General features: G+C 69.1%; 54 protein-coding genes (2 of these 54 only partly in view). 23 read left to right on the top strand and 31 right to left on the bottom strand.

Going from position 1 to position 56,499, the window contains the following annotated elements:
* A protein-coding gene (locus LTT66_RS21765; protein ID WP_233060337.1) for an alpha/beta fold hydrolase crosses the window boundary here: on the bottom strand, positions 1-289 show its 5' portion. Its footprint begins 521 nt before the window's first position; only the first 289 of its 810 coding nucleotides appear in the window; the start codon lies at positions 287-289; the stop codon falls past the left edge of the window.
* Positions 290-655: 366 nt separating this feature from the next.
* On the opposite strand from LTT66_RS21765, the gene LTT66_RS21770 reads away from it, so the two are divergent.
* A complete protein-coding gene (locus tag LTT66_RS21770; protein WP_233060339.1) occupies positions 656-1,471 on the top strand; it encodes a DUF1206 domain-containing protein in 816 nt (271 codons plus the stop codon).
* 10 nt (positions 1,472-1,481) lie between these two features.
* Here LTT66_RS21770 and LTT66_RS21775 read toward each other — a convergent pair whose 3' ends face one another.
* Positions 1,482-2,372, bottom strand: a complete 891-nt coding sequence (locus LTT66_RS21775; protein WP_233060340.1) for a class I SAM-dependent methyltransferase — start codon at positions 2,370-2,372, stop codon at positions 1,482-1,484.
* 63 nt (positions 2,373-2,435) lie between these two features.
* The gene (locus LTT66_RS21780) at positions 2,436-3,800 is read right to left on the bottom strand and encodes a flavin monoamine oxidase family protein (RefSeq protein WP_233060342.1); all 1,365 of its coding nucleotides are present in this window, start codon (positions 3,798-3,800) and stop codon (positions 2,436-2,438) included.
* Positions 3,801-4,033: 233 nt separating this feature from the next.
* Between LTT66_RS21780 and LTT66_RS21785 the strand changes: the two genes are divergently transcribed.
* From LTT66_RS21785 to LTT66_RS21810, 6 genes are all read left to right on the top strand, one after another.
* Entirely contained in the window at positions 4,034-5,281 is a 1,248-nt protein-coding gene (locus LTT66_RS21785; RefSeq protein ID WP_233060344.1) for a cytochrome P450, read from the top strand.
* A 92-nt stretch (positions 5,282-5,373) separates the two neighbouring features.
* Complete coding sequence (locus LTT66_RS21790; RefSeq protein WP_195064722.1) at positions 5,374-6,318, top strand: metal ABC transporter substrate-binding protein; 945 nt, start codon at positions 5,374-5,376, stop codon at positions 6,316-6,318.
* On the top strand, positions 6,315-7,049 hold the full coding sequence (locus LTT66_RS21795) for a metal ABC transporter ATP-binding protein (RefSeq protein ID WP_233060346.1): 735 nt from the start codon (positions 6,315-6,317) through the stop codon (positions 7,047-7,049). Before LTT66_RS21790 ends, LTT66_RS21795 begins: the two co-directional genes overlap by 4 nt.
* A gap of 26 nt (positions 7,050-7,075) precedes the next feature.
* Positions 7,076-7,960, top strand: coding sequence for a metal ABC transporter permease (locus LTT66_RS21800; protein WP_233060347.1), 885 nt, complete (start codon positions 7,076-7,078; stop codon positions 7,958-7,960).
* A gap of 260 nt (positions 7,961-8,220) precedes the next feature.
* Positions 8,221-8,781, top strand: coding sequence for an RNA polymerase sigma factor (locus LTT66_RS21805; protein ID WP_233060348.1), 561 nt, complete (start codon positions 8,221-8,223; stop codon positions 8,779-8,781).
* Complete coding sequence (locus LTT66_RS21810) at positions 8,778-9,089, top strand: hypothetical protein (RefSeq protein WP_233060349.1); 312 nt, start codon at positions 8,778-8,780, stop codon at positions 9,087-9,089. The genes LTT66_RS21805 and LTT66_RS21810 overlap by 4 nt, the downstream gene beginning before the upstream one ends.
* Before the next feature lie 71 nt (positions 9,090-9,160).
* On the opposite strand, the gene LTT66_RS21815 is transcribed toward LTT66_RS21810, so the two are convergent.
* Positions 9,161-9,811, bottom strand: a complete 651-nt coding sequence (locus tag LTT66_RS21815) for a TetR/AcrR family transcriptional regulator (protein WP_233060350.1) — start codon at positions 9,809-9,811, stop codon at positions 9,161-9,163.
* Between the two features lie 272 nt (positions 9,812-10,083).
* Here LTT66_RS21815 and LTT66_RS21820 point away from each other — a divergent pair, with 272 nt between their 5' ends.
* Complete coding sequence (locus tag LTT66_RS21820; RefSeq protein ID WP_233060351.1) at positions 10,084-11,151, top strand: ADP-ribosylglycohydrolase family protein; 1,068 nt, start codon at positions 10,084-10,086, stop codon at positions 11,149-11,151.
* A 4-nt stretch (positions 11,152-11,155) separates the two neighbouring features.
* Here LTT66_RS21820 and LTT66_RS21825 read toward each other — a convergent pair whose 3' ends face one another.
* Complete coding sequence (locus tag LTT66_RS21825) at positions 11,156-12,127, bottom strand: LysR family transcriptional regulator (RefSeq protein ID WP_233060352.1); 972 nt, start codon at positions 12,125-12,127, stop codon at positions 11,156-11,158.
* Between the two features lie 154 nt (positions 12,128-12,281).
* On the opposite strand from LTT66_RS21825, the gene LTT66_RS21830 reads away from it, so the two are divergent.
* Complete coding sequence (locus LTT66_RS21830) at positions 12,282-13,745, top strand: MFS transporter (RefSeq protein ID WP_233060353.1); 1,464 nt, start codon at positions 12,282-12,284, stop codon at positions 13,743-13,745.
* Positions 13,746-13,774: 29 nt separating this feature from the next.
* On the opposite strand, the gene LTT66_RS21835 is transcribed toward LTT66_RS21830, so the two are convergent.
* Entirely contained in the window at positions 13,775-14,395 is a 621-nt protein-coding gene (locus LTT66_RS21835) for a TetR/AcrR family transcriptional regulator (RefSeq protein ID WP_233060355.1), read from the bottom strand.
* A gap of 78 nt (positions 14,396-14,473) precedes the next feature.
* Between LTT66_RS21835 and LTT66_RS21840 the strand changes: the two genes are divergently transcribed.
* Positions 14,474-15,898 carry an MFS transporter gene (locus LTT66_RS21840; RefSeq protein ID WP_233060356.1) on the top strand — a complete coding sequence of 475 codons (1,425 nt, stop codon included), beginning with the start codon at positions 14,474-14,476 and terminating at the stop codon, positions 15,896-15,898.
* 41 nt (positions 15,899-15,939) lie between these two features.
* On the opposite strand, the gene LTT66_RS21845 is transcribed toward LTT66_RS21840, so the two are convergent.
* From LTT66_RS21845 to LTT66_RS21870, 6 genes are all read right to left on the bottom strand, one after another.
* A complete protein-coding gene (locus LTT66_RS21845) occupies positions 15,940-16,893 on the bottom strand; it encodes an alpha/beta hydrolase (RefSeq protein WP_233060358.1) in 954 nt (317 codons plus the stop codon).
* 98 nt (positions 16,894-16,991) lie between these two features.
* Positions 16,992-17,384 carry a DUF6463 family protein gene (locus tag LTT66_RS21850; protein ID WP_233060359.1) on the bottom strand — a complete coding sequence of 131 codons (393 nt, stop codon included), beginning with the start codon at positions 17,382-17,384 and terminating at the stop codon, positions 16,992-16,994.
* Positions 17,384-17,929: a TetR/AcrR family transcriptional regulator gene (locus LTT66_RS21855; RefSeq protein WP_233060361.1), complete on the bottom strand. Its 546-nt coding sequence runs from the start codon at positions 17,927-17,929 to the stop codon at positions 17,384-17,386. The genes LTT66_RS21850 and LTT66_RS21855 overlap by 1 nt, the downstream gene beginning before the upstream one ends.
* A gap of 57 nt (positions 17,930-17,986) precedes the next feature.
* Complete coding sequence (locus LTT66_RS21860) at positions 17,987-18,529, bottom strand: DoxX family protein (protein ID WP_233060362.1); 543 nt, start codon at positions 18,527-18,529, stop codon at positions 17,987-17,989.
* Positions 18,526-18,972 carry an ABA4-like family protein gene (locus tag LTT66_RS21865; RefSeq protein WP_233060363.1) on the bottom strand — a complete coding sequence of 149 codons (447 nt, stop codon included), beginning with the start codon at positions 18,970-18,972 and terminating at the stop codon, positions 18,526-18,528. The genes LTT66_RS21860 and LTT66_RS21865 overlap by 4 nt, the downstream gene beginning before the upstream one ends.
* Positions 18,969-19,931, bottom strand: a complete 963-nt coding sequence (locus LTT66_RS21870) for a hypothetical protein (RefSeq protein ID WP_233060365.1) — start codon at positions 19,929-19,931, stop codon at positions 18,969-18,971. Before LTT66_RS21870 ends, LTT66_RS21865 begins: the two co-directional genes overlap by 4 nt.
* Positions 19,932-20,039: 108 nt before the next feature.
* On the opposite strand from LTT66_RS21870, the gene LTT66_RS21875 reads away from it, so the two are divergent.
* A complete protein-coding gene (locus tag LTT66_RS21875) occupies positions 20,040-20,699 on the top strand; it encodes a MerR family transcriptional regulator (protein ID WP_233060367.1) in 660 nt (219 codons plus the stop codon).
* Between the two features lie 60 nt (positions 20,700-20,759).
* The gene (locus LTT66_RS21880; protein WP_233060368.1) at positions 20,760-21,326 is read left to right on the top strand and encodes a type 1 glutamine amidotransferase domain-containing protein; all 567 of its coding nucleotides are present in this window, start codon (positions 20,760-20,762) and stop codon (positions 21,324-21,326) included.
* A gap of 23 nt (positions 21,327-21,349) precedes the next feature.
* Here LTT66_RS21880 and LTT66_RS21885 read toward each other — a convergent pair whose 3' ends face one another.
* Positions 21,350-22,021 carry a TetR/AcrR family transcriptional regulator gene (locus LTT66_RS21885; RefSeq protein ID WP_233060369.1) on the bottom strand — a complete coding sequence of 224 codons (672 nt, stop codon included), beginning with the start codon at positions 22,019-22,021 and terminating at the stop codon, positions 21,350-21,352.
* 112 nt (positions 22,022-22,133) lie between these two features.
* Here LTT66_RS21885 and LTT66_RS21890 point away from each other — a divergent pair, with 112 nt between their 5' ends.
* The 3 genes from LTT66_RS21890 to LTT66_RS21900 all read left to right on the top strand — a co-directional run bounded on the left by LTT66_RS21890 (position 22,134) and on the right by LTT66_RS21900 (position 24,911).
* Positions 22,134-23,279 (top strand): acyl-CoA dehydrogenase family protein, encoded by a 1,146-nt coding sequence (locus LTT66_RS21890; RefSeq protein WP_233060371.1) that lies wholly within the window; start codon positions 22,134-22,136, stop codon positions 23,277-23,279.
* A 145-nt stretch (positions 23,280-23,424) separates the two neighbouring features.
* Positions 23,425-23,889: a PaaI family thioesterase gene (locus tag LTT66_RS21895; RefSeq protein WP_233060372.1), complete on the top strand. Its 465-nt coding sequence runs from the start codon at positions 23,425-23,427 to the stop codon at positions 23,887-23,889.
* A gap of 692 nt (positions 23,890-24,581) precedes the next feature.
* Positions 24,582-24,911: a transglycosylase family protein gene (locus tag LTT66_RS21900; RefSeq protein WP_181718867.1), complete on the top strand. Its 330-nt coding sequence runs from the start codon at positions 24,582-24,584 to the stop codon at positions 24,909-24,911.
* 207 nt (positions 24,912-25,118) lie between these two features.
* Here the strand turns inward: LTT66_RS21900 and LTT66_RS21905 are convergent, their stop codons facing one another.
* The 8 genes from LTT66_RS21905 to LTT66_RS21940 all read right to left on the bottom strand — a co-directional run bounded on the left by LTT66_RS21905 (position 25,119) and on the right by LTT66_RS21940 (position 32,224).
* Positions 25,119-25,859, bottom strand: a complete 741-nt coding sequence (locus LTT66_RS21905; RefSeq protein WP_195064705.1) for an SDR family NAD(P)-dependent oxidoreductase — start codon at positions 25,857-25,859, stop codon at positions 25,119-25,121.
* On the bottom strand, positions 25,856-27,025 hold the full coding sequence (locus tag LTT66_RS21910; RefSeq protein WP_233060373.1) for a thiolase family protein: 1,170 nt from the start codon (positions 27,023-27,025) through the stop codon (positions 25,856-25,858). The genes LTT66_RS21905 and LTT66_RS21910 overlap by 4 nt, the downstream gene beginning before the upstream one ends.
* 85 nt (positions 27,026-27,110) lie before the next feature.
* On the bottom strand, positions 27,111-28,160 hold the full coding sequence (locus LTT66_RS21915; protein ID WP_233060374.1) for an ABC transporter ATP-binding protein: 1,050 nt from the start codon (positions 28,158-28,160) through the stop codon (positions 27,111-27,113).
* On the bottom strand, positions 28,157-28,915 hold the full coding sequence (gene modB / locus LTT66_RS21920; protein WP_408638658.1) for a molybdate ABC transporter permease subunit: 759 nt from the start codon (positions 28,913-28,915) through the stop codon (positions 28,157-28,159). The genes LTT66_RS21915 and modB overlap by 4 nt, the downstream gene beginning before the upstream one ends.
* Before the next feature lie 50 nt (positions 28,916-28,965).
* On the bottom strand, positions 28,966-29,742 hold the full coding sequence (modA, locus tag LTT66_RS21925; protein WP_233060378.1) for a molybdate ABC transporter substrate-binding protein: 777 nt from the start codon (positions 29,740-29,742) through the stop codon (positions 28,966-28,968).
* Between the two features lie 6 nt (positions 29,743-29,748).
* A complete protein-coding gene (locus LTT66_RS21930) occupies positions 29,749-30,147 on the bottom strand; it encodes a TOBE domain-containing protein (protein WP_233060379.1) in 399 nt (132 codons plus the stop codon).
* A 90-nt stretch (positions 30,148-30,237) separates the two neighbouring features.
* Positions 30,238-30,936, bottom strand: a complete 699-nt coding sequence (locus LTT66_RS21935) for a class I SAM-dependent methyltransferase (protein WP_233060381.1) — start codon at positions 30,934-30,936, stop codon at positions 30,238-30,240.
* Between the two features lie 25 nt (positions 30,937-30,961).
* Positions 30,962-32,224, bottom strand: coding sequence for a PucR family transcriptional regulator (locus tag LTT66_RS21940; RefSeq protein WP_233060382.1), 1,263 nt, complete (start codon positions 32,222-32,224; stop codon positions 30,962-30,964).
* Positions 32,225-32,498: 274 nt separating this feature from the next.
* Between LTT66_RS21940 and LTT66_RS21945 the strand changes: the two genes are divergently transcribed.
* The 7 genes from LTT66_RS21945 (at position 32,499) to LTT66_RS21975 (ending at position 41,246) form a co-directional block, all read left to right on the top strand.
* On the top strand, positions 32,499-33,638 hold the full coding sequence (locus tag LTT66_RS21945) for an esterase/lipase family protein (protein ID WP_233060383.1): 1,140 nt from the start codon (positions 32,499-32,501) through the stop codon (positions 33,636-33,638).
* 164 nt (positions 33,639-33,802) lie between these two features.
* Positions 33,803-35,179, top strand: coding sequence for a lipase family protein (locus LTT66_RS21950; RefSeq protein ID WP_233060385.1), 1,377 nt, complete (start codon positions 33,803-33,805; stop codon positions 35,177-35,179).
* 129 nt (positions 35,180-35,308) lie between these two features.
* On the top strand, positions 35,309-36,673 hold the full coding sequence (locus LTT66_RS21955) for a glutamine synthetase family protein (RefSeq protein ID WP_233060386.1): 1,365 nt from the start codon (positions 35,309-35,311) through the stop codon (positions 36,671-36,673).
* On the top strand, positions 36,654-37,400 hold the full coding sequence (locus LTT66_RS21960; RefSeq protein ID WP_233060387.1) for a gamma-glutamyl-gamma-aminobutyrate hydrolase family protein: 747 nt from the start codon (positions 36,654-36,656) through the stop codon (positions 37,398-37,400). Before LTT66_RS21955 ends, LTT66_RS21960 begins: the two co-directional genes overlap by 20 nt.
* Positions 37,397-38,758, top strand: coding sequence for an aldehyde dehydrogenase family protein (locus tag LTT66_RS21965; RefSeq protein WP_233060388.1), 1,362 nt, complete (start codon positions 37,397-37,399; stop codon positions 38,756-38,758). Before LTT66_RS21960 ends, LTT66_RS21965 begins: the two co-directional genes overlap by 4 nt.
* On the top strand, positions 38,755-39,549 hold the full coding sequence (locus tag LTT66_RS21970; protein WP_425296364.1) for a 3-oxoacyl-ACP reductase: 795 nt from the start codon (positions 38,755-38,757) through the stop codon (positions 39,547-39,549). The genes LTT66_RS21965 and LTT66_RS21970 overlap by 4 nt, the downstream gene beginning before the upstream one ends.
* Before the next feature lie 419 nt (positions 39,550-39,968).
* Positions 39,969-41,246 (top strand): MFS transporter, encoded by a 1,278-nt coding sequence (locus LTT66_RS21975; RefSeq protein WP_233069349.1) that lies wholly within the window; start codon positions 39,969-39,971, stop codon positions 41,244-41,246.
* A gap of 10 nt (positions 41,247-41,256) precedes the next feature.
* On the opposite strand, the gene LTT66_RS21980 is transcribed toward LTT66_RS21975, so the two are convergent.
* From LTT66_RS21980 to LTT66_RS21995, 4 genes are all read right to left on the bottom strand, one after another.
* The gene (locus LTT66_RS21980) at positions 41,257-41,961 is read right to left on the bottom strand and encodes a hypothetical protein (RefSeq protein ID WP_233060390.1); all 705 of its coding nucleotides are present in this window, start codon (positions 41,959-41,961) and stop codon (positions 41,257-41,259) included.
* Positions 41,962-42,161: 200 nt separating this feature from the next.
* A complete protein-coding gene (locus LTT66_RS21985) occupies positions 42,162-44,684 on the bottom strand; it encodes a tetratricopeptide repeat protein (RefSeq protein WP_233060392.1) in 2,523 nt (840 codons plus the stop codon).
* A 130-nt stretch (positions 44,685-44,814) separates the two neighbouring features.
* Entirely contained in the window at positions 44,815-45,189 is a 375-nt protein-coding gene (locus tag LTT66_RS21990) for a hypothetical protein (RefSeq protein ID WP_233060393.1), read from the bottom strand.
* 85 nt (positions 45,190-45,274) lie between these two features.
* Positions 45,275-45,844 (bottom strand): TetR/AcrR family transcriptional regulator, encoded by a 570-nt coding sequence (locus LTT66_RS21995; RefSeq protein ID WP_233060394.1) that lies wholly within the window; start codon positions 45,842-45,844, stop codon positions 45,275-45,277.
* Positions 45,845-45,944: 100 nt separating this feature from the next.
* Here LTT66_RS21995 and LTT66_RS22000 point away from each other — a divergent pair, with 100 nt between their 5' ends.
* The gene (locus LTT66_RS22000) at positions 45,945-46,382 is read left to right on the top strand and encodes a DoxX family protein (RefSeq protein ID WP_233060396.1); all 438 of its coding nucleotides are present in this window, start codon (positions 45,945-45,947) and stop codon (positions 46,380-46,382) included.
* A 61-nt stretch (positions 46,383-46,443) separates the two neighbouring features.
* Here LTT66_RS22000 and LTT66_RS22005 read toward each other — a convergent pair whose 3' ends face one another.
* The 6 genes in view from LTT66_RS22005 to LTT66_RS22030 are tightly spaced (at most 11 nt apart) and all read right to left on the bottom strand, a layout consistent with a single transcriptional unit that may run on beyond the window.
* Positions 46,444-47,247, bottom strand: coding sequence for an SDR family oxidoreductase (locus LTT66_RS22005; RefSeq protein ID WP_233060397.1), 804 nt, complete (start codon positions 47,245-47,247; stop codon positions 46,444-46,446).
* Between the two features lie 11 nt (positions 47,248-47,258).
* Complete coding sequence (locus LTT66_RS22010; RefSeq protein WP_233060399.1) at positions 47,259-48,287, bottom strand: DUF1702 family protein; 1,029 nt, start codon at positions 48,285-48,287, stop codon at positions 47,259-47,261.
* On the bottom strand, positions 48,284-49,501 hold the full coding sequence (locus LTT66_RS22015) for an RnfABCDGE type electron transport complex subunit D (protein WP_233060400.1): 1,218 nt from the start codon (positions 49,499-49,501) through the stop codon (positions 48,284-48,286). Before LTT66_RS22015 ends, LTT66_RS22010 begins: the two co-directional genes overlap by 4 nt.
* Entirely contained in the window at positions 49,498-51,507 is a 2,010-nt protein-coding gene (locus tag LTT66_RS22020) for a CRTAC1 family protein (protein ID WP_233060401.1), read from the bottom strand. The genes LTT66_RS22015 and LTT66_RS22020 overlap by 4 nt, the downstream gene beginning before the upstream one ends.
* Entirely contained in the window at positions 51,504-52,934 is a 1,431-nt protein-coding gene (locus tag LTT66_RS22025) for an aminotransferase class I/II-fold pyridoxal phosphate-dependent enzyme (protein WP_233060402.1), read from the bottom strand. Before LTT66_RS22025 ends, LTT66_RS22020 begins: the two co-directional genes overlap by 4 nt.
* Positions 52,931-56,499, bottom strand: the 3' portion of a protein-coding gene (locus LTT66_RS22030) for a type I polyketide synthase (protein WP_233060403.1). 2,755 nt of this gene lie beyond the right edge of the window; only the last 3,569 of its 6,324 coding nucleotides appear in the window; its start codon lies beyond the right edge, outside the window — the gene reads right to left on this strand; its stop codon occupies positions 52,931-52,933. Before LTT66_RS22030 ends, LTT66_RS22025 begins: the two co-directional genes overlap by 4 nt.

Here is a 56,499-nt window from a genome sequence, read left to right on the forward strand (position 1 = left end):
TCACCGAGTGCCCGACGAAGACCACCGGGCCCAGCGCCAGGTCGCGGAGAACCGCCAGCACGTCCTCGACGTAACCGTCCATGCTGGAGTACCGCTGCGGGGTCCACGCCGACAGATCCGAGCGGCCCGCTCCCACATGATCGAACAGCACGACGGTGAAATCCCGCTCCAGGGTCGGCACCACCAGCCGCCACATCTGCTGGTCGCATCCGAATCCGTGGGCGAGTACCACCACCGGCGCACCGGTCTTGCCGCTCACGCTCACATGGTTCCGGCTCAATAACTCCACATAGACACCCTCGCAGAAAACGGGCGCGAATGCCCGCCGCCAGCTACACCGCACCCGCCGGTTCGCCCGCCGCCGCCGGACTCAAAATCCTCGCCACCTGGGCAGCCACCCGCGACCACCCCGGCCCCCATCCGCGAGTGAACCTCCGAGATGGCCGCCTCCGGGCGCGGAGCGGCTGAAGGCATTGCCTCCGGGGCCTGCGCCGTCGCTCGTCCGTGACGCCAGGCTGACGCAGCGCCGGTCGTCGGCGGTTGCGGTCAGCGATCAGCCCCATACCGAAATCGAGCGTGGGTTTCGCGCAGCCGTGGGTATCCGGTCGATGTTCTGCGAGCGGCCCGCGCCGCGTTATCTGTATGGAGAAGCAGCATGGCTCACACGAATTTTTCCGACACCGCAGGGCGGATCGCCCAGAACGGCGTCTTCGAGCGATTCGCCCGCGCGGGCTTCGTCATGTCCGGCCTCGTGCATCTGCTGATCGGCTACATCGCCATCCGCCTCGCACTCGGTGGCGGGGGCGGCAACGCCGATCAATCCGGCGCCATGGCGGAACTGGCCGCCAAACCGGGCGGTGCCGTCACGCTCTGGGTGGCTGTGATCGCCTTCCTGCTGATGGCGCTGTGGCGGCTGGTGGAAGCGATCCTGGGCAGCTCGTCCAAGCCCTACTCCGACAGCAAGAAGTCCGAAGCGTTCGCCCGCGTCAAAGCGTTTTCGCTGTGCGCGGTCTACCTCGCGCTGGCTTTCTCCGCATTCCGTTTCGCACAGGGCAGCGGACAGTCGAGCAGTAGCCAGAGTGTCGGGCTCACCGCACGCCTGATGCAGAACACGGCGGGAACGATCGCGCTCGTCGTGGGCGGACTGATCATCATCGCTGTCGGCGGCTACCACGTGCACAAAGGAGCGAGCCAGAACTTCCTCGACGATCTGCACGGAACCCCGAGTGCCTTCGTGCGGCGGCTGGGCACCGTGGGATACGTCGCGAAAGGACTGGCTGTCGCCGCGGTCGGGCTACTGGTGATCCTCGCCGCGACCCGATCCGATCCGAACAAGTCCGCCGGACTCGACGGCGCCTTGAAGACGCTCGGCGCGCAACCCTTCGGCGTGGCTCTGCTGCTCGTCGCCGGGCTGGGCATCATCACCTACGGGCTCTACAGCTTCGTCATGGCCCGCAGCGCGAAGATGTAGGGCCCACCGGTCAGCGCGCCGCGGTCAGCAGTCTGGGTTGCCGCCAGAGTTCGTCGAGTTCCTCCGGGAGTTCCGGCACGGACCGGCCGTAGGATGCGGCCAGCTCGCTCGAACTGAAGCCGCGCACCGACCAGCCGCGCTCGGTCAGCCACTGCGCTGGATCGGCCCGCTCGTCGTCGTAGAACAGCTCCGCCGGGTCGACATCGCCGAACGGGCTGAAGCTGCCGAAATACTTCGACTCGATGCTCGTCAATCGTTTGATGTCGACGCCGGTCACGAAGCTCTCCACGGCGAGTCTGCTGCCGGGTGCGGACAGTTCATCGATGTGCTCGAACAATTTGTCCTGCGCCGCACCGGGCAGATAGGGCAGTAGCCCCTCGGCCGACCATGCGGTGGATTCGCCAGGGTCGAACCCCGCGCCGCGGAGGGCTGCGGGCCAGTCCGCACGCAGGTCGACGGCCACCGTGCGCCGATCGGCTTTCGGTCGCGCACCGTTCTCGGTGAGCACCTTCTCCTTGAATTCCAGCACCTTGGGCTGATCGATCTCGAACACCGTGGTACCCGCGGGCCAGTCGAGGCGATACGCCCGCGCATCCAGGCCCGCGGCCACGATCACGGCTTGCCGAACACCGTTCGCCGCGGCCGCCGTGAAGAACTCGTCGAAGAATCTCGTCCGGACACCCATGAATCCGGGGACCAGCGGTATGTCGGCGAGCTGGGAAGGGTCGGCCAACAGCCCGATGAAATGGGAATGACCCGAGGCCGCGACGAAAAGCGGCGCGTAATCGTCTCGGATCAAAGGATCGGGAGAAGTCGCTTCCAGCGCCCGGAACGTCGCGACCCCGAGCGCGGTCAGTCCCACGCTGCTGACGATGTCCCACACATCTCCATCAGTTCGCATCACCGCTGCACCTACCGATCTGATCGACAGACTTCGAACCCGGCCATCGAGCCGGCGGACTGCTCAGCCCACCGCGGCGGTTTCATGTTCCAGCACTTCGCTGGCCGCGCGTTCGCCCGAGCGGATGGCCCCGTCGATCCAGCCGCACATGACCGCGGAGCTCTCGGTGCCCGCCCAATGGATGCGGCCGCACGGCTCACGCAGCGCATGACCGAATTGGGTGAGCACTCCGGTGGGCGCGTGGCTGAGCATTCCCCCTCCGGAATAGCGCTCGGCGCTCCAGTCCTGCTCGATGTAGTCGACGGGGGAGCCTGCCTTCCGGCCGAATCGCTCGACGAGTGCGCCGAGAACCGCGCCTCGGCGTTCCGCGTCGTCGAGCCGGCCCACTTGCCGAGCGATGGGTCCCTCGATGATCACGCACAGCACGCCTGGTCGCCCGGTATCCGTGCACGCGTCGATGGTGATCGTCGCCGGTGAGCCAGGGGCGGCCGACTGGCCCGACAGCCCGTCGCCGCGCCAGAACGGTTCGTCGTAGACGACGGAGGTCTTGATGATCGAGCCGCTCGGCATCCGCTGGTGCAGGAACGAGCGATCGACGGGCAACATCGGCTTGTAGGAGATCTTGTCGGCGATCGCCAGCGGAACCGCGACGATCGCGCGCCGGGCGCGCACCGTCATATCCTCCGCGCGAACCCGCACCCCGTCGGCGTCCTGATGGATGCACCGGACCGGCTGCGAGAGGTGGACAGAATCGCCGAGTTCGGCGGCCATCGGCCGGTAGATCGCGCCCATTCCTCCGACCGGCCGGGCATCCTGGGCTGCGTCCTTGACGCCCAGAACGAAGCTCGGCCCGCCACCCGACGCCATCTGGTACAGCACGAAAAGCAACGACACCTCCGAAGCCGCGGAGGTGTAGCAGCCGGCTATGGCCGTCTCGAGCAGATCGTGCGCGGGCTTGGAGAGGATGTTGCTTTCCAGCCAGTGCGCCAGACTGACCTGATCCCACTTGTCGGCTTTCTTCGCTGCCCACGGCGCTTCCAGCGGAACCGACTTGCACATATGTCCCAGCTCCAGGAACACCGCACCGAGGTTCATCGCCGCCCAAGGACTCATGGTCCAGGGGATCGTGCCCGTGTAGCGATGCTGCTTGCCGTCGACCACCATCATGGCTTCGCCGTCGGTGTACTGCTTGTAACTCGGTACCCCGAATTCGGTCATCAGTGCCTGGATCCGGTCCTGACCCGGCCCGATCCAGGCGCCGCCCCGATCGATCCACGACCCGTCCTCCCGCACTTCGGTGAACGTGCGCCCACCGAGCCGGTCCCTGGCTTCCAGCAGCGCGACGGATCGACCCATTTGTCTCAGCCGCAGCGCGGCCGTCAATCCCGCGAATCCTCCGCCGATTACGCAAAAGTCGACGTCTGTCATAGCGTGCCGTCCTTGTGTTGCAGTACCGCGCACGGCCGCCGTGCGACCTGCGCTCGATCGGCGCACCCTGGACCCACGGGGTGCGGACAACTTCGATCAGGTCTACGCGTCGAATCTTCAGCAATTCTATAGCGAATACTGTTTCCCGGGCATCTCCTGCCGTTTCCGGTACGTGCGGTCGGCAAGCTGCCTAGGCTCACGAAGCTTGTTGCCGACTGCCTGGAGCTCCTCCGATGACGATGTCCCCGTCCTCCGCGCACAGCCGTGCACCGCATGGTTCGCCGATCGACACCGCCGGTCCGCGGATTCCGCTGTTCTCAACGGAATTCGCGGCTGATCCGCACAGCGCCTATCGGCGGATGCGGGCCCGGTACGGATCGCTGGCGCCGGTGGAACTGGCGCCGGGCGTACCGGCCACCCTGGTGATCGGGTACCACACCGCCGTGCGGATCGTGAACGATCCCGACCACTTTCCGGCCGACCCGCGCACATGGCAGCAGAGCATCGCCGCCGACTGCCCGGTGCTGCCGATGATGCAGTGGCGGCCGAACGCGTTGCGGAATGCCGGAGCCGAGCATGCCCGCTATCGACAAGCCAACGTCGCGGGTCTGGAGAAGGTCGATCTCTACGGCCTGCGCGACACCGTCGCGCAGCTGGCGGTACCGCTGATCAACTCGTTCTGCGCGGACGGGTCCGCGGATGTGGTGCGCCAGTACGCTTTTCCGCTCGCGTTCGCGGTGCTGAACGCCTTGCTGGGTTGTCCGGCGGAGATCGCGCAGCGCGCCGCGACCGGCATGGCCGCGATCTTCGAAGGTGTCGAGGCCGAACGCGGGAACAAGATGCTCATCGATTCGCTGGGTGAGCTGACGCTGCTGAAACGGGCCGAACCCGGCGACGACATCGCGAGTCGGATGCTCGCGCACCCGGCCGGGCTGAGCGACACCGAGATGGTGCATCAGCTCGGCACGCTGTACGGCGCGGGCATCGAGCCGCAGCAGAATCTGATCGTCAACACTCTGCTGCTGATTCTCACCGACGAGCGGTTCGGCGGCAGTGTGCTGGGCGGCAGCCTGTCGACCCGGGACGCGCTGGACGAGGTGCTGTTCAACGATCCGCCGATGGCGAACTTCTGCTTCAGCTTCCCGAAGCAGCCGATCCTGATCGACGACGTGTGGTTGCCCGCCCACCAGCCGGTGGTGATCAGCATCGCGGCGTGCAACACCGATCCCGCGATCAGCACCGACCAGTACGCGGGTAATCGTGCCCATCTCGCCTTCGGCGGCGGGCCGCACGTGTGCCCCGCGAATTCGCTGGCCTACCTGATCGCCCAGGATGCCATCGACCAGCTGCTCGATGCCTTGCCGGAGCTGCGTCTCGCGGTACCGGCCGACGAGCTGACCTGGCGCCCGGGTCCGTTTCACCGGGCGCTGACCGCCCTGCCGGTCGTCTTTCCGGAGTCACCGCCGCTGCTGCTGCCGTAATGACGTCCGTTCTGTGGCTGGAAGTCGCAAGTGGCGGCTATTTCCCTGACTCGAACTTGAAAGTTCGGGTAGGCGAACATTAACCTCGGTATATGAAGGTTCGGCTCCACCGTTCGCTCGCGCTGTCGCCACGCCGATGGGCGGCGGCAATCGTCGTGGGCGCATTGGCCTGCACGCTCACCGCCTGCGCCGGCAGCGGGGCAGGACCCAACGAGCGGCCGGTGGTGCTCACCACGTTCACCGTGCTCGCGGACATCGCGAGGAATGTGGCCGGTGAGCATCTGGCCGTGGAGTCGATCACCAAGGCCGGTGCGGAGATCCACGGCTACGAGCCCACGCCCGGTGACATCAAGAAAGCGTCCAAGGCCGATCTGATCGTGGACAATGGCTTGAATCTGGAGGCGTGGTTCGCCCAGTTCGTCTCCGACGTGCGGGTGCCGCACGTCGTGGTCAGCGAGGGCGTCGCGCCGATGCCGATCGGCGAGGACGCCTACCAGGGCAAACCGAACCCGCACGCGTGGATGTCGCCGCAGAACGCGCAGATCTACGTCGACAACATGGTCCGCGCGTTCAGCGATCTCGCACCCGGCCACGCGGCCGACTTCCGTGCCAACGGGGAGCGATACAAGACCGAACTGCGCCAGGTGCAGGACGAACTGACCCGCACCTTGAACGCGCTGCCGCCGAACGAACGCGCCTTGGTGACCTGCGAGGGCGCCTTCTCCTACCTGGCCCGCGACGCCGGTCTCACCGAGAAGTACATCTGGGCGGTCAATGCCGAGCAGCAGGCCACGCCCCAGCAGATCGCCTCGGCCATCGACTTCGTCCGCCAGCAGCGGGTGCCCGCGGTGTTCTGCGAGTCCACGGTGTCGGACGCGCCGATGCGCCGGGTGGTCGAGGCCACCGGCGCGGCGTTCGGGGGCGTGCTGTACGTCGATTCGCTGTCGGAAGCCGACGGACCGGTACCGACCTACCTGGCCCTGCTCCGGCACGACGCGCAGACCATCGGCACCGCGCTGACGGGTCGCAGGCCGTGAACGCGCCCGCGATCGAGGTGCGCGGGGTCACCGTCCGCTACGGCGAGGCGCTCGCGCTCGAGGATGTCGATCTGACCGTGCACTCCGGACGGGTCTGCGGTCTCATCGGGATGAACGGTTCCGGCAAGTCGACGCTGTTCAAGACGATCATGGGTCTCGCCGCGCCCGACCGGGGCACGGTCCGGATCAACGGCGGCGCCCCCGTGGCGGCGCGCAAGGCGGGCATCCTCGGCTATGTCCCGCAGAGCGAGGACGTCGATTGGAGCTTCCCGCTCTCGGTGCGCGACGTGGTGATGACCGGCCGATACGGCCGGCTCGGCTTCACCCGTCGCGCCCGCAAGGCCGATCGCGACGCCGTCGCGCACGCCTTGGAACGCGTGGACCTGACCGACCTGGCCGACCGGCAGATCGGCCAGCTGTCCGGCGGCCAGAAGAAACGCGCTTTCCTCGCGCGCGGGCTGGCCCAGGGCGCCACCGTCCTGCTGCTCGACGAGCCGTTCGCGGGTGTCGACAAACGGTCGGAGGCAACGATCACGGCGCTGCTGCGTGAACTCGCCGCCGACGGCGCCACGATCCTGGTGTCGACGCACGATTTGCAGGCCTTGCCCGGCCTGGCCGACGAGGCGGTGTTGCTGATGCGCACGGTGCTGGCGCACGGCGAACCCGACGCCGTTCTGCGGCCGGAGAACCTGGCCAGGGCGTTCGGCCTGGATGTGATGAACCGGGTGTGAGCCCCGGCCGAGTGTGAGGCAGGCGTATGAGCTTGACCGAAATCTTCGTCGACCCCCTGCGTTACGAGTTCATGGTGCGCGCGCTGGCCACCACCGTGACCGCGGCGCTGGTGTGCGCGGTGCTGTCCTGCTGGCTGGTGCTGATCGGGTGGTCGCTGATGGGGGACGCCGTCTCACACGCCGTGCTGCCCGGTGTGGTGCTGGCCTACATCGTCGGGCTGCCGTTCGCGGTGGGCGCGATCGTGTTCGGGTTCCTGGCGGTGGCGCTGATCGGCCTGGTCCGCGACACCAGCCGGATCAAGGAGGACGCCGCCATCGGCATCGTCTTCACGACATTGTTCGCATTCGGCCTGGTGCTCGTCTCCGTGACGCCCAGCCAGACCGACCTCAACCACATCGTGTTCGGCAACCTGCTCGGTGTCAGCCGTTCCGAACTGGTCCAGGTCGTGATCCTGGCCGCGTTCACCCTCATCGCGCTCGTTCTCAAACGTCGCGACTTCACCCTCTACGCCTTCGACCCCACCCACGCGCACGCGATCGGGCTCAGTCCCCGGCTGCTCGGCACGGCGCTGCTGGGCCTGCTGGCGCTCACCGCCGTGGTCGCTCTGCAAGCGGTCGGCGTCGTCCTCGTGGTGGCCATGCTGATCATCCCGGGTGCGACGGCCTACCTGCTCACCGACCGGTTCGGCCGGATGCTGATCATCGCCCCCGCGGTCTCGGTGACCTGCGGGGTGACGGGCCTGTACCTGAGCTACCACCTCGACACGGCTCCCGGTGGCATGGTCGTCGTCGTCCAAGGGCTGGTCTTCACGGCGGTGTACCTGTTCGCGCCCGGTCAAGGTGTGATCGGTCGGCGGATCGCGGCGGGGCGTCGGTCGAAGCGGGCGGGCGCGGTCGGCGTTCAAGGGTGAGGCGAGTCCGGCCGCAGCGCTGCGCGGACTCGCGTCGGCGGCGGACCCGACAGCCCGCTACTCGCCGAACTCAGCACGGCGCGGGCTGTGCCGCTATCCGGTGTGAATCCTTCGGCGATATCCGGCCCTCTCATAGTTACGCCGACAACCGGGTCGGCGCAGCTTCGAGGAGGTCGTCGTGATCGTTGCCGCCATCGCCATCACCGCCGTGCTGGTCGGCTGGTGTAGCTTGACCCTGTTTCGCCGCTGGAGCCGCTCCCGTGACTGACCGGACCTGGCCCGACGAGCAGTTGGTCACCGCCGCTCGCGAAGGCGACGCCGCGGCGATCGCCGCGCTGGTATCGGGCTCCTACCCGCATGTCCGCCGGTTCGCCCACACACTGTGCGCCTCCGCCGAAGACGCGGAGGACGCCGCGCAGGAAGCGCTGATCGTGCTCTATCGCAAGATCGGGACGTTACGGGCCTCCGGCGCGCTGGCCTCGTGGATGTTCCGCATCGTCCGCAACGAGTGCCTGCGGCAGTGGCGGACGATGACCCGGCGACCCGAACCGATCCCGGAGTCCGCCGTCGCGTCGGCCGAGGACGAGGCCGTGCAGCGGCTCGAAGCGGGCCGGGTGGCGGCGGTGATCGCCGCGTTGCCCGCCGACCAGCGACGGGTGCTGATCATGCGCGATGTGCAGGGCTACAGCGGCCGGGTGGTCGCGGGCACGCTCGGCCTCAGCGTCGCGGCGATGAAGTCTCGGCTGCACCGCGCCCGGGCGACCGTCCAGCTCCAGCTGCGGAACACGCCGCACCCAACTCCGGAAAGGAGCGCACAGTGACCGACGATCGGAGCTTCGCCAGCACCTCGGTGCCCCGGCACCTGGTCCGCGGCGTCGTGGGATTCGGCGCGCTGATCGGCGCGATCGCGTTCCTGCCGGTGTTCGGGGCGTTCAGCTTGCTGCTCGCCCCGATCGGTCTGCTCGCACTGCGCGGGTGCCCGACCTGCTGGGCGATCGGACTGATGCAGACCGTCTCGCGGGGCCGGTTGCAGCGTTCGTGTGACGACGGGCAATGTCGACTGACCAATGCCGGGGACGTTCGGTCCGGACACGGCGACGGACGATCGGGGGTCCGGTTCGGCCGGTAGCCCGGCGGGACCAGCCGCCGGCCGCGCATCGGCGGCCGGCCCGGCCGGCTATTTCAGGGGCGACTATCGAGTCACACGCCGCCGACCAGTAGCCGGTACCGGCTCTCCAGCCCGTCGAGCAGCGATTCCAGGCCGACTTCGAAGGCATCCCGATCGATCCGTTGCTGCCGCTCGGCCAGCAGGTGCGCCTCGTTCAGGTGTGGATACGCGTCGGCGTACACCGCGACATCGGAGGGGAAGCCCGCGGCGAACGATCCCAGCGACGCTCCGGTGAGAAAATATCGCATGGTCGTGCCGACCGTGGTGGCCGCGCGGCGCGGCCAGCCCGCCGCGACGAGGCCGCCGAAGACCGCGTCGGCCATCCGCAGTGCGTTGGGTCGATGACGGGGGCCGCCGGCCAGGGCGGGAACGATGTGCGGGTGCGCGGCCATCGCGGTCCGATAGGAGCGTGCCCAATCACCCAGGGAGCGGCGCCAGTCCGGATTCTCGGCCGAGAGTCCGGCGAACATCGAGATGTCCACCTCGCCGAGCACGGCGTCGACCACGGCATCGATGAGGTCATCCTTGGTGCGCACGTGGTTGTACAGCGACGGTCCCTGCACGCCCAGTTCGGTGGCCAGTCGACGCGTGGAGACGGCGGCGAGGCCCTCCGCGTCGACGAGGGCGAGCGCGGTCTCGATGATGCGGTCGCGGGTCAGTAGCGGCCGCCGCGGTCGGGCCATGGCGTCTCCTTTTCGGTCCCCCGCATTCTCGCAGGCGCCCGAGGAGAAACTTGCGCCGCTAGTCCGTCGGCCTCCGGTCCTCGAACCGCCATCTCGTGCTGGGGCCGACCGCCGCTCCGCGGTGCCGGTCACCGACCGGGCAGCTCGGCCGTCGAGCCGGTGCTCTGATGGTCGGCTGGTCGCCGCACCGGGCCGTGCTCCATTCGCGATGTCGTGGTGCGCCTGTCGAGCATGTGCCGGATGGTCGATGATGTTGTCTCGTGGTGGATTACATGACGGTCTTCGACCGAGTCCGCGGGTCACTACTGGGTGGGGCGGTCGGCGACGCACTCGGGTGGCCTATCGAATTCCTGCGGCTGGACCAGATTCGCGGGCGATATGGCGCCGACGGGGTGACGGGCTTCCTGCCTTCGCGTGACAAGGACGCGCCGCAGCAGATCACCGATGACACCCAGATGACGCTGTTCACCGCCGAAGCGCTGCTACGTTCGGCGCCGGGTGCCGACCCGGTGCGGGCAGTGCACCGAGCGTATCTGCGCTGGCTGCACACTCAGCTTCAGGAAAAGCCTGCGGCCGAGGTCGACGGCTGGCTGGCGAGCCTGCCATTTCTGTATGCGGTGCGTGCACCGGGAAACGCATGCATGTCCGGACTGAAACGGCAGGCGCGGGAATACCTCCCGCCGCGCCCACTCGGGGCAGCCGGTCGGGTGAATCCCGAGTCGAAGGGATGCGGCACGGTCATGCGGTCCGCACCGTTCGGACTGATCGGCGCGGGGCCCGAGCGCGCGTTCGCCATGTCCGCGCGGGCAGCGCAATTGACCCACGGACATCCCACCGGATACCTCGCCGCCGGCGCGTTCGCGGCGCTGGTCGATCGGGTGATCGGCGGAACCGAACTCTCGATCGCCGTGCGGGAGACGATCGCTCAACTCACCGATTATCCCGCGAGCGCGGAAACCGTGGCGGCACTGACCCGCGCCGTCGAGCTGTCCGAGCAGGCGGTCTCCGCCGAACAGGTCGAGTCGGTCGGCGAAGGGTGGATCGCCGAGGAATGCCTGGCGATCGCGGTGTACTGCGCCCTGCACGCGGCCCGGACCGGCGACGTGCGCGCGGCGCTGCTGCTGTCGGTGAACCATTCCGGCGACTCCGATTCCACGGGTGCGGTGGCAGGCAATCTGATCGGCGCCGTCCACGGGGTCTCCGGATTGCCGCCGGAGTGGGCGGCCGCGGTCGAGGGGCGCGACGTGCTGGTTCAGGTCGCCGACGATCTGGTCATGAATTTCGGGCTCGGCGACCGTTCCGGGCTCGCCGCCCGCTATCCCGTCGATGAGGGTTTGTGAGAGGTCACTCCGGCGATCGAGGTGCGGGCGTGTCATCGGCGTCGCTGCCGACCGCGGACTCCTCGCTAGGGTCGTCCGAATCGGTCGATCGCCGGCACACGTCGAGCAAACAGCCGCGCAGCCAGCGGTGAGCCGGGTCCGCCTGGAGCCGGACGTGCCACAGCAACGACACCGTCACCTCGGGGGCGCGGAAGGGCAAGGCGAACGAGTGCATGCCGTGCCGCAGGCTCGTGGTGTGCCGCTGCGGGACCGTCGCGACCAGGTCCGAGGCCCGTGCCAGCGCGATGGCGGCGCCGAAGCCGTCCACGACCGTCACGACGTCCCGTCGGTGGCCGGTGGGGTGCAAAGCCTCGTCGACCAGGCCCTCGTCCAGACCGCGCCGTGAGATGTTCACGTGCCGTGCGGAGGCATAGCGGGCCGTCGTGACCACACCGGTGGTCAGTGGATGCTCGCCGCGCACCACCCCGATGAACCGGTCGGTGAACAGTGGTGTGCTCGCGATGTCCGGAGGCAGCTCGCGTTCGATGACTCCGGTCTCCAGGTCGACACTGCCATCGCGCAGCGGCCCCGTGTCCTTCTTCGTCTTCTGCACGAACCGCAGTCGCACGCCGGGAGCGGCGCGGCCCACCTCGGCCACCAATTCGGGGCCGAACCGCTCCACGAACCCGTCGCTGCTGCGCACGGTGAACGCCCGCGTCAACTCGGCCAGGTCCAGCTGCACGGCCGGTCGAAGCACCACCTCGGCCTCGTGGACCAGGCCGCGCACGCGGTCGCGCAGTTCCACCGCGCGCGGTGTGGGCACCAGCCCGCGCCCGGCCCGCACGAGCAGCGGGTCACCGGTGGCCCGGCGCAGCCGCGCGAGTTGGCGGCTCATCGCCGACGGACTGAGGGCGAGCCGTTCGCTCGCCCGGGTCACGCTGCCCTCCTCGAGCAGCACATCCAGGGTGACCAGCAAGTTCAGATCGGGTCGAGCCATGCCCACACCATCGCACAGAACCTGCATGACATGGCGTTCGGTGCACAAATAACTTTCCATTTGTGCGCCTTCCGCCAGGTGAGAACCGGACCTACCGTCCACTACGACACCCCTGACGGAAGAGGTCATAGTCTTGAAACCAGCGGAATCACTCGTGCGGACATCACCCGCGTCCCGTCCATCTTCGTCCTGGAGCTTGCTCGCGCCCGCACTGTCGATGCTGCTGCCCTCGCTGAGCATCAGCATCGCCAACGTCGCGCTGCCGACCATGGCGCAGACGTTCCACGCTGCCTTCCACGACGTCCAGTGGGTCGTGATCGCCTATCTGCTCACCACGACGACACTGATCGTCGGCGCGGGCAGGCTCGGTGACATCGCCGGTCGACGCCGCCTACTGCTCGTCGGCATCGGCCTGTTCACGGTCGCGACCCTGCTCTGTGGTCTCGCCCCGAATCTCGCCTTCCTGGTCGCCGCCCGCGGCCTGCAGGGAGCGGGCGCCGCGTGCATGATGGCGCTGACCATGGCCTTCGTCGGCGACATAGTCCCGAAGGAGCGCACCGGCAGCGCCATGGGCCTGCTCGGGACGATGTCGGCGGTCGGCACCGCGCTGGGGCCCTCCCTCGGCGGAATCCTCATCACGGCCTTCGGCTGGCGTGCGATCTTCCTCGTCGTGGTGCCGCTCGGGCTGCTCACGCTCTGGCTCACGGCCCGTGTGCTGCCCCCTTCCGCGCCCGAACCGACCGCCGCGCCACCACGTTTCGATGTGCTCGGCACGTTGTTGCTGGCCGTCACCCTCGGCGCCTACGCGCTGGCCATGACGATCGAGGGGACGTCGTTCGGCCCACTCGGCATCGGGTTGCTCGGTGTTTCCGCGGCCTGCCTCGTACTGTTCGTCGTCGCGGAGCGCCGCGTCTCGTCCCCCCTGCTCACCCTCGCGATGTTCCGCGATCCTGTCCTGGGTGCGGGCCTGACCACGAGTGCGTTGGTCTCGACCGTCATGATGACCACTCTCGTCGTAGGCCCATTCCACCTCTCCCGTGCCCTGCACCTCGATCCGGCGCTCGTCGGACTGGTGATGTCGGCCGGTCCGGTCGTGTCCGCGCTCACCGGTGTGCCCGCGGGGCGCGCCGCCGATCGCTTCGGCGTCGGGACCGTGATCGTCGTCGGTCTCGGCGGCGTCATCGGCGGCACCACCGCGCTCGCGGTGCTGCCCACGTCCGCAGGGGTCATCGGATACGTTCTGCCGCTGGTGATCACGACTTGCGGCTACGCGCTGTTCCAAGCGGCCAACAACACGGCGGTCATGAAGGATGTCGCCCCGGGGCGACGAGGCCTGGTTTCCGGCATGCTGAACCTGTCGCGCAACTCAGGCTTCATCACCGGCGCGTCGGTCATGGGCGCGGTCTTCGCTTTCGCCGCGGGTTCGGGCGATGTCACCACGGCCACGCCGGAGCAGGTGGCGCGAGGGACGCACGGGACCTTCGCCGTCGCAGCGCTTCTCGTCGCCCTCGGACTGGCGATCGTCCTGGCGCTGCGGATGCGGCGATCCCCCTTCCGGCCACCTAGCGGTGGGGGTTCCCCGGCGCCCGGCACGGAAGGGGCCATCGCGTCGTCCTGACAGGAAGGCGCGCGTGCGATCCCTCCCGATCACGGCAATAGTTGACGAACAAGGGCGTCGACGGCCCAGTCCTCCCAGTCGCGGCTGCTCCAGCCCCGGTGGTGGACGAGTAGGTGGTAGGTCTCGGGCGCGAGGACGACCAAGGCGATATCGGCGGCGCGGTCGGGGTCGATCCCCTCGCGCAGTGCGGTTTTGGCGGCGAGCGCCGCGGCGAGGCGGTGCTGCACGGTGTGCCGCTGGGCGATATTGGCCTGCCACAGTTCGGCCAGCTCCGCGTCGGTAGCCGCGGCCGAGCGGACGGTCTCCAGCAGGGGAGTGACCCGGGCCAGGATCGCCCCCGCCGCCGCCACCTGGAGCCGGATCTGCTCGAGCGGAGGTGCGGCGACGGCCTCGGCGAACCACGGCCGGTCGAGCGTGGCGACGGGCTCGGTGTCGCCGGCGATCTCGACGTCGAGCAGCTCCGCCAGGATCGCGCGCTTGGTGGCGAAGGTGAAATACAAGGTTTGCACGGCCATCCCGGCTTCTTCGGCGATGGCCTTCATCGTGGTCGCGGTGTAACCGCGGGTGGTGAACAGTTCCCGCGCCGCACCCAGCATGCGAGTCCGGTTGGCCGAGGTCCGGGCCGCGCGCACTCCGGTGTTCTTCGACATGGAGCACATGCTACTTGACTAAAGCGCAACTCTAGTGAAACCTTTCGCTAGAGCATTGATCTAGTGAAAGGTAGTGTGATGAGCGGTACAGGGCGATTGCGGCTGCTGTTGATCACCGTGGTGGAGTTGGTGATCTTCCTGGACACGACGGTGTTGAACGTCGCGCTCCCGGAGATCGGCAGACACTTCCACCTGGGTGAAGCCGGGCTGGGCTGGGTGACGAATGCCTATCTGCTCGCGTTCGGCGGATTCATGCTGTTGGGCGGGCGCGCGGCGGACCTGTACGGACCGCGCCGCATGTTCGGCGTGGGGTTGGCGGTGTTCACCATCGCCTCCGCCGTGGCCGGATTCGCGGGCACGGCGTGGCTGCTGATCGCGGCGCGGGCCGTGCAGGGCATCGGTGCGGCCGTGGTGATTCCGGCGCAATTGGCGCTGCTGACCACGGCGTTCACCGATCCGGCCGCGCGCCGCCGGGCGTTCGGAGTGTGGAGCGCGATGGGCGCCGCGGGTGCGGCGATCGGCACCGCGGTGGGCGGTCCGCTGACCGACGGTTTCGGGTGGCCGTCGATCTTCCTGATCAATCTGCCCGTCGGGCTGCTCGCGCTGGCGTTGCTGCGCGCACTGCCCGCGGACTCCGCGAGCATCGCGACGGCGGGAAGACTCGATGTGCCCGGCGCGCTCACCGGAACCGGCGCGCTGCTGATCATCGGATACTCGATCGGGGCGTGGGGCGATCCGAACACCCGGACGCTCGCCACCGCCTTCCTCATCCTCGGTGCGGTCCTCTTCGCAGGCTTCCTGGTCACCGAGCTGCGCAGCCCGCACCCGCTGATGCCGTTGCGGCTGTTCGCGATTCGTCAGGTGAGCGGTTCGTCGGCTGTGAACGCGCTCGTCGGCGCGGCGCACGTGCCCGCCTTCGCCCTGCTCGCGCTCTATCTGCAGAACACTCAGGGCTACAGTCCGACGGCGTCGGGGCTGGCGGTACTGCCGGTGGCGGTGGTCAACATCGTCGTCTCCCGCACCTTCATCCCGTTCCTGCTCGCCAAGATCGGCCCCCGCGGTGTCCTGGCCGCCGGAATGGCGCTGCAGACAGCGGCATTGGCCTGGTTCGCCCGTTTGCCCGAACACACCTCCTACCTGATCGACGTGCTGCCAGGAGCGATCGTTTTCGGCATCGGGTTGCCTGCCGCGTTCGTGGGTGTCACTGTTCCGGCCGTCACGGCGGTCGACGAGGCGGATCGCGGTATCGCCGCGGGCGTCGTCAACACGGCGCAGCGGGTCGGCTCCGGCATCGGCGTCACGGCCGTGCTCCTGCTGGCGCAGACGGTGACCGAAAGGGCGGGCGGCTCCTCAGTCGACGGAATCCGAGCGGGCTTCGCCGCCGCGGCTGCTTTGGCACTGCTCGGCTGCCTTCTCACGGTCCTGGTACTACGCGTTCCGGCCGACGATCCGGATGCCGACGCCGGGCCACCCGCCGACGCCTTGGCCGAGGAGGCGAAGTGAGCTTCTTCCGGAGTGAGCACCCGACTGGCGCGGACCCTCGATTACGCGCCGAGCGCGGCGGCCAGGTGCGGCCAGGAATCGTGCAGGTCGGTCTCGAATTGCCCCCAGGTGTGCGAGCCCTCCGAGCGGTTGACGTGAATCGCCGGTAGTCCGAGCTGCTCGAGGCGATCGGCAAAGGCCGCCGTGCAGGAACTCGCGATCGCCTCGATCGGCGGGAAGGGCAGACCGCCCCGGTCGATCGGACCCGGAGTGCCGGAAGCGGCCGACAGGTAGATGGTCTTCCCGGCCAGAGCGGCCGCGTTGGCGAAAGCGTCGTGCGCCCGCCAGATCGCCTCACCCGGTGATCCCCACATATTGGCCGGGTTGCCTCCGCCCCGGATGACCTGCGCGGAGACCATCGCCGCACCCGCGGCGTCCGCGGCCCAGGGGCACCCGCTGTAGGCCGCCACCGCGCCGTACACCTCGGGCGCCTGGATCGCGAGGTCGATCGCGGAGGCGGCGCTCATCGACACCCCGGCGATCGCGTTGCGTCCGGTCGTCCCGAGTTCGGTGTCGAGCGTGGCGGGCAGCTCGCGCGTGAGATAGGTCTGCCAGCGATTGCGCCCGACCGCCGGGTCGTCGGCGAGCCAGTCGGTGTACATGCTGTAGGCACCGCCGACCGGCATCACGACGTTGACGCGTTTGTCGGCGAAGAACTCTCGCACATCGGTGTCGTCCCACCACGAGATCCCGTCGACCCCACCTCCGATCCCGGTGAGCAGATACAGCGTGGGGGCGGGACCACCGCCCGCCGCCCGGATCACCCGATTGGTGACCACCCGGTCCATGGACGGCGAGTAGACATCGATCTGCGAGACCGAGCCGCCGAGCGGAACCTCCCCGACCACACGCGCACGCGCGGGTTCGGCTCCGGCAGGAGGAACGGAAAGGGCGGACACCGCCACAGCGGTCGTCAGCGCGCTGACGAGCGCGCCCAAAAACTTAGAAGCACTCACTATTCCGTTGTACCCACCCCGCTGCGCCGTACGCCGCCCGCCGACGCGAATTCGGTTGCTGCGGGGGAATTCCGGGCGCCGCTCGACCTAGTCGAGCGCTACCGGCCCGGCTGCACCGGGCGGTATGCGGCGGCTAGTGCGACGGCGCCGATGGCGAGCATCAACCAACCCCCGGTGATCGGGAAATAGATGAGGGTCAAAGGGATTCCGATCGCGATCAGGCACCAGCCCACGTGGGCCGGGACGCGGCCGGTGGCGGTGAGCGCGTTGCGGGTGAGGGCGCCGATGGACAGCATCGCTATGCCGCACATCATGAACCACACGCTGGCGTCGCGGGCGAAGTAGCTGGGATCGGTGGTGTCGGACGCGGTCGCCAGGAATCCTCCGGCCGCGATGCCGGACCAGTCGTTGGGCTGGATGAACGCGTACACGAAATGGATTGCCGCCGTGGCGAAGATCAGGCGGGGGACCCAGGGGCCGAGCGCGGGCATCAGTTCTCCTTCCGGTTCGCCATCCGCAGCACCAAGGCGTAGATATCGGCGATGTCCCTGGCGGGCAGCGGAGGAACGACCTGTTGCGCGCCGACCTGTGCGAGGTAGAGCAAGCGCGCCAGAAGCCGGCTCTCGTCGTCGTTGTCGGCGATGTCGCGCAACAGGGACTCGAGATATTCGACCCGTCTCCGGTCCACGCGCTGCTGTATCCGATTGACCTGCGGGTCTTGCGTCGCCCAGGCGCGCATGGCGATTTCCACCGCGTTGTCCGCGTCCTGACCTGCGAGCACAAGTTCCGTCAGCCGGGCAAGCCGGTCGGCCGCGGGGATGTCGCGCTGCTCGGTTTCGGCGATGTAGCGACCGGTGTACTCGGTCTCGAAGTGGTCGAGCAGGTCCGCCCGGTAGCCGGACATGCCCCGGAAGTGGTGGTAGAACGACCCTTTCGTCAGACCGAGGTCGGCGCACAACCGCTCCACGGTGAGCGCCCGTGCCCCGTCCGCGGCCAGCACCGCGAACCCGGCGTCGAGCCAATCCCGCTTGCTCATCCGACCTCCTCGGTTTCGACCCAACATACCATACCGTATGGGATGTCCGCTTGTCGGTCAGGCCACTCGATGGCTCGGAGTGCTGCCGGCGTGACCGGCCTGGTCCCCGCCCGCTCGTCGTGGGAACCGCAGGACTCCGGCCGCCCACAGGGCGACGCCGATGTACAGCGCCTGTTCCGGGATGCGTGCCCACAGCGGTGTCGCGGGCGCGCCGTTGAACGGGACGTCGGAGACGGCCACGTAGATATTGGCGGGCAGCATCACCACGAACAGGGCGGCGAGTCCGAGCCCCGCGGGCCGGCGCGTCCTGGCGAGGAACAGGCCCACCGCGCCGAGCAGTTCCAGGACGCCGGTCAGGTAGATCATCGGTCCGGGGAACGGGACGAACGGCGGCACCATCGGGAGGAAATCCGCGTGGGTCGGCGCGGGGGACCCGGCGAACGCCTCGGGAAGGAAATGCGTTGTGCCGGTCATGATCAGCATTACGCCGAGGGCGTAGGCGCCGCAGGTGGGCCAGGCATCGAACCGGCGCGCGCCGAGCGCGCCTGCCGTGCGCAGCAGCAACAGGGTGGTCAGCAGAACGATGAGGGTTTCCATCATGCCTCCGTGGCGAGGGTCCGGTCGGGCGACGGGTTCGTGGCGAGTCGGATGAGCAGGTAGAGCAGGACGCCGATCGGCGCGAACAGGATGGTGAGCGCGAGCAGTGGGCTGATCAGCAGCGGTGAGCGGCCGCGCGCCCGGCTGTCCTGGAAGATCCAGCGCCCGAGGAACAGGTCGAAGGCCACGAAGTGGGCCCACGCCGCCGCTGCCCCGGACTCTTGGCCGAGCACTTCGCGCAGCCGGGACAGTTCCGGGTCCACGAGCGCCGCGGCGAACGAGCCGAGCTCGGGCGCGATCAGCGCGAGGTAGATGATCAGGGGCGGCAGGCAGATGAGCGGTGACGCGATGATCGCACCGGTCCGCCGCCACCGCGGCGCCAGGATCATCAGTGCCCAGAACGGCGCGGCGAACCAGAAGGTGAGGTCGAACAGCGATTCCGTCATCGGCTCGCCCCGACCGGGAATTCGTTCATGGCAATGTTTTTCGGGCGCATCGCCGCCGCTGTGGACACGGCTGCGCCGAGGGCGACAGCGGCGAAGGCCAGCACGGTCGCCGCATCGGGGTGGACCACCGACTGGCCGCGCAGCGCCTGCCAGGTCAGCACCGCGAGCAGCGCGGCGTAGGTCGCAGCGGCGATCACGACGAGTCGTCGCCTGGTGGCCGCCGACCGCAGGGCCGGAATCCGTCGCGACCCGTACTCGATGGCGAGCAGCAGCAGCGGAAGCACCTGCAACGCATGCATTCCGATGAAATGCGGAATGCGCAGATCGCCTCCGGCGGTACTCCAGCCCAGAACGGGCAGCCCGGGCCCGCCGTCGGGCAGCCCGACGGTGTGGGCGCCGCTGATCGCCCCGCCGTCGGCGCGCTGTTCGGGCGTTGCCCGCACCATCAGCATTCCGAGCGCGGCGCCCGCGAGCGACAGCACGGTGCCCGAGCGGATCGCGGCATTGCGGGCGGGGTCGGTGGCCGGGTCGACGAACAACGCGGCCGACGCGATCAAGGTGGCGACCCAGACCACCACGATCGAGGACCCCATGATCTCCCATAGCGCCGCGTTCAACGGCGTCGTGAAATTGAAGTGACTGGTCGTGCCCCGCACGATCTGGGTGGTGATGACGACCAGTTCGAGCGCCAAGCCGAGCGCCGCGACCGTGCCCGCCCACCAGGCGATTCGGCGCCAGCGAGTGAGCTGGGCGATCAGCCAGGCCCACGTGACGGCGTAGATCAGGACGGAGAGGGCGAACTTGGCGGATTTGGCCCAGATCGGCAACCCGGTCAGGGTGCGGTCGTCGACGATCATGCCGCCGATCGACCAGGCGACCAGCAGCGCCATCGCGACGGCGAGCAGCATCAGCGGGCGATGCCAGGACAGTGCGGGGAAGCGCGGGGGGAGGGCGGGCACGGTGCCGGACCTTTCGAAACTAGAAGTATCGATAGTTGTACTATCCATCCGAATTATGGATAGTCGTACTATCCACTGTCAAGATGCCGTCCGAGCCCGAGGAGTCCGATGCGGATCGCCGAACTCAGCCGCGCCAGCGGCGTCCCCGCCGCGACGATCAAGTACTACGTGCGGGAGGGATTACTGCCCTCCGGCGTGCGAACTCATCGCAACCAGGCCGAATACAGCGATGCCCACGTCAGCAGACTGCGGCTGATCCGGGCGCTGGTGGATATCGGCGGCGTGTCCATCGAAGCGGCCAAGGATCTGCTCGCCGCGCTCGACAGCGGCAGCCTGTCCGCGCGCGATTCGCTCGGTCATGTGCAGTATGCGCTGGGTGGGCGCAGGTCACCGGTGGGCGGCGAGCAGCGAGAGGCCGCCGCCGAGGACGTCGCGGCACTGCTGGACCGGCGCGGCTGGCGGATCCACGACGAAAGCCCGGCGCGTGGCACCCTCGTCGACGTCTGCGCCGCGCTGCGTCTGCTCGGCCACGAGGACGTGGTCGGCGCGATGGACGACTACGCGGCCGCCAGCGAAGCCATCGCGGCCACCGATATCGCCTTGGTCCGCACCGAGCCCGGCGTGGAACGAATGACCGAAACTGCCATCGTCGGAACGATTCTGGGCGATACCCTGCTCGCCGCGCTGCGCCGCTTGGCGCAGGAGCATCTCTCCAGCACGCTGTTGCCGCCGGAGGAGGCCGCGGATCGCCGCTCCGGCGAGGTTTAGACCGGCCCGCGCGCGGCATGTCGGAAACAGGACCAACCCGAGGCGAAAGGAGAGTCGCTCATGACCGATCAGCTGGATGGGACGCGGGTCCTGATCATCACCTCGAACACCGGGGTGGAGCGCGACGAACTGCTGGTGCCGCGCGACGAACTGCGTAAGCGTGGCGCCCGGGTCACCCATGCCGCGCCGAAGCGCGAAGAGGTGCAGACCTTCCGGCACGACACGGAGAAAGACGCGGTCGTGCAACCGGATACGTCACTGCACGAGGTCTCCGTGGACGACTTCGATGTGCTCGTGGTGCCCGGCGGCACGGTGAACGCGGACAAGTTGCGGGTCACCGACCGGGCGATCGAACTGGCCCGGGAATTCGCGGGCGCGGGCAAGCCGATCGCCGCGATCTGCCACGGCCCCTGGCTGCTGGTGAATGCCGAGCTGGTGTCGGGTAAGACGCTGACCTCGTACTACTCGCTTCGGGTCGACATCGACAATGCCGGCGGCGCGTGGGTCGACGAACCGGCGGTCCGCTCCACCGAGGACGGGTGGACACTGCTCACCTCGCGCAACCCTGGTGATCTTCCCGATTTCGTGCACGCCATCACGCGGGAAGTCGTGCCCGCCGCGCGCTGAGGCGGCCGCGCGGGAGGTGCTGATCAATTGCCCGGCAATGGTTTCAGTGGGTCGATCGCGATGCCGAGATCGCGCAGCCGGTTGTCGATGATCAGCCAGCACTCGGTGGTGAGGCGATCGACGAGGGCGGCCTCGGTGGTGTCGTGGTGCGCCAGCCACCACCGCACCGAGGCGTCGACCAATCCGAGCAGTGCGACCACCACGCGATCCGCGGCCAGCGGATCGGCCCCGAATTCCGGCAGGTAGCCGGCCGCGGCCGCGGAGATCTCGGCGGCGAAGGCGCTCCCGCCGACGCGCGGCTCGTTGCGGCCGCGCCGGTAGTCGCGTCCGACCAGGAAGCGATAGAGATTGGGATGCTCGGCGGCCCAGCGGACGTGCTGGGCCAAGGGCGCTCGAATGATGTCCCGCGGGGTGCCGTGCACGGCCAATTGCGCGCGGATCCGCTCGGTCAGATCGTGGTGCGCGTGCCGTGCCACCGCCAAGTCCAGCTCTTCCTTGCTGGCGAAGTGCCGGTAGACGTGGGTTCTGGCCAATCCGGCGCGGTCGGCGATCCGGCCGGTCAGCGCGTGCGGGCCGTCCTCCTCGATCGCCGCGATCGCGGCTTGCACGATGGCTCGGCGGCGCTCGTCGCGGCCGGGCCTCGTGCTGGTGGAGCGCCGCGCGGCGGCGGTGTCCACCCAGGGTTCTCGTGCCACGGCGCTCAGCGTATCGGTCCGGGGAATCCGGTGGTACACCTTGTACCCAGTGGGAAGTTGGTACACACTGTACCCGTAACTGTCGGTATCAGACTTTCGCGAGGAAACCCCGATGACGACCTACCGGTCCGCCTGGCTCGATGACGACCTGGACGCCCTGCGCGAGCTCGCCCGCTCGTTCTTCGCGAAGGAGTTGACGCCGAACGTCGACAAGTTCATCGAGCAGCACCACGTCGACCGTGATTTCTGGACCAAGGCGGGCGCGCTCGGCCTGCTGTGCGCGTCGATCCCGGAGGAGTACGGCGGTGGCGGCGGCACCTTCGCGCACGAGGCCGTGCTCATCGAGGAACAGGCCAAGGCGTTCGACACCTCGTGGGGCGCCACCCTGCACAGCGGCATCGTCGCGCACTACCTGCTGCAGTACGGCACCGAGGAGCAGAAGCAGCGGTGGCTGCCGAAGATGGCCAGCGGTGAGGTCGTCGGCGCGATCGCCATGACCGAGCCCGGCACCGGATCGGACCTGCAGAACGTCAAGACCAAGGCGATCCGCGACGGCGACGAGTACGTGGTGAACGGCTCGAAGACCTTCATCACCAACGGCAGCCAGGCCGATCTCATCATCGTCGTCGCCAAGACCGACACCAGCGCGGGCGCCAGCGGCATCTCGCTGATCCTGGTCGAAGCCGACCGGCCCGGCTTCCGGCGCGGCCGCGTGCTGGACAAGGTCGGCCAGAAGGGGCAGGACACTTCCGAGCTGTTCTTCGAGGACGTGCGGGTCCCGGTGGCGAACCTGCTCGGCACCCAGGAGGGTCAGGGTTTCATCCAGCTGATGCAGCAGCTTCCGCAGGAGCGGCTGATCATCGCCGTGGGATCGGTGGCCGCGATGGAGGCCGCGCTCGAGGTGACGCTGCGCTACACCAAGGAGCGCCACGCCTTCGGCAAGCCGGTGTTCGCGTTCCAGAACACCAAGTTCAAGCTCGCCGAGGTGGCTACCGAGGCCAGGGTGGCCCGGGTCTTCCTGGACGACTGCATCGTGCGGCATCTGCGCGGCGAGTTGGACATCCCGACCGTCGCCATGGCCAAGTGGTGGACCACCGACCGCGCCGCGTCCGTGGCCGACGAATGCCTGCAGCTGCACGGCGGATACGGCTACATGAGCGAATATCCGATCTCGCGGATGTGGACCGACAACCGGGTGCAGAAGATCTACGGCGGCACCAACGAGATCATGAAGGAGATCATCGCCCGAAGCCTCTGAGCGCCCGCGGCCGACGGTGTTGGCAAACCGCCAACACTCTGTCGGCCCGCGAATCCGAGGGCCTACGCTTCGGTGAGGTCCACCGAGGTGGCCGTGGCAGAGACAACGAGGTGCTGGCCACCTCCGGCGTGAAGGGACGATTGCGATGAGCGACGTCGAGACTCCTCCGTTCAAGGACATCGTCAACGGAGCCTTGGAATTCACCATCCCGATCGCGCACAAGATGGGTGTTCAGGCGGTGGAGGTGCGGCGCGGTTTCGCGGCGACCTCGGCGCCCGCCGAGGGCAACGGCAACCACTTCGGCGTGATGTACGCCGGCGTGCTGTTCACCGTGGCCGAGATCCTCGGTGGCGCGATCGCGGTGGCGACCTTCGACAACTCGGCGTTCTATCCGCTGGTGAAGGACCTGCGGATCTTCTTCCGTAAGCCGGCCAAGACCGACGTGCGGGCAGAGGCGACGCTGTCGGAGGAGGAGATCGCGCGCATCACCGCGGAGGCGTCGGCGAACGGCAAATCCGACTTCACCTTGCGGGCCGTGGTAACCGACGCCGCGGGCGTGGTCGTCGCGGAAACGGAGGGGCTCTACCAGCTGCGGGCGCACGGGAAGTAGTCCTAGTCGTTACCCGCGGCAATGGCTCCGGCCGCCGCCTGCCGTCAGCGTTGGTCGTCGGTGCGTGCCTCGCTCGGCGCAGCGGGGTCGAGATGATCTCGGCCCTGCTGGTCGGCGGCTGTCGTGCCTGGTCCGCGCTGGTTTCGCCGCGCCGGTGTGCGCCCGCCGCGGTGGTCGGCGATCTCGCGGCGGCGGGCGCCGAGGTTCGCTGCGAGGTCACGGATCGGTTCCGCGCCGGGCCGTCGTCGCGCCGGGCGAAGGGCGGCCGGTCCTTCGGTACGAAAGGTAACGAGCCGGTCGCTGGGCCGCGTTCGCCGGGCCTCGGGCCGGTGGTCCGTCTACTACCGCAAGTCGTTCACCTGGGAAAATGCGACTCGTTTCACTATCAAACAGTGATCTCGAACACATAACGGACGCATTACAGCCGTACGGTATGGCTCGATTTCCGCCGATCGACCTGGGGGAACGTCTGCGAGTCTCGACCAAGGGTCAAACCTATCCGCACGTTATTCGAACGTGATCTGCCGCGATATCTCCGCTAACGTCGGTCACGGCTCGGGGCAACACCGAGATCGAGCTCGAATCGCAGAACGCCGGAAACCCTGTCCCGCGGTTCGAGTGTCCACAACCTTTCCTGGGGACAGGGGCGCGGCGAACAATTGCCGAGCCGGTGGGCGCAGGCGGGAAATCTCATGTCGCATAACCGTAAATTCACCACTCGTGTTCTCGGCTTCACCGCGGCCATCGGCGCCTTCGTCGCCGTGCCGTTCGGTCTCACCACCGCCACCGCGTCGGCCCACAACTGGGACGCTGTCGCGCAGTGCGAGAGCAGTGGCAACTGGTCCACCGAAACCGGCAACGGCTTCTCGGGCGGCCTGCAGTTCACCCAGAGCACCTGGGAGGCCAACGGCGGCACCGGTAATCCCTCCAACGCCAGCCGCGAGGAGCAGATCCGCGTCGCCGAGAACGTGCTCGCGACCCAGGGTCCGGGCGCCTGGCCCGTGTGCGGCGCCTACCTCTGATGCGTAACCGGCGCCTACCGCATTTGTGCGGTAGGCGCCGGGCTATTTTACAGCTCCAATTCCGAACATCTGATGTCGGTGCTCAGGGCGATGAATTAGACAATTCGGAATCGAATTGATCGGACCGAATCGGGATTCACTGGATGACGATTCGGCGCGCTCTGTCGAGACCGAACCGCCACACCGGTCGCTGCCCGGTAACGGTGTTCAGGCGCGCCACAGTTGGTCGCCGGCTCGTGACAGCACGATGTTCGGCACCACCGCGTTGCGGGACAACCGGGTGATCGCCAGGACCATCTCGGCGACATCGCCGGGGGTGAGCATGGCGGACCGGTCGAGAACGTCGCGCTTCCAGGCGGTCATGTCGGTGTCGACGTAGCCGGGAGACACCGCGGTCGCACTGACGCCGTTCCCGGACTCCTCCAGGGAAACGGTCTCGCACAGCGAGATCAGCGCCGCTTTGGTGGCGCCGTAGGCGGCGAGGCCCGCCTCCCCGGCGACGCCGGTGATCGACGCGAGCGCGATGATCTTCGCGCCCCGCTCCCGGTCGGTGTCCGCGCTCTTGCGCAGCAGCGGAAGAGCCGCCTGGATCAGCGTGAGCGGCGCGCGGAAGTTCACGTCCAGCATGCGCTCGTAGGCCTTCGCGGCCAGATCCGCCACGTTCCCGGCCGTGCCGGTGCCCGCACTCAGCACCAGCGTGTTCATTCCGCCGAAGCGTTCCTCGTGTGCCTGCACCAAGGCGCGCACCTGGTCGAGGTCGTTCATCTGCGCGACCACCGGATGCACCTCGGCCCCTGTTTCGCCGCGCAGGCGGGCCGCGGTCTCCTCGAGCGTCTCGGCCGTGCGCGCGGCGAGGGTCAGGTGATAACCCTCGCCCGCCAGGCGGCGCGCCACCTCGGCGCCGATGCCGCGTGACCCGCCGGTGATCAGCGCGGTGCGGGCGCTCATCCGAGACGTTCGATGATCGTCGCGTTGGCCAGGCCACCCGCCTCGCACATCGTCTGCAGGCCGTACCGGCCGCCGGTCTGCTCCAGGTGGTTGACCAGCGTCGCCAGGATGCGGGTGCCGGAGGCGCCCAGCGGGTGGCCGAGGGCGATCGCGCCGCCGCGCGGATTCAGCCGGTCCGGATCGGCGTTCACCTCGTGCTGCCAGACCAGGGGCACCGGCGCGAACGCCTCGTTCACCTCGTAGGCGTCGATGTCGTCGATGCGCAGCCCCACCCGGTCCAGCGCCTTGCGGGTGGCGGGGATGACGGCCGTGAGCATGAGCAGCGGGTCGTCGCCCACCACCGCGAAGGAGTGGAATCGGGCGCGCGGACGCAAGCCGAGCTCGGCAGCGGCCGCTTCGCTCATGATCAGCGCGGCCGAGGCGCCATCGGTCAGCGGCGAAGAGTTACCCGGCGTGATCGACCACTCGATCTCGGGGAAACGCGCGGTGTACTGGTCGTCGACGAAGGCGGGCCGCAGCTTGGCGAGGCTCTCGCCGGTGGTGGCGGGCCGGATGGTCTCGTCCGCCGTCAGGGTGCCCGCGGAGAGCAGTTCGTTGTCGAAACCGCCGGCCGCCGCGGTCTGCGCGGCGAGGCGATGTGAGCGGGCGGCGAATTCGTCGAGCGCGGTGCGATCGAACTTCCACCGGGCGCTGATCACCTCGGCCGCGATGCCCTGCTGCACCAGGCCGTCCGGATACCGGTGCGCGAGCGGGCCGCGGTTGGCGTCCTTGCCCTGGCCATTGGAGAACATCGGCGCGCGGCTCATCGATTCGACGCCGCACGCGATCACGACGTCATAGGCGCCCGCGATGACGCCCTGCGCCGCGAAGTGCGCGGCCTGCTGGCTGGACCCGCACTGCCGGTCCACCGTGGTGGCGGGCACCGACTCCGGGAACCCCGCGGCCAGCGCGGCGGTCCTGCTGATGTTGAACGCCTGCTCACCGCTCTGCGTGACGCATCCGCCGATCACGTCGTCCACCACCGCGGGATCGAGGTCGTTGCGGGCGACGAGTTCGGCGAGCACGCCCGCCAGCAGGGTGGCCGGATGCACCTCCGACAGGCCACCGCCCGCCTTGCCCTTACCGGACGGTGTACGGACGACATCGACGATGACGGCGGACGTCATAGCCATCTCCGATCAGCTAAGTTAATTTCCATTCTCAATTAAGTTAACACGAATTCGCCCCTTCGGGCCCATTCCGCTGGCTAACTCACGCGGGGTAGGTGCGGATTTCGGTGGCTTTGACCGCGGCCCACAGTCGCGTGCCGGGCCGAAGGCGCAGTTCGGCGACGGTGGCCGGGGTGATGTCGGCGAGCACGGGCGGGGCGCCGTCGAGGCGGACCCGGATGGTGTGGGCGTGCTGCTCGATCGCGGCCACGGTGACCGGCCAGGTGTTGCGCGGGCTGCCCGACGGCGGCTGCGGGTGCAAACCGACCGCGGTCGGTGCGAAGGCGACGTGCACCGGCCCCGCGCCCGGCTCGGCGACGGTGAACGCCCCTTCGGCGGCGAGGTCGACGGCGGTGCCGCGCGCCGTCCCGCGATAGAGGTTGAGCCCGACCAGATCGGCGACGTAGTCGGAGCGCGGCTGTCGCGCGACCTCGGCGGGCGGCCCCTGCTGCACCACGGCGCCGTGCTCGACGATCACCAGGCGGTCGGCCAGGACCATCGCGTCCAGCGGATCGTGTGTGACGAGCACGGTGTGCCCGGGATAGTCGGCCAGATGGTGGGCCAGGTCCGACCGGACCCGAAGACGCGTGCTCGCGTCCAGCGCGGCCAGCGGTTCGTCGAGCAGCAGCAGCGCCGGGTCGGTGGCGAGCGCCCTGGCCAGCGCCACCCGCTGGGCCTGGCCGCCGGACAGGGCGCGCGGCTTGACGCCGGCCTGCGGCGCCAGGCCGACGCGCTCCAGCCAGTGCGCGGCGCGTTCGCGCGCCGCCGCCCGGCCCTGCCCGCGAGCGCGCAGTCCGAAGGCGACGTTCTCCAGCGCGCTGAGGTGGGCGAACAGCAGGTAGTCCTGGAAGACGACGCCGATCCGCCGACGCTCGGCGGGCACGAACACCTTCGGCGGCGCGTCCCAGGTCTCGCCGTCGAGCCGGATCGAGCCCGCGGTGAGCGGTGTCAGCCCGGCCAGTGCCCGCAACGCCGTGGTCTTGCCCGCGCCGTTGGGGCCGAGCAGGGCGACCACCTCACCCGGCGCGACGGTCACGCGGAGGTCGAGCCGGAACGACGCCCGGGTGATCCGCAGGTGCGCGTCCAGGGTCACGGCACACCCCGGATCCAGCGCTCGCGCAGCCCGACCAGCACCGCCACCGAGACCCCCAGCAGCACCAGGCTCAGCACGATCGCGTCGTCCGGATCGATCTCCAGCGCCAGATAGACGGCCAACGGCATCGTGGTGGTCCGGCCGGGGAAGTTGCCCGCGAAGGTGATGGTGGCGCCGAATTCGCCGAGCGCCCGCGCCCAGCACAGCACCGCGCCGGCGACGATGCCCGGCAGCACCGACGGCACCGTGACCCGCCGGAAGGTCAGCCAGCGCGACGCGCCGAGCGTCGCGGCCGCCTCCTCGAATCGCGGATCGGCCGCACGCAGCGCGCCCTCCACCGAGATCACCAGGAACGGCATCGCCACGAACGCTTCCGCGACCACGACTCCCGCGGTGGTGAAAGGCAGCGACACCCCGAACCATTCGTACAGATACCGGCCGACCAGCCCCCGCCTGCCGAGCACCAGCAGCAGGGCGACGCCGCCGACTACCGGCGGCAAGACCAGCGGCACGGTGACCAGCGCCCGGATCACCCCGCTGCCGGGCACCTCCCCGCGCGCCAGCAGCCAGGCCAGCGGAATCCCGAACACCAGGCAGATCGCCGTCGCCAGGCTCGCGCACAGCAGCGAAAGGCGCAGCGCCTGGCCGACTTCGGCGGCCGCCAGCCGCTCGGGCAGCGTCCGCCACGGTGCGCGCACCAGCAATCCCAGCAGCGGCACGAGCAGGAACGCCAGCGCGGCGACCGCGGGTAGCACCAGGACGAGCGGTCGTCGTCCCGCGGACGTCCGTCGCCGTGCCGAGCGGATCACGGGAGGTCGAATCCCGCCTCCGTGAACACCGCGCGGGCCTGCTCGGAGCGCGCGAACTCGACGAACGCGGCCGCCGCCGCGGCGTTCGGCGCGTGCGCAAGCGGTGCGACCGGATAGTCGTTGACCGCCTTGCCGGCCTCCGGGAAGGTGATGCCCTGCACTTGGTCGCCGCCCGCTTTCACGTCGGTGCGATAGACCAGAGCCGCGTCGACCTCGCCGAGTTTCACCTTGGTCAGGACCGCTTTCACGTCGGCCTCCCGGGTGTCCGGCCGCGGATCGACGCCCGCCGCCTGGAAGACGGTCTTCGCCGCCGCTCCGCACGGCACCTGCTCGGCGCACAGCGCGATCTTCGGTTCGGTCTTGCCGAAGTCGGCCAGGCCGGAAATACCGGCGGGGTTGCCCCTCGGCACCGCGATCTCCAGCCGGTTGCGCACGAAGGTGGCAGGCTCGGCGGAGACCTCACCCTTGTCCACGAGCTGCCGCATGTTCTTCGGCGCGGCCGAGGCGAAGACGTCCGCGGGGGCGCCCTGGACGATCTGTTCGGCGAGCGCGGAACTGGCTCCGAAGCTGTAGACCACCCGCACCCCCGGGTGCGCGGCCTCGAATCGTTTGCCGAGCTCGGTGAACGTCTCGGTCAGCGAGGCCGCGGCGAACACGGTCACGGTGCCGCCGATCCCGTTCGACTGTGTGGGCGCGGGATCGGCGGAGCCGCATCCGGTCAACGCGACAGCGGTGACTCCGGCGACGGCCACCACGCTCAGCGATCGAATCATCTCTGGTCAACTCTCCGGTATCTCGACTACGACATGGGTCGATTTGACCGACGCCACCGCGACGCTGCCCACCTCGAGCCCCAGCTCGTCGACCGACTCCCGGCTCAGCAGCGACACCAGGCGGAACGGCCCCGCCTGCATCTCCACTTGGGCCATCACGGTGTCCTTCACCACGCGAGTGACGATGCCGCGCAGGCGATTGCGCGCCGAGGCCGCCACGGTGACGCCGGGCTCCGGCGCGTCGGCGCCTGCGCGGAGGAACTCGGCGAGTTCCCGGCCGCTGATGCCCTTGCGCCCGCTGTCGAGCTGGAGGGCGGTCAGCTTGCCCTGATCGATCCAGCGCCGCACGGTGTCGTCACTGACCCCGAGCAGCGCGGCGGCCTCGCTGATCCGCAAATTCGACATGAGGAGCAGTTTATTTCCGCATCTGCGGAACGCAAGCGCGCCCCACCGAGAGTGATCCAGCTGTCCACCGCGGCTTGCGCGCGGTGCGCGCTAGGCCACGGTCAAGCGCAGCATCGAACTCGCCCCGCGCTGGAACTCGAAATCGACGCCGGCGATGTCCGATCGGACCCCTTCGCCACGCACAGCATCCCGGAGGCGCTCGAGGAGGTCGTCCAGGCGCCCGCCCGCATGATCGACGAGCGGGAATACCCGAACCTCACTACGGCTCACGCGCGCCAGCTCGCGCAGCGCCGCGAGGTGGAAATCGAAATCCAGCCGGTCGGCGTAGGTGAACAGCAGATGCGAGCTCAGCACCAGATCGAACGAGCGATCGGGGAAGTCGAGCCCGGGGAGCGCACCGTAGCGGTAGCGCCGCGGGTTGGCGCGGAAATCTTCGGCGAACCGGTGCGCCGCGGTCTGTCGCAGCTGCCGATGGCCGTCGGGATCGCCGTAAAAGTCCCATACGTAGCGGTCGGCGGCGGCTGTCGTGTGAGCCGCGTTGCGGTCGAGTTCGGCGGCCGCGAGCGCGGTCAGCTCCGGTGCGGGCAGGCGGTAGACCGGATCGACCGCTATCACCCGCGCGCCGAGCTCGGCCGTCTCCGCCGCGAAACTCGCGGCGCCACCGGGGCAGTCGAGAATGTCGCCACGCAGGTCCTCGTCATCGAGCGCGAACATGGCACGGTATTCCCGCAGCGATCGACCGGTCAACAGGTAGCCGCTCGCGTCCACCGCATCGTGCTCGTCTGCCATGCGACGGACGGTAGCCAGGACCTGCTCACGGTGCGAGTGAGTTTCCGCCCGGGGCTCGGCCGGAGCGGGCCGGATACAGGCGCTGAATCGTCAGCGCGGCCGCCAGCAGCCGGGAGTCGTGCGGATCGGTGGGGTCGACGCCGGTGAGTTCGGCGACGCGGCGCAGGCGATAGCTGAAGGTGTTCGGGTGCACGTGGATCTCGGCGGCCGCGGCCTTGCGATCGGAACCGTGCCGCAGATGCGCGTCGAGCGCCTCGAGCAGATGCGGGCTGTCCAGGATCGGGGCGATGCGCTCGGCCAGCCGCGCGCGGGCGGTGCCCGGTCTGGTGAGCTGGTACTCCAGCAGCAGGTCGTCGAGCTGGTAGACGCCCGCGGGCCGGCCGAGCAGTCGCGCGAGGTCGGCGAGGTCGGTGGCCTCTTCGGCGGTGTGCGGGATGGCGTCTCTCGGCACGGACGGATATTCGGCCAGGTAGACCGGAACTCCGAAGTGCTCGGTCAGTTCCGTGGCCAGCCGGGCGTAACGGGTGTCGTCCAGCTCGGCGTCGGATGCGCTGGGCAGCAACGCGATTCCGGTCCAGCCGTCGAAGGTCGCCAATGCCGTCGTGCCGGCCAGGGCGTCCAGCGCGCGGTGCAGGATGCGGATGCGGCGGCGCCCGACGAGGGTCGCGACGGTACCGGGCTGGTCGTCGTGCCGGATGTGGATCGCGAGCACCGTGTAGTGCTCGGCCAGGGCGGTGTCCGCCCGCGCCGCCAGCTCGGAGGTTGGCAGCCCGTGCAGCAGCGCCGAGCACAGTGCGCGGCGCGCCTCCCGTTCGGCGTTGTAGATGGATTGCTCGACGTCGGAGTAGGTCTCCACGACGGTGATGTTGATCTGCATCAGCAGATCGAGCAGGCGGCTGCCGAGCTCGACGAGATCGTCGAGTTCCTCACGGGAGGCCAGCGCGGCCGCCTCCTGCAGCACCGATTGCGCGGAACCGTGGATCGCCTCGATCAGCACGGGCAGCGGAAATCGGTCCTCGGCGTGCCGCTCGGCCACCGGGGCGACGAACGTCGCCACCTCGGCCTTGGTGAAGCTGCGCTGTTCGCCGATCGCTTGCAGCACCGCGCGCCCGCACGCGTAGATCGCGGGCAGCACCTCGGCCGTGAAATGCCCCTCCGGCAGGTCGGCGGCCGGTGGGGTGGTGCCGAGGCCCGCGGCGAGCATGCGCTCGGCGATCTGCGGCCAGCGGGTGAGCAACCGGGTGACGAGCGGGACGTCACCGGCCACCGGGGACAACACGACGGACATGGGCCGATTGTTTCCGACCACAGAACCCGCGGCAAGGTCGCGGGCGCCGTCCCGTGAAATTTGGCTCGCACAACAATATTCCGGCTGGAATGTTCTCCTCCGGGTGCAGTGACATCGCCGCGGCGCGCGTCCTACATTCGGAAAGCGGCTCACCGATATGGCCCGGATCACATCTCTGCTTCGAATGTGGCGTGGGAAACATTATTCGGCGGTGCTCGATTCACCGCCGGGCCGCGTTCGTTCGGCGCGAATGGGAGTGAACTGGATGTTGGCAATGACGCACAACGCTCGGCGGTCGATTCTCGGGGCGGTGTTGATCGCGGGCGTGACAATGGCGGCCGCACTCGGCGGCGGAGTGGCGCACGCGCAAGAAGAGATCGAACCGACGCAGCAGGCGCTCGCGGACTACATCAGCGCCGGACTGACGCCCGCGCCGGACGGCAGGCAGCCGCGCGCGATCGTGGACACCGGCAGCTCGTCGGGCTGGGCGACCAGCGCCGCTTCCGAGGCGTCCGGTGAGGGGCCGGAGATGTCGGCGTACCTGGCCGCGTTCGCCTACGGCCTGACCCATCCCGACTCCGCGCCACCCGGCGCCAACCGCTGGAACTGCACTCCCACCGCCGAACACCCGCGGCCGGTGGTGCTGCTGCACGGCACCTGGCTGAACGCCTACGACACCTTCTCCTCCTTGTCGCCGCGCCTGTCGCGCGCCGGATTCTGCGTGTTCGCCTTCAACTTCGGGCGATCCGGCCTGCTGCAAGGCGGCGGGCTGGGCCCGGTCCTGCCCGGGCGCTACGGCGTCGGCCGGATGGAGGATTCCGCGACACAATTGCGCGACTTCATCGATCGGGTGCTGGCCGCGACCGGGGCCGAGGCCGTCGACATCGTCGGGCATTCCCAGGGCGGCACGGTCGCCAACCATTACCTGAAATTCGAGGGCGGCCAAGGCAAAGTGGGCAGGCTGGTGAGTTTGGGCGCCACCCACCACGGCACCTCGCTGATGGGCATCGCGACGCTCGGCCGGATCATCAACAACCTGGGCGTCGATATTCTGGGTTTCTACGAGCCGCTGGTCGGAATCGCGAATATCCAGCAGGCGGCGGGCTCGCCGTTCTACGCCAGCTTGAACGCCCAGGGCGACACCGTGCCCGGCGTCGCCTACACCTCGATCGGTTCCCGGCACGACGAGGTCACCAACCCTTATCAATGGACGTTCCTGCAAGCGGGCCCGGACGCGACGGTGGACAACGTCACACTGCAAGAAGGGTGCGAGCAGGATATGTCCGATCACCTGACGATGATGTATTCCCCGCGGGCGGCATCGATCGTGCTGCACGCGCTCGATCCGGTCGCGCATCCGTCGCTGGAATGCACCTTCAATCCGTGGATGATCGGCGGCAACGGCAGCTTGTGATCCGCGCTGTCACTGCATCGGGGCGAGAATTCGCGAGCGTCTGATTGGCACCCGAGACAATTCTTTTCCCGCCACGACATTGGTTGGGTGGATTACGGGCACCACGCCGTCACCGCAGCGGTGGTGCTCGTGATCACGGCGGTGCCGTCGAAAGGGAGAACCGGATGAGTGTGGAACTCGAGTGGGACGGCGGCCCGGTGCCGCCCGACCCGGCGGCGTTCTCGCATCGGCCGATGGTGCCGGAAGACGATCCGTTCTACGCCCCGCCGCCCGCGATCGGGCGCTTGCGTCCCGGCGCGATCGTCCGCACGCGCAAGGTGGAGATCGGATTCTTCGGGCTTGTGACGCAACGTATTCCGGCCTGGCAGCTGCTCTATCGCACCTGTGATCTGCACGGCGTGCCGGAGGTCGCGGTCACCACCGTGCTGCTGCCGTGGGGCGCGGACCCCGCCGAGCCGCGCCCGCTGGTCTCGTTCCAGTGCGCGATCGACGCGGTGGCGTCGAAATGTTCTCCCTCGTACTCGCTACGGCGTGGGGCGCGAGCGGCGGGATCGATACCCCAGCTCGAACTACCGCTGATCGCCAGCGCCCTCACACGGGGCTGGGCGGTGTCGGTGCCGGATCACGGGGGAACCGCGGGCCGGTTCGGCGTGGCCAGGGAGCCCGGGTATCGCGCGCTGGACGCGGTTCGCGCCGCCTTGGCCTTCGTCCCGCTCGGGCTGGAACCCGCCACACCCGTTGCGCTATGGGGATATTCGGGCGGGGGATTGGCCACCGCGTGGGCCGCGGAGGTGGCCGCGGAGTACGCGCCCGAGCTGAACATCGTCGGCGCGGTCGCCGGGTCGCCGGTGGGTGACCCGGCGGCCGCCTTCGTCCGGCTCAACGGGACCCTCTTCGCGGGGTTCACGGCCGCCTTCACCGCCGGGCTACGCCGTGGCTACCCGGAACTGGACCGCGTACTGCGCGCCCACCTGGACGCGCGGTATCTCGGCTGGCTGGCCGAGACCGAGACCACGGCGACGTTTCCCCTGCTGTATCGCTTCGCCCGGCGCGATATCGGCAAGCACTGCGGAGCGGGGCTCACCGCCATGATCGCCCAGGACGGATTGCAGCGGATCCTCGAAGACATCCACCCCGGTCGCCGGGCGCCCGCGATGCCGATGCTCGTATTGCAAGGCGTGTACGACGAGGTGATCGCGGTCGCCGACGTGGACGGTCACGTCGCGCGCTACGTCGAGGCCGGCGCGCACGTGCGCTACCTGCGCGATCGGCTCAGCACCCATCTGCTGCTGCAATTCCTCGCGCTGCCGGTCATGGTCGACTGGCTCGCGGGGCGCTTCGCGGGCCGCGAACTGCCCGCGGCCGGTACCCGGACCAGCTGGTCGCTCGCCCTCGCCGGTCCAGCGCTGAGCGGGCACCTGCGTTTCGCGGCTTTGCTCGTGCGCATGTGGCTCGGGCGCCCGATCCGCGCTCCGCGCCCGCCCGCGCTGCCGCGCCCCCTGTCGGTCCTTTCCGCCGCGCTGCGCAATCCGTTGTCCTGACCTGCGCGCTCACCGCCGGGGCAGCTGATCCCGCACCCTCGCGCGGGCGCCCGGAAGTTCGTGTGTCCCGTCACGAACCTGTCCGTTTTGCTCTAGCGTGAGCACGGTTGGTGCCGAGAGGGGTCGTGGATGCGTAGCGGGATGCTGAGTGTGGCGCAATTGCGGGACCGGGTCGACACGGGTGAGATCGATACGGTGCTGGTCGCCATGACCGACATGCAGGGCCGTCTGCAAGGGAAACGCTGCGCGGCACGATATTTCCTGGACGAGGTGGTCGAGCACGCCACCGAGGCGTGCGGATACCTGCTGGCGGTGGACGTGGACATGGCGACCGTCGACGGATACGCTCTGTCCTCCTGGGCGACCGGGTACGGAGACCTCGTGCTGCGGCCGGATCTGCGCACGTTGCGGACCGTGCCGTGGTGGCCGGGCACGGCGCTGGTGCTGTGCGACGTCGAGCACGTGGTGCCGCAGCGGCGGGCGGTGCCGGTCTCGCCGCGGCAGGTGCTGCGCAAACAGCTCGACCGGCTGGCCGAGCGCGGTCTGCGCGCGTTCGTGGGGACCGAACTCGAGTTCCTGGTGTTCGACGACAGCTACGAGGCGGCCTGGAACGCCGGATATCGGGGGCTGACCCCGGCCAACCAGTACAACGTCGACTACTCGATGCTCGGCACCGGGCGGATCGAGCCGTTGCTGCGCCGCATCCGCAAGGAGATGGACGGCGCGGGGATGTACGTCGAGTCGGCCAAAGGCGAGTGCAACCCCGGTCAGCACGAGATCGCGTTCCGGTACGACGAAGCCCTGATCACCTGCGACAACCACAGCATCTACAAGACCGGCGCGAAGGAGATCGCGGCCCAGGAGGGGCGCAGTCTCACGTTCATGGCGAAATACAATGAGCGCGAAGGCAATTCGTGCCACATCCACCTGAGTTTGCGTAGCGACGCGGGCGAGCCGGTGTTCGCGGGTGAGGGAGCGGACGGCATGTCGGCGCTCATGCGGCACTTCATCGCGGGCCAGCTGGACTGCCTGCGCGAGTTCACCTATCTACTGGCGCCGAACATCAACTCCTACAAGCGATTCGTCGCGGGCAGCTTCGCGCCGACCGCGATCGCCTGGGGCCGGGACAACCGGACCTGTGCCATCCGCGTGGTCGGTGAGGATCATTCGCTGCGCTTCGAGAACCGAGTGCCCGGTGGTGACGTGAACCCTTACCTCGCCGTAGCCGCGCTGATCGCGGCGGGGCTGCACGGGATCGATCGGGCGCTGCCGCTGGAGCCGGAATTCCACGGCGACGCCTACCGCTCCGAGCGTCCTCGGGTGCCGCATACGCTGCGGGAAGCGGCCCAGCTGTTCGCGGGCAGCACGGTGGCCCGCGCGGCCTTCGGTGATGATGTAGTGGAGCACTACCGCAACGCGGCGCGGGTCGAGCTGGACGCCTACGACGCCGTGGTCACCGACTGGGAGCGTATCCGTGGTTTCGAACGACTCTGAGGTCGCGGGAGCCCGTCCCGTGATCGGCCTGCCCACCTATGTGGAGCAGACCCGCTTCAACGCCTGGGACCTGCCGTGCGCGGTCCTGCCGCACGGCTACGTCGACATGGTGGCGGCCGCGGGCGGCATCCCGGTGTTGCTGCCGCCCGCGGGCGTCGCGCGTCCCGAGCTGGTGCGGCGGCTCGACGGGCTGGTGCTGACCGGCGGCGCGGACATCGATCCCGCGCGTTACGGCGGCCCTTCGGCCGGGGTACCCGGCTACACCAGGCCGGACCGCGACGAATCGGAATTCGGTCTGTTCGAGCTGGCCAGGGCGGCGGGCCTGCCGATCTTCGCGGTGTGCCGCGGACTTCAGCTGGCGAACGTGGCCCTCGGCGGGACGTTGATCCCGCATCTGCCCGACGTCGTCGGGCACGAGGAGCACTCCGGCGTCGAGGGCGGATTCAGCGCCACCCGGGTGCTGACGATCGCGGGCAGCCGGGTCGCGCGACTGGCCGGTCCGGAGGTGAAGGTGCACTGCCACCATCACCAGGCCATCGATCGGCTCGCCGAGATCCTGACCGCCACCGCGTACGCCGCCGACGGCACCATCGAGGCCGCGGAGTCGGTCGACGGTTCGTTCCTGGTCGGTGTGCAATGGCATCCGGAGGCCGACGCCGCCGATCGCCGGCTGATCGCGGCACTGGTCGAGGCGGCGGACACCTATCGAAGGGAGCGGAACTCGTGACGACAGCGCAGGTGGTCAACCCGGCGACCGAACAGGTGGTCACGACCGTCGAGCTCGTCGGAGCAGCGGAGACCGACGCGGCCATCGCCCGCGCGCAGCGTGCCTACCACGAGTGGCGCGAGGTGGCGCCGGGTGATCGGGCCCGGTTGCTGCGCCGGTTCGCCGATGCGGTCGACGCGGATCTGGAGCACCTCGCCCGGCTCGAGGTCGCCAACGCCGGGCACACCATCGGCAACGCGCGGTGGGAGGCGGGCAACGTCCGCGACGTCCTGCATTACGCGGCCGGCATGCCCGAGCGGCTGCTGGGCAACCAGATCCCGGTCGCGGGCGGGGTCGACATCACCTTCCACGAACCGCTCGGCGTGGTCGGGGTGATCGTGCCGTGGAACTTCCCGATGCCGATCGCGGCGTGGGGCTTCGCACCGGCGCTCGCCGCGGGCAACACGGTGGTGCTCAAGCCCGCCGAGGTCACGCCCCTGACCGCTCTGCGGCTCGGAGAGCTCGCCCTCGCGGCGGGCCTGCCCGAGGGCGTGTTCCAGGTATTGCCCGGCAAGGGTTCGGTGGTGGGGCAGCGCTTCGTCACCCACCCGGGAGTGCGCAAGGTGGTGTTCACCGGTTCCACCGAGGTGGGCACGCAGATCATGGCGGGCTGCGCGCGCCAGGTGAAGCGGGTGACGCTGGAACTGGGCGGCAAGAGCGCGAACATCGTGTTCGCCGACGCCGACCTGGAGCAGGCTGCGGCCACCGCGCCCTACGGCGTCTTCGACAACGCCGGGCAGGACTGCTGTGCCCGCTCGCGGATCTTGGTGCAGCGCAGCGTATTCGATCGGTTCCTCGAACTGCTCGAGCCCGCGGTGCACGGCGTGCGAGTCGGTGACCCGTCCGACGAATCCACCGAGATGGGTCCGCTCATCTCCGCCGCGCACCGGGAGCGCGTCGCCGAGTTCGTGCAGCCGTCGACGAAAGTGGCGTTCACCGGCAGCGCGCCCGATGGACCGGGCTTCTGGTACCCGCCGACGGTGGTGCTGCCCGACGCCCCCACCGAGCGGGTCCTCACCGAGGAGGTGTTCGGTCCGGTGGTCGCGGTGCTGCCGTTCGACGACGAGGCCGACGCGCTGCGCATCGCCAACGACACGAATTACGGTCTGTCCGGCTCGATCTGGACCAGGGACGTCGGCCGGGCGCTGCGCGTGGCCCGCGGCGTGGAGGCGGGCAACCTGTCGGTGAACTCGCATTCCTCGGTGCGGTATTGGACGCCGTTCGGCGGTTTCAAGCAGTCCGGGCTGGGGCGTGAACTCGGACCGGACGCCGCGCTCGCCTTCACCGAGACCAAGAACGTCTTCCTCGCCACCCAGTGACACCACCACATCCGACAGGAGATACGTTGCAGCGCTTACAGGATCGGGTCGCCGTGGTCACCGGCGGCGGGAGCGGAATCGGCCTGGCCACGGTCCGTCGTTTCGCGGCGGAGGGGGCCAAGGTGGTGGTCGCGGACATCGACGCCGGGACCGGCGAGGCGGCCGCCAAGGAGGTCGGCGGGCGCTACGTGCAGGTGGACGTCACCGACGAAGCCCAGGTGGAGGCGCTGTTCCAGACCGCGGTCGACACTTGGGGCGGGTTGGACATCGCGTTCAACAACGCGGGCATCTCACCGCCGGAGGATGATTCGATCCTGACCACCGGCATCGATGCCTGGCGGCGTGTGCAGGAGGTCAATTTGACCTCGGTGTACCTGTGCAGCAAGTACGCCATCGGGCACATGCTCGAGCGCGGCAAGGGCTCGGTGATCAACACCGCCTCGTTCGTCGCGGTGATGGGGGCGGCGACCTCGCAGATCTCCTACACCGCCTCCAAGGGCGGCGTCCTGGCGATGAGCCGGGAACTCGGAGTGCAATTCGCCCGCAACGGCATCCGGGTGAACGCGTTGTGCCCCGGCCCGGTGAACACGCCGCTGCTGCGGGAACTGTTCGCCAAGGACCCGGAACGCGCCGCACGGCGCTTGGTGCACGTTCCGCTCGGCCGCTTCGCCGAACCGGAGGAGATCGCCGCCGCCGTCGCGTTCCTCGCCAGCGACGATTCCTCGTTCATCACCGCGTCGCAGTTCCTGGTCGACGGTGGCATCGCGGGCGCGTACGTGACGCCGCTGTAGACAGGGCCTATTTCGGCGCTCCCGGCCAACCGCCGCTCTCGACGCACACCATGATTCCGGACCGCGGCCCGGTATCACCAGGCTCGGGCGGGATCGGCCGAGGGGTTCGTCGCGCCACGAATCCCGGCAATACCTGGCTGGATTCGCTCGCGGCGGCGGTAGTCGTCGCCGAATAGTGTGACCGGCTTCACAATTGGCGAGTAGTCGCAGGTCAGGTCGGACGTATCCGCGCGTCCCCGGGCCGGGGACTGTTTGCTGGGCGGGAATTCCGGGTACCGGTCTGTTTCGTGCCACACCTGCGGTTGTCGGGATCGCCAGGTGGATCGAATCGAGGTCCGGGACGGGCTGGAGAGGACGTGCACGTGACCGACCGGACTTCGGAGAGTTTCCCGCTGCGGCGTTCCGTGGCGGCCTCCGCCATGGGCAACGCGACCGAATGGTTCGACTACGGCGTCTACGCCGCCACCGCGACGTATCTCACCGACGCCTTCTTCCCCGGGGAACTGGGCACGCTCGGCACCATGCTCGGCTTCGCCATCTCGTTCGTCCTGCGGCCGCTCGGCGGCATGGTGTGGGGACCGCTCGGTGACCGCGTCGGCCGTAAAGCCGTGCTGGCCACCACGATTCTGCTGATGGCCGCCGCGACCGGCGCCATCGGCCTGCTGCCCACCCACGCGTCGGTCGGTGTCCTCGCCCCGATCCTGCTCATCCTGTTGCGCGTGGTGCAGGGCTTCTCCACCGGGGGCGAATACGGCGGAGCCGCGACGTATCTGGCCGAGTGCGCCACCGACCGCAAGCGCGGTTTCCTCGGCAGCTTCCTGGAATTCGGCACGCTCGCGGGCTTCGTCGGCGGCTCCGCGACCGTGCTGGCCTGCCAGCTCGCGCTCGGTTCGGACACCATGCACGACTGGGGTTGGCGCATCCCGTTCCTGATCGCCATCCCGCTCGGCCTGACCGGCTGGTACCTGCGCGCCAGGCTGGAGGAGAGCCCGGTGTTCACCGAAGTCGCCGAGCACAAGCGTCCGCCCGGCGGCCTGCGCGAGGTGCTGACCACCTACCGGCGCGAGACCCTCACGCTGGCCGGACTGGTGGTCGCGCTCAACGTGGTGAACTACACGCTGCTGACCTACCAGCCCACCTATCTGCAGAACACCATCGGTATGGGTGAGTCGGCAACCACCGCGATGATGCTGGTCGGTCAGCTGGTGATGATGCTGGTGCTGCCGTTCTTCGGCCGGCTGTCCGACAGTGTCGGCCGCCGCCCGATGTGGTTGTTCTCGCTGATCGGCCTCACCGTGCTCGCCGTGCCGATGTACTGGCTGATGGGCCAGGGCACGGCGTGGGCCATCTTCGGCTTCGTCGTGCTCGGACTGCTGTACGTGCCGCAGCTGTCCACCATCAGCTCCACGTTCCCCGCCATCTTCCCGACCCATGTCCGCTACGCGGGCTTCGCGCTGGCCTACAACGTCTCCACCGCGGTCTTCGGCGGCACCGCCCCGCTGATCAACGAGGCCGTCATCGAGGCAACCGGCTGGGCCCTGTTCCCCGCCTTCTACATGGTCGGCGCGTCGCTGATCGGCCTGGTCGCTTGGAACTACCTGCGCGAAACCGCCGGGACCTCACTGCGCGGCACCGAGGTCCCCGACGCGGGCGACCCCACCCCCGAACCGGACCTTCCCGCCCAGCCCGCGTTCTGAACCGGAAGCGTCAGTCGGTGGCGGACCAGATGGTCACCGAGGCGGTGTAGGCGTCGACGGCGGTGTTGAGGGAGATCCCGGTGATGAAGGCGGTGCGGCCTGCCGCGGTTCTGACGCAGTAGGCGCTGTTCTCGGCGACCGGCAGGGTTTCGGCGCCTTGGGTGGCGATGAGGTCGGAGCACTGTTGCCGGGTCGGCTCGGCTGGGGTGGTCCACAGGGCGACGGTGGGCTTGGTCGTGAAGAAGCCGCCGCCGAGTCCGTAAAGGGTCGCCTCGGAGAATCCGCCGGAGGACTTGCGGTCGTAGCTGACCCAAGTGCTGGCGCCACTGTTGCTGGACAGCACGCGGGGTGGGACGGAGTCGAGGTCGAGGTAGGTCAGGTTGATCGTGCCGGACCAGCGGACGTCGTTCGTCGAAGCGGTTGCCGATGTGGTCGGGGTCGCCGATCTGGATGACGAGGGCGCATGGTCGGTCGCGGCGACCGTGGGGGGCGTCTGCTGAGTCGAGGGCGAGCTTTTGTCGGCGGAGTCCTCGTCGGTCCACGCGTCGAAGGTCTTCTCCACCGCCAGTACCAGCAACCCGACAATGAGCGGGATAAGGAGTGTCGTGCGAAGTACGGCTGCGTGGCGGCGGATCCAACTCTCCCGCTGTGGGGCATCTTCCTGCCGCGGCTGTTCCGGCTCCCGCTCGTCCTCGGTGGGCTCGTTGTCCCCCATGAAGAAATCTGCCTCCTGTGGCTGTTCGATTCCGAACGCCTGACCGCCCGACGTTCAGGCGAGTGGACAGTGCCGCCGATCATGTTCGTGCGCCGATTTTCAAATGTCAATCGCGGCAACGCCTTCGGTGTGCGCACACGCGGATATGCGCGCGAGCCGCCGTGACCGGCCGCGCAGGGTGCCCGGCGGACCCGTTCACTTCATCGGACGCCGCCCGCCAGGTCGGCGAGGCGCTCGTACATCAGGGCCAGATCGCGTTGATAGCCGAGGTTGGAGGGCGCCGATCGGACCAGATGGTCGGCGATGGCCAGGCCCCGGCGAAAGTGCTGGGCAGCGGCAGTGCGATCGCCGGTGTCGCGGGCAAGGCCGCCCTGTTTGTCGTAGCAGGAGAGGAGGTCGTGGTGATAGCCGAGGTTGCCGGGATCCGCGACCGCCAGTTCCTCGGCGATGTCGGCCGAGCGGTGGTACCAGTCGTGCGCCGCGTAGTTGTCCCCGCGCGAACGCGCCAGCGTGCCGAGGCGGTCGTAGGTGATGGAGAGGTCGCGGCGGTAGGAGAGGTTCGAAGGCTCGGCCTCCACCAGCGCGAGATCGATGTCCAGAGCGTTGTGGTAGGCGCGCTCGGCTCCGGCGAAATCGTTTCGCGCACGGGCGGTGTCGCCCAGCTTGTGGTAGCAGAACGAGAGATCCCTGCTGAAGGAACGGTTGTCCGGCGCGGCCTCCACCAGACTCGTGGCGATCGCCGTGGCGTGCTCGAACAGCCTTGTCGCCTCGTCGGAGTCGCCCTGGGCGATTGCTACTTTGCCGAGGGCGTTGTAGGCCAAGAGCAGGTCGCGTCGATACCGCAGGTTCCCGGGATCGGCGGCGGTGAGTTCCTCCGACAGCACCAAGGCGCGACGGCAGTGCGTCGCCGCCGCATCGTGGTCGCCCTGATCGATCGCCAGCGAACCGAGTGCGTCGTGGACGATCAGCAGGTCGCGGCGGTACTGAAGGTTGCCGGGATCGGCGGCGGCCAGCTCCTCGGTGCAGTCCAGCGCACGTCGATAGAGCCGGGCCGCTTCGTCGAAGTCGCGCCACTCCCTGGCGATGTCGCCGAGCACATTGCAGGTGAGTACGAGGTCGCGACGGTACCGAGCATCGGTGGGGTGGGCGGCGAGGAGTTCCTCCGTGATGGCCAGGGCGCGGTGGTAGTGCCGGATCGCGTCGTGCGGGTCGCCGTGCGCGCGGATCACTCCGGCCAGACGGTCCACGCTGACCGAGAGGTCCCGCCGGAACCCCGGATTCGACGGTTCGGCCGAGACGAGCGCTTCGGTCAGCTCGACCGAACGCCGATACAGCCGGATGGCCTCCGCCAGATCGCCACCGCCTCGGGCCAGTTCGGCGAGTTTGTCGTAGCAGATCGACAGATCGCGACGGTACTGCAGGTTGTCCGGATCGGCATCGACCAGATCTCGGGTCACGGCGAGCGCGAGCTGGTGCAGCCGCGCCGCCTCGTCGACGTCCCCGGTGTCCCACGCGAGACTGCCCATCTTGTTGTAGGACACCGAAAGGTCCCGTCGATAGAGCGGATTGCCGGGCTCCGCGGCGGCGAGTTCCTCGGTGAGCAGGAGCGTGACTCGATAATGACGCGCGGCTTTGTCGGTCTCGCCCGTGGCATGAGCGAGGTCGCCTACCTTCTCGTTGACGACAGCGAGATCGCGGCGATACGAACGGTTCGCGGGCTCGGCCGCCGCGAGTTCCTCGACCAGGGCCAAGGCGCAGTGGTGCAGCCGGGTGGCCGCATCGACGTCTCCGGCTGTTCGTTCGAGATCGGCCAGTTTGCCGTAGGACACCGAAACATCACGGCGGTAGGCCGGGTTGTCCGGTTGCGCGGTGGCGATGCGTTCGCCGATCGCGACCGAGCGACGGTACAGGCGTCTGGCTTCGGCGGGCCCGCTCGCAACCGGGGAGGGCTCCCCGTCGGGCAACGATTCTTCGGTGGCTCGGCCGTCGAACCCGTCATCGAGGCCGAAGAGAAAAGCGTGGCGGTACAGTCCGCCCGCCGTCACCGCATCTCCCTCGGCGCGAGTGAGATCGGCTATCGCGATGTAGGACAGCGATAGTTCGCGTATGTTCTCCGCTTCGAGCCGGGAAGCCGCGGGTACCGCGCACAGGAGGAAACGGGCGATCGTGCCGAGAAGCGCGCCGGGCTCCGGAGGTTCCGAGCTGTTCGAGGGATTCGCCACGTATTCGACCATTCGGCGGTGATGTGCGGCGAGATAGTTCTCGGCAGTGGACCTGACGTGTTCGTCGTCCGCGCAGAGCCGGACGAGGGTTGCGAAACATCGCTCACGCTGCCGGGGCGAGGCGCTGTGCACGCTGTCGGCCAGCAATCGCACGCCCTCGTCGTCCTCCGCGCGCAGCGCCTGACCTACGAGCGAGTCACCGAGAGGGTTGAGATACCGGTCACCCGGACAGTGGGTATGCAGCCACTGGGCGACCGCCGTTCGGCCCGCGGCCGTGTCCGGTCCATTCCCGAGGACCACCGCCATCAGCCGGTCCGCCTCGGCGGCGTCGTCCGCGCCGAGCAGGGTCGCCAGCGCGATGGCGCGGCGCAGGTCGGCTTCGGACACTCCGTCCGGACCGGTTTCGTGCCAATCGCGAAGCGGATCACTCGGCCCCGAGGCCGCGGGGGAATGCTCGGTCGGGGCCGGTCCGGCGCCTTCGGTGAGCGGATCTTCGAACATGCCATCCCCCAATGGTTTTTGTGAGCAAGCCGACTCCGACGCTAACAGCAGGCGCCGACAAGTGGCGGCCTGCAACGAGCGGGATCGCACCGTCGGCGTTGCGGCGCGGGATGGCCGATCGCCCGACAGGTCAAGCGGAGCCGGGTGACGGTTCGTCGTCCTCCGGCCAGCCGTCCTCGATGATCAGGCGCCCGTCCTTCAGAGTCGTCGTGTACTGGTCGGCGATCAGATCGGCCGGGTAGGTCGGCCAGTAGGAGATCGCGCCGGTGGGCTTGTCGATGACGCAGACCGAACCGCCGACGACGACTCGCGGGCTGTCCGGGTCGGCCTGTGGCGGGCGGGGAAAGGCGGCGACGGCGACGAAGCAGGTGTCGAATTCCCTTATCAGATAGGTGATTCCGCGTTCGGCGTAATCGCCGTTGGTGAGGTGGTGGCCGACGATCCGGTGTGCCTCGGTCAGGTCCACCGGTGTGGTCGCCTCGGTCGGGTAGGCGTGGATGTCCATGTGTCGTGGCAGCCGTGGAGTGGCCGCCCGCTCCTTCCGGGTCTCTGGATAGCACGGCGGCGGCTCGGTGCAAGCCGGTTTCCGGTCAGTCCAACCGGATGGTGGACAACATCTTGCGGGCCAAGGCCTCGGGATCGGGATCGTCGGCCAGTGACGAATTATGCAGTGCCCCTTCGCGCCACAGCGAAGCGAAGCCGTGCACCAGCGACCATGCGGCGAGTTGCGTCGCCCGCTGACGGTCGCGGCTGCGGCCCGGTTCGATATCCGAGACCCCGGAGCGCAGCGCCGCCGCGGAACGATCCCGCGCGGCCCGCAATGTCGCGTCCTGCGCGTGCAACAGGTGGTGCCGGAACATCACGTCGAAGTGTCCGGGGTGCTCGCGCGCGAAGCGAATGTACGCCACCGCGACTTCGCGGAAATCCGCGCCGGCCCGCGCGAGCTGTTCGGCCAGCAGGTCGAAGCCCTCGGTGGCCAGGGCGGTGAGCAGACCGGCTCGATCACCGAAGTGATGGGCGGGCGCGGCGTGCGAGACGCCCGCGTGCCGGGCCAGGTTGCGCAGCGAGAGCGCGTCGACGCCGTCGGCGGCGATCCGCTCGGCGGCGGCGGTGAGCAGCGCCGCGCGGAGGTCTCCGTGGTGGTAGCTGTCCTTCGCCATCTCTCGATGGTGGCCGATTATCTAGACATTGACAAGTTCATGCGCCCGGTTCTAATCTTTCCACTGTCAAGATTTGCTCTTCGCTGCACAGGAGATCCCGATGGCACCGCTGGTTGTCCTCGCCGCCGTCACCGCACTCGCTCGCCTCATCGGCTGGCTGACCGGCAACGACTGGCTCGATTCGTGGGCGCACTCGACCGCACTCGGCCTGGCCGCGATGCTCGTCCTCACCGCGAGCGCGCACTTCCTCCAGCCGCGCCGCGACGCGCTGATCGCCATGGTGCCGCCGCGGCTGCCGAACGCCCCCGCCCTGGTGACGCTGACCGGCGTACTGGAACTGGCGGGCGCCGTCGGTGTGTTGATCCCGGCTACCGCCGACCTGGCCGCGGCTTGCCTGATCGCGCTGCTGGTGGCGCTGTTCCCCGCGAACGTCCGCGCCGCTCGCGCCGGCTTGGGCATCAAGACCATGCCCCTGCCGCTGCGGGCGCTGGTTCAGGTCCTCTTCATCGCCGCCTGCGTGGTCGTCATCGTCGGCTGAGTACGGCAAAAGGCCCGCTCACCCACCGTGTTCCGGTGCGTGAGCGGGCCTTCGGCGCTGTTCAGCCGGTGCGCAGCGCCTTGGCGACGGTGCGGCGCATGAACGGCCGCGCCAGATCCTCGGGCAGGTTCGCCCAGGCGAGGAAGAACCGCGTCAGCGGGTCGAGCGCGATGTGGTGGCGGCCGCGTTCCAGCCCGCGCACCGCCGCCTCGGCGACCCGCTCGGGTGACATCGGCTCGATCGACCCGGTGATCGCCTTGGTCTCCACCGGCTTTCGCCGGTTCTCCATGGCCAGGCCCGGGGTGTCGGTGTCGGCGGGATAGATCACCGTGACGTCCACGCCTTTGGGCTCGACCTCGTAGCGCAGGCACAACGCCAGCTGCCGGACGCTCGCCTTGGTCGGCCCGTAGGCGGTGTATCCGGTGATCCCGAGAAACGCCGCCGTCGAGCTGACCAGCAGGATCTTCCCTCGGGACCGCTCCACCATGCCGGGCAGCACCCGCCGCACCGCGTGCACCGCGCCGAGATAGTTCGCCGACATCTGCGTCTCGAACTCGCCCGCGTCCACCTCGAGGAAGCGGCCGGGCAGGGCGAGACCCGCGCAGCAGGCGATGACCTCGCACGGCCCGTTGCGCTGTTCCAATTCCGTGACGGCCGAGCCGAGCTGATCCGGGTCCGTCACGTCCGCGGCGGCCCAGTCGGTACCCAGCCGTTTCGCGGTGTCCCGCAGCGGTAGCTTGCGGCGGGCGATGATCGAGACCTGCGCGCCACGCCGCGCGAAAGCCCCCGCCACCGCTGCTCCGATCCCTTCCGAGCCACCGGTGACGATGACGTGCTTTCCGACCCAGTCGCTGACCCGTGCCATCGCGGCGATCCTCAGGCCCGGCTCGCGGTGACGATGTCGGCGATCCGGTCCCGCCACAGCAGGTAGGTGCCGGAGGTGCCGTCGTCGGGCAGGTCGTCGAGCGAGGTCTCGATCAACGCGTCGGTTTCGGCCACCGTGGTCCCGCAGAAGACCTGCGCGGCCGCCTCGCTGTGCTCGTTGACGCTGTTGGTCTGCTGCCGGATGCGCGCGACCATGGCCGAACCCAGCGACAGCTGCGGCCGGAACTCACCGGCCGCGTCCCAGAGTTCCTCCATCGCAGCCTGTTCCACACCACCGGCGAAGGTGACGGCGATGCCGACGCCGCTCCACAGGTCAGTGTGGCGCTTCGGGTCGAACTCGTTGATCAACCGCACGACACCGGCCGGGTTGCCGCCGCCGATGAACCACAGCGCGCGCCCCATGCCCTGGTCGGCGATGCGCTTCAGGTTGTCGCGGTCGCCGAGCCAGCCGGGGTAGCGGGTCTCGACGTGCTTTTCCCGCACGTAGCGCTGCATCTGGAAGAACGCTTTGTAGAAGCCGTAGCCGTCGATGGCGAGCCAGCGGAACAGCGGGTGCTGCGGGAACAGCTTCTTCCACCGGAGCTTCGGGATCTTCGCCATGGCGAGGCCGACTCCGACGTACATGGTCAGGGCGTATTCGCTGGCCGGTCCGTCGATCAGGTCGGCAGCGCGACGGCCGGGCGAGAGCGAGTCCATGGCGGTGAGCCCGACCGCGGCGCCTTCGTAGGCGAACCCGCGGTACTTCGGCGGCACTTGGCGCAGCGCGGCGATCAGCTCGTCGTTGTCCGAGCTGCGGACCGCGGAGTCGATGCCGCCGACCAGGTGCATGGTCACCTGCTCGAGCTCGAGCGCGGTGTGCTGGTTGGGCTGCTCGAATCCGCTGAGCACCCGGCGGACACTGGCTGGACTGGGGACGAAGAGGGCCGCGCGCAGCGGACCCAACGGCGAGGGCATGAGGTTCTCCAATCGTCGGCAAGTGAAAGCGCCGAGCACGCGGTGCGGCTCGGCGCGATCGGTCATGAGCGGGCGGCCTCCGTCACCGGCTCGGGTTCGCGTGCGATGTCGGCGTCCAGGTCGTCGGCCACCACGGGCTGCTCCGGTGCGCTCGGTGTCGCGCCGCGGTGCTGCCACCATTCGGCGAGGCCGCGTGCCCACCAGTACACGCCCCGAGCGCCACAGACGATGACCAGCGCGATGAACAACCCGTAGGAGATGTGCAGCGCGGTGACCACGCCGTACATGATGCCGACCGAGGCGCCGAACATGATCTGCTGCTTCTTGCCCGACGGCGTGGTGCCCGGGTCGGTGACCATGTAGTTGGTGAACAGCACGAAGGCCAGACCGGTCATCATGCTCAGGCCGGCCAGGATCGAGACGTTCGGTTCGACGAGCCCGCGCACGATGGCCTGCAGCGCGAACGCGCCCACCCACGCCATGATCAGCGGCATCTTCAGCGTCAGCTTGGCGTTCAACAGGGTGCCCGTCATCAGCAGGCCGAGCACGATGAGCGCGTCCGCCGGTCCGGTGATGTACTCGGTGAAGTGGTACGGCGGCGCGACCGCGATCATCGGGAACACCAGGAAGCACACCACGACACCGAAGTTCGAGGGGTTCATGAAGTGGCGCATCTTGCCGTTGATCTTGGCGCGCAACACCCACTTCGTGCCGACCGCGACCACGATGCCGAAGATCACCGGCCACAGCTTGTCGTGCGCGAAGGTCAGGAAGTTGAACGCCAGACCGGTGATGTGCGCGGGCAGCAGGAACTCGAACAGCCCACGCGGCCCGCGGCCCAGGAACGCGGGCGGGCGCTTGTACGCCCAGGCCGCCAGCACTTCCAGCCCGATTTCGGTGGAATACGCGGTGGCCAGTGCGATGAACGGCCAGAGGAACGGCTGCTCGAAGCCGAGCAGCGGGAATCCGATCAGGTTGAAGACCGTGATCGAGATGGCGAAATTGCGCAGCGCGAGGTAGCGCGTGTCCTTCGTCGGCGCCGGCGTCTCCACCCATTCCTTGGCGAATTCGGTGCCCGACCGCTGCACCGCCGAGATGCGCTCCGCCGCGGTGAGGCTCGCTCCGTTGCCGTTACCCGTCGCGTCGGCTTTGCTCTGCGCGCCTGCGCTGTCGCCGGTGCCGCCGTGGGCGGCGCTGCCGTTGCCTTCGGCCGAGGTTTCGTGGTGCCCGTTCGCCGCGGCGGTCGCGTCGCCCGGGTCCTTGTTGTCGTTGTCGCTCATCGCTGCTTGACCTCCTGCGCGTCCGAGGCGAGGTTCACGGTGTGCCAGCCCGGCGCGAGCTGGAGGGTTTGTTCGTGCGGCGTGCCGTTGGTCTCCCGCCAGCGGAGCACGACGTTCAGCGGGGCGGCCGGATCGACGTCGCCGAGGCCGATGTGCACCTCGGTGGCGCGCTTGCCGGTGTGGCCGCTGCCGCCGTCGAGGTGGCTGGTGAGCAATCGGCCGTCCGGCGTGCGCACCTCGACCTGCGCGTCCACCGCGGGAACGCCCTGGGCCGGAAGACCTGCGATGGTCGTGGCCGCGTTGCCTTCCCAGGTCGGCTTGAACAACTTCAGGCCGAGGAACTGGCCGTTGTTCGCCTTGTTGTTGTGGTAGAAGGTCGGATCACCCCACTGGCGGGCGACGGCGAAGCTCAGCGCGCCGTTGCCGGAGGTGTCGCCGACGGCGATGCCACGCGAGGGGACCGGGGTGTCCATGCCGAGGGCGTGGGTGAGGTTGGCGAATTTGCCGTCGTCACCACGGCTGAAGAAGCCGACCGGATCGCTGCCCGCCAGGTCGGCGTCCTCGCCGATGATCGGCCAGGACCACGGGTACCTGGTCAGGTCGTCGTTCATGGTGCCGAGTTCCTGGATCTGCGGCCACCGGTTGGTGTCGCCCTTGATCATGCCGGTGGCCTGGACCACCTCGTTGCGGCCGTCGTTGTCGAAGTCGTCGATCTTGGCGTCCCAGCCCCAGGTCTCCCAGGCCAGTCCGACGTCCGTCGCGCGGTTCTTGAACGGTGCCACCCCCTCGGCCAGTTGACGTGCCGCGTCGGCGGTGTCCTCGGCGGTGTTGTAGAACGCGAAGTGGCCTTCCATCAGCGCGAAGCGCACGGCGATGTTGCTGACGAACAGGTCGGGCATGCCGTCGCCGTTCAGATCGCCGAAGTCCGCGGCCATGCCCTTGTCCGAATCATGGCCCATCACATACGACTTCGGCTCGGTGATGCCGCGTTCGCCCTCGGCGAAACCGAAGCGGATCTGGCCCGGCGTCGACCGGTTGACGAACAGGCGGTCGCGCCCGAAGTCGTTGGCCACGTACAGCTCCGGCAACTGGTCACCGTTCAGGTCGGACGCGGCGGCGGCCAGCGCCCATCCGGTGTCCATGCCGATCGGGAACGGGTTGGCCACCTCGCGGTAGTCGGCGGTCGGTTCGTCGCCGGACTTGGCGGAGGCGAGGGTGAAGATCCGGTCCTTGCCGCCGTTACGCGCGTTGGACAGCGAGTCGGTCATCCACAGCGCGAGCTGGCCCTCCTTGGAGAGCACGTCCATGTCGTTGAAGTACTGGCCCAAGTAGATGTCCGGCTTGCCGTCGCCGTCGAAATCGGAGACCGAGACCGCCGCGGTGATCCAGCGCTCCCCTTCGTAGTGCCCGTCCGCGGTGTTCGGGGAGGGGACGAGGTCGATCGGACGGAAGGCCTTGGCCTCCAGCCGGGTCGCGTTGGCGCGCTGCAGGTACAGGATCGGCGTGCGGCCGTAGTAGGACACCAGCGCGTCCAGCCGGCCGTCACCGTTGAAGTCGCCGGGGATGCAGCCCGACGGCACGGTGGACGAGTCGGCGGGCAACGGCTTCGGATCGAGCACGAACGGCTCGTAGCGGCCGGTGTTGCTGTCCGGCGTCGGAGTGATGAAGGCCGCGTCCGAGCGGGGGTCGACCACGCACAGGTCGTCGGCCAGCCGGTTGCCGTCGAAGTCGTTCATCGCGATCGCCGCGCCGACCGAGGAGATCCAGGCCGACAGGTGCTTGTACGGTTCGCGCAGCTCACGGATCTTGCGATCGGTCGGCAGGCCCTTGGGCAGCGCGATCGGCATCGCGGTGAAGTCGAACTTGCTCGCGATCGGCCCGCCCGCCTCGTCGTAGGTGGGCAGCAGCGTCGAACGCGCGGGAATGAACAGCGAACCCATCAGTGCCAGCGATACCGCGGGCACCACCGCTTTTCGGAGGAGGGATCGGTTGATGGGAATTTTCACGAGTGCTGCTCCTCATGGGCGAGTGTGAATTGCTGTCCCGCGGTGTCCGCGAGTCCGTCGAGCACCTCGCGCAGCGTGGCCAGCGCCTGGTCCATGTGCTGCTCGGTGTGCCTGCAGTTGATGAAGAACCGCAGCCTTGCCTCCCCGGCCGGGACGACCGGGTGGGTGATGGCGTTCACGCTGAAATCGCGCTGCAGCATGGCCAGCGCCGCCAGCACGGCGGGTTCGTCGGCGCCGGTCATGATCGGGATGATCGGCGAGTCCTCGGACATGCCGATGTCGAAGCCGTATTCCTTGGCCCGGCGGTGGAAGTACGCGCTGTTGTGCCGCAGCCGGGTCACGCGTTCGGGCTCGTCGCGCAGCACCTCGAGTCCGGCCAGCGCCGCCCCGATGGCCGACGGCGCGGGTGCGGCGGTGTACATGCTCAAACCGCCCGCGACGTACTTGAATCCGTCGACCAGCTCCCGGTTTCCGGCGAGATAGCCGCCGACGCTGCCGAGCGCCTTGGACAGGGTGCCCATCCAGACGTCGACGGCGTCACCGGGCAGGTCGAACAATTCCCGCACGCCGTGCCCGGTCGCCCCGAGCGTGCCGAACGAGTGCGCCTCATCGATCATGATCGAGCAGTCGTAGCGGCGGGCCACCTCGATGATCTCGGGCAGCCGGACCACGTCGCCGTCCATGCTGTAGAGCCCCTCGATGATCACCATGGCCCGGTCGAAACTGCGCCGCGACATCTTCAGGATGGTTTCCAGCGACTCGGGATCGTTGTGCCGGAAGGAGACCCGCTTGCAGCGCGACCACTCGGTGCCGGAGACCACGCTGTGGTGGATCAGCGCGTCGCAGACCGCGAGATCGCGCTTGCCGAGCAGGAATCCGACTGCGGCGGCATTGGTGAGGTAGCCGCTGGCGGTCACCAGCGCGGCTTCGGTGTCGTAGATGCGGGCGAGTTCGGCTTCCAGCTCGCGATAGATCGGCAGCTCGCCCGCCACGATGCGCACCGCGGCGGCGGAGGTGCCGTACTGATCGATCGCGTCCTTGGCGGCCTGCCGCACCCGCGGGTCGGCGGCCAGGTCCAGGTAGCCGAAGCTGCTGAAGTTCACCACGTCCCGGTCGGCCATCCTGGTCACCGCACCGCTGATGCCCTCGTGCGGCAAGTAGTACGGGTTGACCAGGCCGACCTGGTTGACCCAGGCGTCGAACCGGCCGAACCGCTGCCCGGCCTCCAGCACGCCGGGGTGGTCACGGAAGGAGGTGTGCGCGACCCCGCGTCGCGCCGTGGCGCCGTTGGCGGGGGCCGCGGTGGCGGTGGCGGAGCCGTTCGCGGCTCGCGCACCGTTTGTCTTCGCCGGGGCGGCGGTGGTCTCCCCGCCCGCGTGCCTGGCCAGCAGTGCGCGGGCCAGCTCCCTGGAGTTGTTGTCCGTCATTCGTCCTCGCTCCTCGCCGCGCGCTCTTCTTCCTGGGCAATCTGCTCGGCAATCCGCGCGCCGAGCCCGCGCAACGTCAGTCCGATCACGGCCAGCACCGACAGCTGGGTGCCGAGCACCTGCACCACGCGGGCGCCGAACTCCATGCCCATCAGCGAGTCCATGCCGAGTTCGGGTAGCGGGGTGTTCAGGTCCACCGTCTCGGCGTCGACGCCGAGCACCGCGGCGAGCTGTTCGGCGAGCAGGTAGGCCACCACCTCCCCGCGCTGCTCCAGACCCAGCTGGAGGATCTCCGCCCGCAGCGCACCCGCGCCCGACGCACCGCCGCCCGCGGCCGCCACCTGGTCGGCGAAGCGCGGTGTGCGGGTGGACGGGCGGTGCGCCAGCGCCCACTGGCTCCAGTCCACGTCGAACAGCACGATCTGCGGCAGATCCAGCCGCAGGCACTCGCCGAGCAGGTCGGTGGCCACGTCCATGTCCACCGAGCGGTAACCGGTCATCTCCGCGTACCGGCTGACCGCCTCGTAGTCGGCCATACCGCCGCCACCGCTCATGAAGCCCCAGTTCACCGCCAGCGCGGCGGCGCCGCGGGCGCGGCGGGCGGCGGCGATCATGTCCAGCACGGAATTGGCCGCAGCGTAACCGAATTGCGGCGAGATGCCGACGATGCTGCTCGCCGAGGAGAACAGCACGAACATGTCGAGTTCGATGTCGGCGGCCGTGACGGCGGTGTCCAGGTTGACCGCGCCTTCGACCTTGGGCCCGAAGATCTCCGCCAGCGATTCCGCGGTGATCTGCGGAACCTCGAGGTTGTTCACCACACCGGCCGCGTGGAACACCCCGCGCAGCGGACGCCCGCTGGTCTGGATGCGTTCGATCAGCGCGGCGACGGCGTCGTAGTCGGCCATGTCGAGGCGTTCCTCGACGACTTCCGCACCGGCGGCGACGAATTCGGCGATCGCGGCGCGGGCCGCGTCCGTGGTGGCGCCGCTGCGCCCGGCCAGCACCAGATGCCGGGCGCCGATCCGGACCAGCCAGCGTGCGGTGGCCAGGCCGAACGCGCCGAAGCCACCGGTGACCAGGTAGCTGGCCGCCGGGTCGATCGGCAGGCCGGGCCGCGCGGCCAGCACCGTCGGTTCCGGTTCGCGCAGGTCGAGCACGACTCGCCCGATCTGCTTGGACCGCACCACGGTTTCGAACGCCTCGGCGGTGGCATCGAGGGTGAACGCGGTGTAAGGGAGGTACTCGTAAGTGCCGTCGTTCAGGGCGTCCATCGCCCGCCGCGCCGCGCGGCGGACCAGTTCGGGGCGCACCGCCAGGGCGCGGTCCATATCCACGGCGAAGAACGACAGGTTCCGGTCGAACGGGCGCAGGTCGATCGCGCCGCCGCCGTAGATGTCGGCCTTGCCGATCTCGATGATCCGGCCGAATTCGGCGGCCGCCCGCAGGTTCTGCTGGAGGATCTCGCCGGGAGAGGAGTTGTAGACCACGTCGACGCCGCGCCCGCCGGTCAGCGTGAGCACGTCGTCGACGAAGCTGATCGAACGCGAGTTGACCACCTCGTGCGCGCCCGCGGCCGCGGCCACCGCGCGCCGCTCGTCCGAGCCCGCCGTGGCGATGACCCGCGCGCCGAGGCGCACCGCCACCTGGACCGCGGCCAGGCCCATGCCGCCCGCCGCGCCGTGCACCAGCACCGTCTCACCCGGTTGCAGGTGCGCGAGATCGCCGAAGGCGAATTCGGCGGTGAGGAAGGGCAGTACCGAGCTGGAGTGGCAGGGGTCGAGGACCGAGTCCGGGTAGTTCAGGGGCATGGTGGCGCCCTCGTCGGGCCGGAGGGTGACATGGCGGCGGACCAGATCCTTGGCGCACACCGACATCTCGTCGCCGACCGCGACCTCGGTCACGCCGGGACCCACCCGCTCGACCACGCCGAATCCGTCCATGCCCAGCTCGGTGCCGAAATACGTGCCCGCCAGCTCCTTTTCGGTGAGCACACCGAGCGCTTTGAGCGCGTCCTTGTAGTTCAGGCCCACCGCGTCCATCCGGATCTCGACCTCGCCGGGCCCTGGCGCCACGCGCTCGACCGCGCGCCATGCCAGGTCCGACAGCAACCGCGAGCGCGGAATCTCCAGACGGAACGAGGCTTCCGGATCGGTCAGCGGCGCGGCCTCGTCCCAGGCCGCCAGGTGCTCCCGCAGGGACTTGCGCAGGTGCAGCGCCCAGCACGCGCCCGCGCGCAGCGCGACCTCGTCGGCGCGTCCGTCGCCGAGCACCTGCTCGACGATGTCGGCGGCGCGCGTGGCCGGTTCGGTGTCGACCAGTCGCCACTGCACCGCGGGTTGCTCGTTGCGGAGGGTGCGCCTGGCGCCGGTGAGCGCGGCCTGCGCGGGATGCGCGAACGCGTCGATCGGCAGGCAGAACGCCTGCTCGGTGACCACCACCGCGCGCACCTCGGCGGCCGCGGCGTCGTCTTCCTCGCCGACCACCAACTCGCCGACCGCCTTGGCGACCAGCGCGAGGCCGTAGGCGTTGGGGACCGCGTCCAGCTCGGCGCCGGACACCACGACGAGGCGGCTGCGCGTCACGCCGGGCCGCTCGCGGGCGGCGCGCAGGGTCGCGAGGACGCGATCCGCGGCGTCTGCCTGCTCCGGCGCCAGAGTGAGCAGCTCCGACGCGGCACGGGCGCTGGCGATTTCCTTCGCGCGCTGGGAGACGGTGCTGCCCAGACTGACCACGAGCAGGAACTCCTCCCCGCCCGCTGGCTCGTCGGCGGTCGCCGGGTCGTCGACGATGGACCACACCGGCTCGTAGAACAGGCCGTCGAGCTGGTCGTGCAGATCCGGCTCGGCCGCCAGACTGGCGAACCGCACGCCCGAAAGCGCGAGTACGACAGCGCCTTCCGGGGTGGCGACCGTGATGTCGGCGCACAGCGGATCACCGTCCACCCGGCGGACCAGTACCACCGCCTGCTCCGGCAGCGGCCCGGTCCAGCGGACCCCGGCCACCGAGGACGGCACCACGACGCTCGCCCCGTGCGCGGTCTGGGCATACAGGGCGGCGAAGCACTGCAGCGCCGCGTCGACCGCCGCCGGGTGGGCCAGGTGCGGCAGGCTCGGCGCGCTGCCCGCCAGCGGCGCGAGATCGAGCCGGGCCAGCACGGAGTCGGCGCCGACGCGCGCCGCGGTGATCAGCCGGAAGCTGGGCCCGTAGGCCAGGCCGTGTGCGGCGAGGCCGTCGTAGAGCGTCGCCGCGGACACGTCCACCGCGTCCGCCGCGGGCGTCAGGTCGATCGTGCGCGCGTCCACGTCCGCCTCGATCAGCCTGCCGTGCGCGTTGACCGTCCAGGTGGTCGCGGTGGCGGCGCGCGAGCGCAGGGTGAACCGGTGGGTGGTCTCCTCGACGGTGAGGCGCAACACCGGCACGTCGTGCTGCGCGATCACCAGGGGCGCGACGAACTGGACCGACTCGAGTCCGAAGGTGGTGCGGCCGGTGCGGACGGCGACGGCGCTGAGCGCGGCGTCCAGATAGGCCGCGCCCGGCAGCACGACCGATCCGTCCACGACGT

This window comes from Nocardia gipuzkoensis, from assembly GCF_021183645.1.
In the GTDB taxonomy this organism is placed as follows: Bacteria; Actinomycetota; Actinomycetes; order Mycobacteriales; family Mycobacteriaceae; genus Nocardia; species Nocardia abscessus.

Coding starts and splice junctions, on each gene's coding strand:
- LTT66_RS22010 (WP_233060399.1), bottom strand. CDS start 48,287: ATGACCGATCGCGCCGAGCCGCACCGCGTGCTCGGCGCTTTCACTTGC.
- LTT66_RS21945 (WP_233060383.1), top strand. CDS start 32,499: ATGACGCACAACGCTCGGCGGTCGATTCTCGGGGCGGTGTTGATCGCG.
- LTT66_RS21825 (WP_233060352.1), bottom strand. CDS start 12,127: ATGGCTCGACCCGATCTGAACTTGCTGGTCACCCTGGATGTGCTGCTC.
- LTT66_RS21840 (WP_233060356.1), top strand. CDS start 14,474: ATGAGCGGTACAGGGCGATTGCGGCTGCTGTTGATCACCGTGGTGGAG.
- LTT66_RS21940 (WP_233060382.1), bottom strand. CDS start 32,224: ATGTCCGTCGTGTTGTCCCCGGTGGCCGGTGACGTCCCGCTCGTCACC.
- LTT66_RS21770 (WP_233060339.1), top strand. CDS start 656: ATGGCTCACACGAATTTTTCCGACACCGCAGGGCGGATCGCCCAGAAC.
- LTT66_RS21950 (WP_233060385.1), top strand. CDS start 33,803: ATGAGTGTGGAACTCGAGTGGGACGGCGGCCCGGTGCCGCCCGACCCG.
- LTT66_RS21985 (WP_233060392.1), bottom strand. CDS start 44,684: ATGTTCGAAGATCCGCTCACCGAAGGCGCCGGACCGGCCCCGACCGAG.
- modA (WP_233060378.1), bottom strand. CDS start 29,742: ATGATTCGATCGCTGAGCGTGGTGGCCGTCGCCGGAGTCACCGCTGTC.
- LTT66_RS21905 (WP_195064705.1), bottom strand. CDS start 25,859: ATGAGCGCCCGCACCGCGCTGATCACCGGCGGGTCACGCGGCATCGGC.
- LTT66_RS21900 (WP_181718867.1), top strand. CDS start 24,582: ATGTCGCATAACCGTAAATTCACCACTCGTGTTCTCGGCTTCACCGCG.
- LTT66_RS22000 (WP_233060396.1), top strand. CDS start 45,945: ATGGCACCGCTGGTTGTCCTCGCCGCCGTCACCGCACTCGCTCGCCTC.
- LTT66_RS21890 (WP_233060371.1), top strand. CDS start 22,134: ATGACGACCTACCGGTCCGCCTGGCTCGATGACGACCTGGACGCCCTG.
- LTT66_RS21990 (WP_233060393.1), bottom strand. CDS start 45,189: ATGGACATCCACGCCTACCCGACCGAGGCGACCACACCGGTGGACCTG.
- LTT66_RS21775 (WP_233060340.1), bottom strand. CDS start 2,372: ATGCGAACTGATGGAGATGTGTGGGACATCGTCAGCAGCGTGGGACTG.
- LTT66_RS21855 (WP_233060361.1), bottom strand. CDS start 17,929: ATGAGCAAGCGGGATTGGCTCGACGCCGGGTTCGCGGTGCTGGCCGCG.
- LTT66_RS21955 (WP_233060386.1), top strand. CDS start 35,309: ATGCGTAGCGGGATGCTGAGTGTGGCGCAATTGCGGGACCGGGTCGAC.
- LTT66_RS21930 (WP_233060379.1), bottom strand. CDS start 30,147: ATGTCGAATTTGCGGATCAGCGAGGCCGCCGCGCTGCTCGGGGTCAGT.
- LTT66_RS22015 (WP_233060400.1), bottom strand. CDS start 49,501: ATGAGCGACAACGACAACAAGGACCCGGGCGACGCGACCGCCGCGGCG.
- LTT66_RS21995 (WP_233060394.1), bottom strand. CDS start 45,844: ATGGCGAAGGACAGCTACCACCACGGAGACCTCCGCGCGGCGCTGCTC.
- LTT66_RS21875 (WP_233060367.1), top strand. CDS start 20,040: ATGCGGATCGCCGAACTCAGCCGCGCCAGCGGCGTCCCCGCCGCGACG.
- LTT66_RS21850 (WP_233060359.1), bottom strand. CDS start 17,384: ATGCCCGCGCTCGGCCCCTGGGTCCCCCGCCTGATCTTCGCCACGGCG.
- LTT66_RS21980 (WP_233060390.1), bottom strand. CDS start 41,961: ATGGGGGACAACGAGCCCACCGAGGACGAGCGGGAGCCGGAACAGCCG.
- LTT66_RS21790 (WP_195064722.1), top strand. CDS start 5,374: ATGAAGGTTCGGCTCCACCGTTCGCTCGCGCTGTCGCCACGCCGATGG.
- LTT66_RS21935 (WP_233060381.1), bottom strand. CDS start 30,936: ATGGCAGACGAGCACGATGCGGTGGACGCGAGCGGCTACCTGTTGACC.
- LTT66_RS21800 (WP_233060347.1), top strand. CDS start 7,076: ATGAGCTTGACCGAAATCTTCGTCGACCCCCTGCGTTACGAGTTCATG.
- LTT66_RS21820 (WP_233060351.1), top strand. CDS start 10,084: ATGACGGTCTTCGACCGAGTCCGCGGGTCACTACTGGGTGGGGCGGTC.
- LTT66_RS22005 (WP_233060397.1), bottom strand. CDS start 47,247: ATGGCACGGGTCAGCGACTGGGTCGGAAAGCACGTCATCGTCACCGGT.
- LTT66_RS21815 (WP_233060350.1), bottom strand. CDS start 9,811: ATGGCCCGACCGCGGCGGCCGCTACTGACCCGCGACCGCATCATCGAG.
- LTT66_RS22025 (WP_233060402.1), bottom strand. CDS start 52,934: ATGACGGACAACAACTCCAGGGAGCTGGCCCGCGCACTGCTGGCCAGG.
- LTT66_RS21895 (WP_233060372.1), top strand. CDS start 23,425: ATGAGCGACGTCGAGACTCCTCCGTTCAAGGACATCGTCAACGGAGCC.
- LTT66_RS21910 (WP_233060373.1), bottom strand. CDS start 27,025: ATGACGTCCGCCGTCATCGTCGATGTCGTCCGTACACCGTCCGGTAAG.
- LTT66_RS21975 (WP_233069349.1), top strand. CDS start 39,969: ATGGGCAACGCGACCGAATGGTTCGACTACGGCGTCTACGCCGCCACC.
- LTT66_RS21860 (WP_233060362.1), bottom strand. CDS start 18,529: ATGATGGAAACCCTCATCGTTCTGCTGACCACCCTGTTGCTGCTGCGC.
- LTT66_RS21835 (WP_233060355.1), bottom strand. CDS start 14,395: ATGTCGAAGAACACCGGAGTGCGCGCGGCCCGGACCTCGGCCAACCGG.
- LTT66_RS21880 (WP_233060368.1), top strand. CDS start 20,760: ATGACCGATCAGCTGGATGGGACGCGGGTCCTGATCATCACCTCGAAC.
- LTT66_RS21785 (WP_233060344.1), top strand. CDS start 4,034: ATGACGATGTCCCCGTCCTCCGCGCACAGCCGTGCACCGCATGGTTCG.
- LTT66_RS21865 (WP_233060363.1), bottom strand. CDS start 18,972: ATGACGGAATCGCTGTTCGACCTCACCTTCTGGTTCGCCGCGCCGTTC.
- LTT66_RS21780 (WP_233060342.1), bottom strand. CDS start 3,800: ATGACAGACGTCGACTTTTGCGTAATCGGCGGAGGATTCGCGGGATTG.